51 protein-coding genes are annotated in these 57,399 nt (G+C 63.8%); 13 read left to right on the plus strand and 38 right to left on the minus strand.

Features of this window, described 5'->3' with window-relative positions; genetic code table 11:
• Positions 1-675 precede the first annotated feature (675 nt).
• The 3 genes from tyrS to IEY62_RS04640 all read right to left on the minus strand — a co-directional run bounded on the left by tyrS (position 676) and on the right by IEY62_RS04640 (position 5,031).
• Positions 676-1,986 (minus strand): tyrosine--tRNA ligase, encoded by a 1,311-nt coding sequence (gene tyrS, locus IEY62_RS04630; protein WP_189014468.1) that lies wholly within the window; start codon positions 1,984-1,986, stop codon positions 676-678.
• Positions 1,987-2,023: 37 nt separating this feature from the next.
• Entirely contained in the window at positions 2,024-4,252 is a 2,229-nt protein-coding gene (locus tag IEY62_RS04635) for an ATP-binding domain-containing protein (protein WP_189014469.1), read from the minus strand.
• A gap of 122 nt (positions 4,253-4,374) precedes the next feature.
• Complete coding sequence (locus IEY62_RS04640; protein WP_189015667.1) at positions 4,375-5,031, minus strand: DNA-3-methyladenine glycosylase; 657 nt, start codon at positions 5,029-5,031, stop codon at positions 4,375-4,377.
• Between the two features lie 95 nt (positions 5,032-5,126).
• Here IEY62_RS04640 and IEY62_RS04645 point away from each other — a divergent pair, with 95 nt between their 5' ends.
• Entirely contained in the window at positions 5,127-6,653 is a 1,527-nt protein-coding gene (locus IEY62_RS04645; protein WP_189014470.1) for a DNA-3-methyladenine glycosylase 2 family protein, read from the plus strand.
• A 65-nt stretch (positions 6,654-6,718) separates the two neighbouring features.
• Here IEY62_RS04645 and IEY62_RS04650 read toward each other — a convergent pair whose 3' ends face one another.
• The 9 genes from IEY62_RS04650 to argC all read right to left on the minus strand — a co-directional run bounded on the left by IEY62_RS04650 (position 6,719) and on the right by argC (position 16,184).
• Entirely contained in the window at positions 6,719-7,456 is a 738-nt protein-coding gene (locus IEY62_RS04650; protein ID WP_189014471.1) for a maleylpyruvate isomerase family mycothiol-dependent enzyme, read from the minus strand.
• A 77-nt stretch (positions 7,457-7,533) separates the two neighbouring features.
• On the minus strand, positions 7,534-8,949 hold the full coding sequence (gene argH / locus IEY62_RS04655) for an argininosuccinate lyase (RefSeq protein ID WP_189014473.1): 1,416 nt from the start codon (positions 8,947-8,949) through the stop codon (positions 7,534-7,536).
• Positions 8,949-10,154 (minus strand): argininosuccinate synthase, encoded by a 1,206-nt coding sequence (locus IEY62_RS04660; RefSeq protein ID WP_091466547.1) that lies wholly within the window; start codon positions 10,152-10,154, stop codon positions 8,949-8,951. The genes argH and IEY62_RS04660 overlap by 1 nt, the downstream gene beginning before the upstream one ends.
• A gap of 71 nt (positions 10,155-10,225) precedes the next feature.
• Entirely contained in the window at positions 10,226-10,762 is a 537-nt protein-coding gene (locus tag IEY62_RS04665) for an arginine repressor (protein WP_189014475.1), read from the minus strand.
• A complete protein-coding gene (gene argF / locus IEY62_RS04670) occupies positions 10,762-11,763 on the minus strand; it encodes an ornithine carbamoyltransferase (protein ID WP_189014477.1) in 1,002 nt (333 codons plus the stop codon). The genes IEY62_RS04665 and argF overlap by 1 nt, the downstream gene beginning before the upstream one ends.
• Positions 11,760-13,040, minus strand: coding sequence for an acetylornithine transaminase (locus tag IEY62_RS04675; RefSeq protein ID WP_189014479.1), 1,281 nt, complete (start codon positions 13,038-13,040; stop codon positions 11,760-11,762). Before IEY62_RS04675 ends, argF begins: the two co-directional genes overlap by 4 nt.
• Positions 13,037-13,978, minus strand: a complete 942-nt coding sequence (argB, locus tag IEY62_RS04680) for an acetylglutamate kinase (protein WP_189015669.1) — start codon at positions 13,976-13,978, stop codon at positions 13,037-13,039. The genes IEY62_RS04675 and argB overlap by 4 nt, the downstream gene beginning before the upstream one ends.
• 11 nt (positions 13,979-13,989) lie before the next feature.
• Positions 13,990-15,156 carry a bifunctional glutamate N-acetyltransferase/amino-acid acetyltransferase ArgJ gene (gene argJ / locus IEY62_RS04685; protein WP_189014481.1) on the minus strand — a complete coding sequence of 389 codons (1,167 nt, stop codon included), beginning with the start codon at positions 15,154-15,156 and terminating at the stop codon, positions 13,990-13,992.
• Positions 15,153-16,184 carry an N-acetyl-gamma-glutamyl-phosphate reductase gene (gene argC, locus IEY62_RS04690; protein WP_189014483.1) on the minus strand — a complete coding sequence of 344 codons (1,032 nt, stop codon included), beginning with the start codon at positions 16,182-16,184 and terminating at the stop codon, positions 15,153-15,155. The genes argJ and argC overlap by 4 nt, the downstream gene beginning before the upstream one ends.
• A 168-nt stretch (positions 16,185-16,352) precedes the next feature.
• Here argC and IEY62_RS04695 point away from each other — a divergent pair, with 168 nt between their 5' ends.
• The 4 genes from IEY62_RS04695 to IEY62_RS04710 all read left to right on the plus strand — a co-directional run bounded on the left by IEY62_RS04695 (position 16,353) and on the right by IEY62_RS04710 (position 23,931).
• Positions 16,353-17,441: a fatty acid desaturase family protein gene (locus tag IEY62_RS04695; protein ID WP_189014485.1), complete on the plus strand. Its 1,089-nt coding sequence runs from the start codon at positions 16,353-16,355 to the stop codon at positions 17,439-17,441.
• Positions 17,442-17,526: 85 nt separating this feature from the next.
• A complete protein-coding gene (locus IEY62_RS04700; protein ID WP_189014487.1) occupies positions 17,527-18,492 on the plus strand; it encodes a quinone oxidoreductase family protein in 966 nt (321 codons plus the stop codon).
• A 151-nt stretch (positions 18,493-18,643) separates the two neighbouring features.
• A complete protein-coding gene (locus IEY62_RS04705; RefSeq protein ID WP_189015671.1) occupies positions 18,644-22,582 on the plus strand; it encodes a Pls/PosA family non-ribosomal peptide synthetase in 3,939 nt (1,312 codons plus the stop codon).
• A gap of 11 nt (positions 22,583-22,593) precedes the next feature.
• Positions 22,594-23,931, plus strand: coding sequence for a M1 family metallopeptidase (locus tag IEY62_RS04710; protein ID WP_189014489.1), 1,338 nt, complete (start codon positions 22,594-22,596; stop codon positions 23,929-23,931).
• Here the strand turns inward: IEY62_RS04710 and IEY62_RS04715 are convergent.
• The 4 genes from IEY62_RS04715 to IEY62_RS04730 form a co-directional block, all read right to left on the minus strand.
• Positions 23,928-24,569, minus strand: coding sequence for a 4'-phosphopantetheinyl transferase family protein (locus tag IEY62_RS04715; protein ID WP_189014491.1), 642 nt, complete (start codon positions 24,567-24,569; stop codon positions 23,928-23,930). The genes IEY62_RS04710 and IEY62_RS04715 overlap by 4 nt on opposite strands.
• A gap of 384 nt (positions 24,570-24,953) precedes the next feature.
• On the minus strand, positions 24,954-25,340 hold the full coding sequence (locus IEY62_RS04720; protein WP_189014493.1) for a nuclear transport factor 2 family protein: 387 nt from the start codon (positions 25,338-25,340) through the stop codon (positions 24,954-24,956).
• A gap of 51 nt (positions 25,341-25,391) precedes the next feature.
• Positions 25,392-26,426: an aldo/keto reductase gene (locus tag IEY62_RS04725; RefSeq protein ID WP_189014495.1), complete on the minus strand. Its 1,035-nt coding sequence runs from the start codon at positions 26,424-26,426 to the stop codon at positions 25,392-25,394.
• A gap of 22 nt (positions 26,427-26,448) precedes the next feature.
• Complete coding sequence (locus IEY62_RS04730; RefSeq protein WP_189014497.1) at positions 26,449-27,420, minus strand: aldo/keto reductase; 972 nt, start codon at positions 27,418-27,420, stop codon at positions 26,449-26,451.
• Positions 27,421-27,566: 146 nt separating this feature from the next.
• Between IEY62_RS04730 and IEY62_RS04735 the strand changes: the two genes are divergently transcribed.
• Complete coding sequence (locus IEY62_RS04735) at positions 27,567-28,232, plus strand: TetR/AcrR family transcriptional regulator (protein WP_189014499.1); 666 nt, start codon at positions 27,567-27,569, stop codon at positions 28,230-28,232.
• A gap of 399 nt (positions 28,233-28,631) precedes the next feature.
• On the opposite strand, the gene IEY62_RS04740 is transcribed toward IEY62_RS04735, so the two are convergent.
• The 4 genes from IEY62_RS04740 to IEY62_RS04755 form a co-directional block, all read right to left on the minus strand.
• Positions 28,632-29,498: a trypsin-like serine peptidase gene (locus tag IEY62_RS04740; RefSeq protein ID WP_189014501.1), complete on the minus strand. Its 867-nt coding sequence runs from the start codon at positions 29,496-29,498 to the stop codon at positions 28,632-28,634.
• Positions 29,499-29,680: 182 nt separating this feature from the next.
• Positions 29,681-32,224, minus strand: a complete 2,544-nt coding sequence (gene pheT, locus IEY62_RS04745) for a phenylalanine--tRNA ligase subunit beta (protein ID WP_189014503.1) — start codon at positions 32,222-32,224, stop codon at positions 29,681-29,683.
• A gap of 2 nt (positions 32,225-32,226) precedes the next feature.
• Positions 32,227-33,288: a phenylalanine--tRNA ligase subunit alpha gene (pheS, locus tag IEY62_RS04750; RefSeq protein WP_189014505.1), complete on the minus strand. Its 1,062-nt coding sequence runs from the start codon at positions 33,286-33,288 to the stop codon at positions 32,227-32,229.
• A gap of 197 nt (positions 33,289-33,485) precedes the next feature.
• Entirely contained in the window at positions 33,486-34,442 is a 957-nt protein-coding gene (locus tag IEY62_RS04755; RefSeq protein WP_189014507.1) for an LppM family (lipo)protein, read from the minus strand.
• A gap of 99 nt (positions 34,443-34,541) precedes the next feature.
• Here IEY62_RS04755 and IEY62_RS04760 point away from each other — a divergent pair, with 99 nt between their 5' ends.
• Positions 34,542-34,988 carry a hypothetical protein gene (locus IEY62_RS04760; RefSeq protein WP_189014509.1) on the plus strand — a complete coding sequence of 149 codons (447 nt, stop codon included), beginning with the start codon at positions 34,542-34,544 and terminating at the stop codon, positions 34,986-34,988.
• Between the two features lie 2 nt (positions 34,989-34,990).
• The gene (locus IEY62_RS04765) at positions 34,991-35,620 is read left to right on the plus strand and encodes an SIMPL domain-containing protein (RefSeq protein ID WP_189014511.1); all 630 of its coding nucleotides are present in this window, start codon (positions 34,991-34,993) and stop codon (positions 35,618-35,620) included.
• On the opposite strand, the gene pcp is transcribed toward IEY62_RS04765, so the two are convergent.
• The gene (gene pcp / locus IEY62_RS04770) at positions 35,617-36,258 is read right to left on the minus strand and encodes a pyroglutamyl-peptidase I (protein WP_189014513.1); all 642 of its coding nucleotides are present in this window, start codon (positions 36,256-36,258) and stop codon (positions 35,617-35,619) included. The genes IEY62_RS04765 and pcp overlap by 4 nt on opposite strands.
• Before the next feature lie 91 nt (positions 36,259-36,349).
• Here pcp and IEY62_RS04775 point away from each other — a divergent pair, with 91 nt between their 5' ends.
• A complete protein-coding gene (locus IEY62_RS04775) occupies positions 36,350-37,444 on the plus strand; it encodes an Rv2578c family radical SAM protein (protein WP_189014515.1) in 1,095 nt (364 codons plus the stop codon).
• A 15-nt stretch (positions 37,445-37,459) separates the two neighbouring features.
• Here the strand turns inward: IEY62_RS04775 and IEY62_RS04780 are convergent, their stop codons facing one another.
• Positions 37,460-37,894 (minus strand): (deoxy)nucleoside triphosphate pyrophosphohydrolase, encoded by a 435-nt coding sequence (locus IEY62_RS04780; RefSeq protein ID WP_189014517.1) that lies wholly within the window; start codon positions 37,892-37,894, stop codon positions 37,460-37,462.
• A 163-nt stretch (positions 37,895-38,057) separates the two neighbouring features.
• Here IEY62_RS04780 and IEY62_RS04785 point away from each other — a divergent pair, with 163 nt between their 5' ends.
• Positions 38,058-39,266, plus strand: coding sequence for an MFS transporter (locus IEY62_RS04785; protein WP_189014519.1), 1,209 nt, complete (start codon positions 38,058-38,060; stop codon positions 39,264-39,266).
• A 113-nt stretch (positions 39,267-39,379) separates the two neighbouring features.
• On the opposite strand, the gene IEY62_RS04790 is transcribed toward IEY62_RS04785, so the two are convergent.
• The 5 genes from IEY62_RS04790 to infC all read right to left on the minus strand — a co-directional run bounded on the left by IEY62_RS04790 (position 39,380) and on the right by infC (position 43,444).
• Positions 39,380-40,303 carry a cation diffusion facilitator family transporter gene (locus IEY62_RS04790; RefSeq protein ID WP_189014521.1) on the minus strand — a complete coding sequence of 308 codons (924 nt, stop codon included), beginning with the start codon at positions 40,301-40,303 and terminating at the stop codon, positions 39,380-39,382.
• Positions 40,304-40,403: 100 nt separating this feature from the next.
• Entirely contained in the window at positions 40,404-41,315 is a 912-nt protein-coding gene (locus IEY62_RS04795) for a TrmH family RNA methyltransferase (protein ID WP_189014523.1), read from the minus strand.
• Between the two features lie 26 nt (positions 41,316-41,341).
• Entirely contained in the window at positions 41,342-42,007 is a 666-nt protein-coding gene (gene rplT / locus IEY62_RS04800) for a 50S ribosomal protein L20, sunset domain variant (protein ID WP_189014525.1), read from the minus strand.
• A 119-nt stretch (positions 42,008-42,126) separates the two neighbouring features.
• Complete coding sequence (gene rpmI, locus IEY62_RS04805) at positions 42,127-42,321, minus strand: 50S ribosomal protein L35 (RefSeq protein WP_011774324.1); 195 nt, start codon at positions 42,319-42,321, stop codon at positions 42,127-42,129.
• Positions 42,322-42,439: 118 nt separating this feature from the next.
• Positions 42,440-43,444 carry a translation initiation factor IF-3 gene (infC, locus tag IEY62_RS04810; RefSeq protein ID WP_229785082.1) on the minus strand — a complete coding sequence of 335 codons (1,005 nt, stop codon included), beginning with the start codon at positions 43,442-43,444 and terminating at the stop codon, positions 42,440-42,442.
• A gap of 419 nt (positions 43,445-43,863) precedes the next feature.
• On the opposite strand from infC, the gene IEY62_RS04815 reads away from it, so the two are divergent.
• Positions 43,864-44,259, plus strand: a complete 396-nt coding sequence (locus IEY62_RS04815; RefSeq protein WP_189014527.1) for a DUF1844 domain-containing protein — start codon at positions 43,864-43,866, stop codon at positions 44,257-44,259.
• 79 nt (positions 44,260-44,338) lie between these two features.
• On the opposite strand, the gene IEY62_RS04820 is transcribed toward IEY62_RS04815, so the two are convergent.
• The 8 genes from IEY62_RS04820 to IEY62_RS04855 all read right to left on the minus strand — a co-directional run bounded on the left by IEY62_RS04820 (position 44,339) and on the right by IEY62_RS04855 (position 50,521).
• On the minus strand, positions 44,339-45,643 hold the full coding sequence (locus tag IEY62_RS04820) for an MFS transporter (RefSeq protein WP_189014529.1): 1,305 nt from the start codon (positions 45,641-45,643) through the stop codon (positions 44,339-44,341).
• Positions 45,644-45,692: 49 nt separating this feature from the next.
• Positions 45,693-46,604: an SseB family protein gene (locus IEY62_RS04825; protein ID WP_189014531.1), complete on the minus strand. Its 912-nt coding sequence runs from the start codon at positions 46,602-46,604 to the stop codon at positions 45,693-45,695.
• On the minus strand, positions 46,604-47,347 hold the full coding sequence (gene priA, locus IEY62_RS04830; protein ID WP_189014533.1) for a bifunctional 1-(5-phosphoribosyl)-5-((5-phosphoribosylamino)methylideneamino)imidazole-4-carboxamide isomerase/phosphoribosylanthranilate isomerase PriA: 744 nt from the start codon (positions 47,345-47,347) through the stop codon (positions 46,604-46,606). Before priA ends, IEY62_RS04825 begins: the two co-directional genes overlap by 1 nt.
• A 44-nt stretch (positions 47,348-47,391) precedes the next feature.
• A complete protein-coding gene (locus tag IEY62_RS04835) occupies positions 47,392-47,550 on the minus strand; it encodes a hypothetical protein (RefSeq protein ID WP_167264904.1) in 159 nt (52 codons plus the stop codon).
• A complete protein-coding gene (gene hisH, locus IEY62_RS04840) occupies positions 47,551-48,294 on the minus strand; it encodes an imidazole glycerol phosphate synthase subunit HisH (RefSeq protein WP_189014535.1) in 744 nt (247 codons plus the stop codon).
• A complete protein-coding gene (hisB, locus tag IEY62_RS04845; RefSeq protein WP_018779086.1) occupies positions 48,291-48,917 on the minus strand; it encodes an imidazoleglycerol-phosphate dehydratase HisB in 627 nt (208 codons plus the stop codon). Before hisB ends, hisH begins: the two co-directional genes overlap by 4 nt.
• 47 nt (positions 48,918-48,964) lie before the next feature.
• Positions 48,965-50,083, minus strand: a complete 1,119-nt coding sequence (locus IEY62_RS04850; RefSeq protein ID WP_189014537.1) for a histidinol-phosphate transaminase — start codon at positions 50,081-50,083, stop codon at positions 48,965-48,967.
• Positions 50,084-50,161: 78 nt separating this feature from the next.
• Positions 50,162-50,521, minus strand: a complete 360-nt coding sequence (locus IEY62_RS04855) for a LysM peptidoglycan-binding domain-containing protein (protein WP_189014539.1) — start codon at positions 50,519-50,521, stop codon at positions 50,162-50,164.
• A gap of 347 nt (positions 50,522-50,868) precedes the next feature.
• Between IEY62_RS04855 and lexA the strand changes: the two genes are divergently transcribed.
• Positions 50,869-51,612, plus strand: a complete 744-nt coding sequence (gene lexA / locus IEY62_RS04860; protein WP_018779083.1) for a transcriptional repressor LexA — start codon at positions 50,869-50,871, stop codon at positions 51,610-51,612.
• Between the two features lie 35 nt (positions 51,613-51,647).
• Here lexA and IEY62_RS04865 read toward each other — a convergent pair whose 3' ends face one another.
• Positions 51,648-53,708: an ATP-dependent DNA helicase gene (locus IEY62_RS04865; protein ID WP_189014541.1), complete on the minus strand. Its 2,061-nt coding sequence runs from the start codon at positions 53,706-53,708 to the stop codon at positions 51,648-51,650.
• On the minus strand, positions 53,701-55,263 hold the full coding sequence (hflX, locus tag IEY62_RS04870; protein ID WP_189014543.1) for a GTPase HflX: 1,563 nt from the start codon (positions 55,261-55,263) through the stop codon (positions 53,701-53,703). Before hflX ends, IEY62_RS04865 begins: the two co-directional genes overlap by 8 nt.
• Before the next feature lie 529 nt (positions 55,264-55,792).
• On the opposite strand from hflX, the gene IEY62_RS04875 reads away from it, so the two are divergent.
• Complete coding sequence (locus IEY62_RS04875) at positions 55,793-56,407, plus strand: class I SAM-dependent methyltransferase (RefSeq protein ID WP_189014545.1); 615 nt, start codon at positions 55,793-55,795, stop codon at positions 56,405-56,407.
• On the opposite strand, the gene dapF is transcribed toward IEY62_RS04875, so the two are convergent.
• A complete protein-coding gene (gene dapF, locus IEY62_RS04880) occupies positions 56,388-57,356 on the minus strand; it encodes a diaminopimelate epimerase (protein WP_189014547.1) in 969 nt (322 codons plus the stop codon). The genes IEY62_RS04875 and dapF overlap by 20 nt on opposite strands.
• Positions 57,357-57,399: the final 43 nt, after the last annotated feature.

Genomic DNA, 57,399 nt, shown 5'->3' on the forward strand with positions numbered 1-57,399 from the left:
CACCACACACGGGGGTGCGCAATGATCCAGCCATAATTTCAACCAATCAAAAAACAATCGGTATCAACAAACTTGGCACACTATTGAGTTCTCAAACAACAGACACTAACCGGCACCACCCACACCCCACAGGGTCCAGGATCGCTCCGGAGCAACTTTCCAAACTTACCCGAACCGGCCGCTCAAAGCAAACCAAACCCCGGGCCTCCCCCACCAACCAGAAGCACACAAAAGCACAACCGGAACCGGCAATTTGAAAGGGAGTCGGTCGCTATCTTTCCGCATCAGCGGCGGCGACTCGAATAACTTTACACGCGCCCCACCCCCACACCAAATCCACCCCAACACCACCCAAAAACCCCGCAAACACAACCCAAACACCACCACCAACCCACCAAAACACCCCCAAACCCACCAAAACCCAGACCGTGAACCCCATCACAACCCGCGGAACATGAACAAGCGTCGGAAGGAGGCGGCGGGTGTCCGGCAGCGCGCGTCCAAGGGAGGAACGACCGAGCGCGCAGAGGATGACCGCCGCCACCACGCCGGGCACCTCTCACCACAGCCACACCCGCCGCGTCCGGCTGACCACCCAACAAAACGCTTAAACGCAAAAAGGGCCGGCGACCATAACGGTTGCCGGCCCTTTCAGAGCTTCGTGATGACCAGAGACTAGGCCGAGACCTCGATGGTTGCCAGGTTCTTCTTGCCCCGGCGGAGCAGCAAGTACCGGCCGTGAAGCAACTCGTCCTGGGCAATGATGGCGTCGGGATCGGACACCTTGGTGTTGTTCACGTACGCACCACCTTCGCCAACAGTTCGTCGGGCAGCCGACTTGCTCTCGGAGAGTCCGGACGCAACCAGGAGATCGATGATCCCCAGTCCGTCAGTGTTGATCGTCGCTGAAGGAAGTTCCGCGGTGGCTGCCTCCAGCGTGCGTTCGTCCAGAACAGTGAGGTCGCCGTTTCCGAAAAGCGCAGCCGAAGCGGCAATGACCTTCTCCGTGGCTTCGACGCCGTGAACCAACGACGTCACTTCGTAGGCAAGTTTCTTCTGGCCTTCGCGGGCAAACGGGCGTTCCGCCACGGCGTCGCCCAACGCTTCGATCTCGGCACGCGAGAGGAACGTGAACACCTTGAGGCGATCCACGACGTCAGCGTCCGCCGTGTTCAGCCAGAACTGGTAGAAGGTGTACGGGCTGCACATTTCCGGGTCCAGCCAGACAGCATTGCCTTCGCTCTTGCCGAACTTGGTGCCGTCGGAGTTGGTGATCAACGGCGTACCCAGGGCGTGCACGCTCTTGCCCTCCACCTTGCGGATGAGCTCGGTTCCGCTGGTGAGGTTGCCCCACTGGTCCGAACCGCCGGTCTGCAGGACGCAGTTGTAGTCGCGGAAGAGCTGGAGGTAGTCCATGCCCTGCAGGATCTGGTAGCTGAACTCGGTGTAGCTGATGCCCTCGTCGGAATTCAGGCGCGAGGCAACAGCGTCCTTGCGGAGCATGGTGCCCACGCGGAAGTGCTTGCCGATTTCCCGGAGGAAGTCGATGGCACTGAGCGGCGCTGTCCAGTCGAGGTTGTTGACCATGCGGGCGGCGTTGTCGCCCTCAAAGCTGAGGAAGCGTCGTACCTGGCCTTGCAGGTAACCTACCCACTCCGCCACGGTGTCCTTGGTGTTCAAGGTGCGTTCCGCCGTCGGACGCGGGTCGCCGATCAGGCCGGTGGAACCGCCCACCAAACCGAGGGGTTTGTGGCCTGCCAACTGCAGGCGACGCATCAGGAGCAACTGCACCAGGTTGCCCAAGTGCAGTGACGGCGCCGTGGGATCGAAGCCACAGTAATACGTGATCGGGTCCCCGGCGAGCAGTTTTTCCAGTTCCGTTTCGTCAGTGGAAACGTGGACCAGGCCGCGCCAAGTCAGTTCCTGCCAGATGTTGGCAAAGGCGGGATCGTTGTGCTGGGACTCGAGGTTGTTTACGTGTGACACGAGATCTAAGTTAGCAGGATTGCGGGGCCGGTTTTTCCTAGCGCTCGATGCCGGCCGGCACCGGCGCTGCCGCGATGAGGCGCAGACGCTGCGTGGCCCGGGTCATGGCAACGTAAAGGTCGCCGACCTTGCCGTGCTCGTGGTTGAGCATCGCGGCCGGCTCGAGGACCACTACGCCGTCGAATTCCAAACCCTTCGCTTCCTTGGGGCTAATGACCACGATGTCCTGCTCGTAGCTGCCTGCACCGGCACCGATACGGCGTCCGTAGACCTCTTTCAGGGCGGCGGTTGCCTGCGGCAGCAAGGGACCGTCGGCAATGACGGCCAGCAGGCCGCCGTCGATCGCTTCCACTTCCTCCGGCAGGACCTCTACCAGGCGCTGCACAATACCGTCCGGCTCGACGCGGTCGACGATGGGTGACCATTTGCCCTCGCGCACTGCCTTCGGAGCTGAGACCACAAGCCCTGCACGGTTGGCCATGCGCACGGCTGCCTCCGCGATCTGCGACGGCGTGCGGTAGTTGACCGTCAGTTCCTCAAGGGTCCAGCGGTCACCGAACGACGGCGCCAGAGCACTCTGCCACGAATTGGCACCGGCTGCGGCACTCGTTTGGGCGATGTCGCCCACGATCGTGAAGGACTTCAGCGGGCAGCGGCGCACCAGCAGGCGCCACTGCATGGGCGAGAGCTCCTGGGCTTCGTCAACCACGATGTGGCCGAAAGCCCACGACCGGTCGCTCGTGGCGCGCTCGGCAGCGGTAAGCCGGCCTTCGCGCTCCTGGTTCTGTTCCGCGAGCTCTTCGGCCGTGACCAGGACGTCGACGCCCATAGCTTCCATGTTGGCCAGGGTTTGTTTGGCATTGGCGAGGTCGCGTGCCCGGTCAGCTTCCTGCTGGGCCAGTCCCCTGCCGGCAGCCGGGTCCAGCTCGCCCAGCAGTTCGGCGGCTTCATCCAGCAGCGGAACGTCCGCTTCGGTCCACGGCGCGTCAACAGGCCGCTGGAGCAATGAGCGCTGTTCGGGCGTCAGGTGCGGTGTGCACGCTTCCAGGATGGCTGGTTTGCTGAAGAGTTCCGAGATCAGCTTCTCCGGCGTCATCGGCATCCAGCACAGGTTCAAAGCAATCCGGACGTCCCTGGCGGAGCGGACGTCTTCTGCGAGGTAAGCGCGATCGGCGTTGTTGCCGATGTTCGATTCCTCCACAAGATCAGTCAGCTGCTCAGTGAGCTCACGCAGGAGGATCTTCACGAACGTAAGGCGTGCCTCGTTGTGGGGCTTGCCCGTGGCTCGCGCTTTTTCGCGGGCGCGGCGCACCTGGCGGACGGTGAGGGTCAGCTTCCGTGAATCGACTTCCAGGATGCGGTCCTCGGCAGGTGTCCGCTGCCGGTTTGCCACAGCGTTGGCCACCACCTTGGCCATGTCGAGCTTGCCCTTGAGGGCAGCGACGTCGGCGTTTTCTTCGGGAATGGCGTTGATTCCGGGCATCAGGCGGCCAAGGCTGGCCATGACCACACCCGTCTCACCAAGGGACGGGAGCACGCGTTCGATGTAGTGCATGAACGACGACGACGGGCCCACCAGCAGGACGCCGGCGCTCTTGAGCCGGTCGCGGTGGGTATAGAGCAGGTAGGCCGCGCGGTGCAGGGCAACAGCGGTCTTACCGGTGCCCGGCCCTCCCTGAACAACGAGCGCCCCCGAAATGGAGGAACGGATGATCCTGTCCTGTTCGGACTGGATGGTGCCCACGATGTCCGACATGCGGCCCGTGCGCTTCGAGTTCAACGCGGCCAGCAGCGCACCCTCGCCCTGGAGGGAGTCGTTGTCCGCCAGCATCCCGGCGTCCAGGACGTCGTCTTCGATGGCTTTGACGTCGCGTCCCTGAAGAATGAGGTGACGACGGCGGCGCACACCCTGGCGATCGAAGGCGGTCGCCTGATAGAAGTGGCCGGCTTCGGGCGCACGCCAGTCGACCATGAGCCGTTGGAGATCGGCGGTGGACAGGCCGATGCGACCAATGTACTGCGCCTCTCCGGAGTCGAGGTCGAGGCGGCCGAAGACCAGGCGGTCGTCGACGGCGTCGAGCTGGGCCAGGCGGTCCTCGTACAGGGCAGCGAACGCATCACGCTCTGAGACGTTCTGCATGGTTCCCACCGCACCTGCCTTGCGCACCTGCGCCAGCTGGGCGCGCTTTTCAGCGCGCAGCTCATCGAGCCGGGCGTAAAGCCCGGCAACGTATTCCTGCTCGTGGACCAAATCAGCGTCGTGCATCGAACCGTAACCCCTATCGCAAAAGACAGACCTACCATTCTACAGCGATTTTGGTAAACGTGCGGGGTACAAGTCATACCTCGGACTGCGTCACAGGAAAGTGTTGCTGCCGGAGGGAAAAGTTACCCGGCTGCCGGCCCCTTCCGGGGGCGCGCTGCCTTGTACTTGGACACGGTGGGGTCATCCTCAATCCAAAAACGCCACGGGTACTCGGTGGTGCCGCCCGGGCCCGCCACCCCAACGCGGGGGCCGCTGGCCACCGCCGCCTCCGGGGCCGCGGGCAAGCTCAAGCTGAAAGGTTCCGCGAGCGCGTCACGGCCGGTGTCCGACGTCGTCAGTCCAAGTGCGGACGCGAGCCTGGCGGGTCCGCTGGCCAGGTCCTTGTGTGCTTTCGACGCCGGTCTGCGGACGGCGGCAAGGCCTTCGCCGTCGACGATCTCTCCCGCCCGCAGCAGCAGCGCGGAGGGTGCGCCGTCGGGTCCGCAGACGATGTTGGCGCAGTAGTGCATGCCATAGGTGAAGTAGACGTAAAGGAATCCCGGCGGCCCGAACATGGGCGCATTCCGGGGCGTGGGGCCGCCAAAGGTGTGGGAACCGGGATCGGGGTGTTCGGAATCCCGGGGACCCATGTAGGCCTCCACTTCCGTTAGGCGCACAGAGACCGGGCCGGCTTCCGAGTGATGGGTGAGGACAGCCCCAAGGATCAGTGGAGCGATGACGCGGGGGTCGCCCTCAAGGAATCTGCGCACTTCTGTTGGGTCACTGACACCATTCTCCATGGACGAACTCATGACCAGACCCTAGCAACAACCCCTGCAACGGCCATGTCCGATTTCCGCTAGCACGCGCCATGGAGGGCTGGCAGGATGAAGCCATGGACTTCTGGCAGCGCTACCGGGCGATCGATGCCCGCGACACCCGGTTCGACGGTCAATTCTTCACGGCCGTCAGGTCCACCGGGATCTATTGCCGGCCATCCTGTCCGGCCCGGACGCCCAAGGCGGAGAACGTGACGTTCTATGAAACGTCCGCGGCTGCGCATGAGGCCGGCTACCGGGCCTGCAAGCGATGCCTGCCCGAAGCGGTCCCCGGGACGCCTGCGTGGAACCTCCGCTCCGACATCGCGGGCCGCGCCATGCGGTTAATCAACGACGGCGTCATCACCCGTGAGGGCGTCGACGGGCTGGCACACCGCTTGGGCTACTCCGCGCGCCAACTCAACCGCATCCTGAGCCATGAGCTGGGAGCCGGCCCGCTGTCGCTGGCACGGGCAAGCAGGGCCCAGACGGCCAGGACCCTGCTGGTTTCAACGGACATGCTCCTGGCCGACGTCGCGTTCGCATCCGGGTTCAACAGCGTGCGCCAATTCAACGAGACCATCGCCGAGGTCTTCGCCATGACCCCGACGGCGTTGCGCGCCACCGGGGCGAAGTCCGGCACACGCCGGGGAACCGGGGTGTCGGAGGCAGCTCCCGCAGCACTGACACTGAACCTGCCCTACCGGGAACCGTTCGATCCCGGGATCTTCGACTTCCTGGCAGTTCGCGCGGTGCCCGGCATCGAATCGGCAGGCATCTCAGCGGACGGAACCCGGACCTACGCACGCACACTGCGCCTGCCGAGGGGCACCGCGTCTTTCTCTGTCTCGTTCAACCCCGAAGGCCGTGGAAGGCCCCTGCAACTGACGGCCAATGCCTTGGACCTCCACGACCTCCCGGCTTTGTTGAGCCGGGTCCGGAGGCTGTTCGACCTGGACGCCGATCCGCAGTCAATCGATGACGCCCTGGCAAAGGACCCTCGCCTGGCCGGCAGAATTCCGGCCGTCCCCGGTATCCGGGTTCCCGGCGCGGTGGATCCGCAGGAGTTGCTCATCCGGGCGATGATCGGGCAGCAGATCACGGTCGCCGCGGCCCGCACGGCCCTCACCCAGTTGTCGGCCGCCGGCTCCCCCGCCGATGTGGCTGATGCGGAATTGGAGCGACTGTTTCCGACGCCGGCAGAACTCGCCGAGCACGGGCGCGCCCTGCTCCGGGGACCCCAGCGCCGCATCGACTCCATAGTGTCCGCTGCGACGGCCATGGCTACTGGGACACTCAATTTCGATTATGGCGACGACTTGGAGAGCCTTGGCCGCAAGCTCCTCCCCTTGCCCGGAGTGGGGCCATGGACCGTGGGATACGTCGCGATGCGTGTGCTCGGCGCTCCGGATGTTCTCCTGGCCAATGATGCTGCGGTTCGGAACGGCCTGAAGGTCCTGCCGTCGGGGGCAGGCCTGAGCGCCGACTTTCGGGAAGTCAGCCCTTGGCGTTCCTACGCCACCATGCATTTGTGGCGGGCAGCGGCGAAGCCTGTTGCTGTCCGCCCCTCCCGCACTTCGGCCGGTGTCGGCACCCACGCCTAGTGCCGGCGTCGCGCTTGCCGGCGTCGCGCCGTGGAGTCGACCCGGTGTGAGGGAGCGTCGGTGGATTAGCGGGCTGCGGGTTGGCCGGCCGGCCAGGGCAGAAGTTCGGGCAGCTCCACTCCGTCAGCGGCAGCCGTCGCCCTGAGGCTTCCAAGGCTCGGCTCACGGCCCGCCAACCAGGCTGCGATGTCCGTCAGCATGCCGGTAATGGCGATCGAAGTGCCACCACTGCCAATGCTCAGCTGGGGAAGGCCAGTGGGCTGCAGCACCAGCTTGTATTTGTCGGGCACACGCGCGGCCAGGAAGCCAACGAGGTGCTCACAGAACGGGCGGCTCCACGTCTCCGGCCCGTAACCCAAACGCAGGTCCGAGGCATGGATGGTCAGTTCGCGCCACAGCGCCAGGCCGCCGTCGAGGACTGTTCCGTTCCGGTAGGCGATACGTGCCTGCCAATCCTCCGGTCCCAGAGCGTCGAAGGCCGCGACGGCGGACCCCAAGGCAGCGGTGACCGCCTCCGTATGCTGCGCGAGGCTGTGCCCGGCGGCAAGTTCGATTGCTTTCGTGCGTCCCTCGATGCCGCCGTCGTACAGCTCAATGGTTTCTCCGCGGCGCGCGTACTCAAGTTGCCGTGCCATCGCATCGGCAATGCCCCTGAGGTGGGCGAGCACATGCCCGCGGGTCCAGCCGGGAAGTTCCGAAGGCTCGGCTACAGAGGCGTCATCCAGTTTGGCAAGGAGGCGGGTGACGGTGTCGGCGGCTTTGTGAAGCTCTGCGGGCAGCGTCTCAGGGGTGATCCGGGTCATATCGCCATGCTAACGCAGAGTTAAACGAAGAGCGGGATGGCACCTTCAGGCACCATCCCGCTCCCGACCAACAAACGCTACGACGCGTAGGAACGCACTGCGCCCAGTTCCGCTTGGAGCGCCGTCAGTTGGCGTTCGACGGCGGCTGGTGCAGTTCCGCCTTGCGAGTTGCGGCTGTTGAGCGAACCTTCGGTGCTGAGGACACTGCGGACTTCGGGCGTCAGGTGCTCCGAAATTGCTGCGTATTCCTCGTCTGTCAGGTCCCACAGTTCCACGCCGCGGCTTTCGGCCTGCTTGACGGCCGCACCGGAAAGCTCGTGGGCCTCGCGGAAAGGAACGCCCTGCCGGACGAGCCATTCGGCAATGTCCGTGGCCAGCGCGAAGCCCTGCGGAGCCAGGGACTCCATGCGCTCAGTGTTGAACGTCAGCGTAGCGATCATCCCGGACACGGCCGGAAGCAGCAGCTCCAAGGTGTCCGCGGCGTCGAAGACCGGTTCCTTGTCTTCCTGCAGATCGCGGTTGTACGCGAGCGGCAGGCCCTTGAGCGTTGCCAGCAGTCCTGTCAGGTTGCCGATGAGGCGCCCTGCCTTGCCGCGGGCGAGCTCGGCAACATCCGGGTTCTTCTTCTGCGGCATGATCGAGGACCCCGTGGAGTACGAATCATGCAGCGTGACGAAGGAGAACTCCTTGGTTGCCCAGAAGATGACTTCCTCGGAGATCCGGGACAGGTCCACGCCGATCATGGAGCAAACCCAGGCGAACTCGGCGAAGACATCGCGGGAAGCGGTGCCATCGATCGAGTTGTGCACAGCCGAGAAGAAGCCGAGGTCCGCGGCAACAGCCTCCGGGTCCAGGCCCAGCGACGAACCGGCCAGGGCGCCGGAGCCATACGGCGAAACACCGGCGCGCTTGTCCCAGTCCTGGAGCCGCTGAACATCGCGCAGCAGAGCCCAGGCATGGGCCAGCAAGTGGTGGCTCAAAAGAACCGGCTGGGCGTGCTGCAAGTGGGTGCGGCCAGGCATGGCGACACCGTGGTGGGCCTTGGCCTGCTCAACGAGGGCATCAATGGTGGCAAGGACACCCTGAGCGATGATCCGGGCATGGTCACGCAGGAACATGCGGCCAAGGGTGGCCACTTGGTCGTTGCGGGAACGGCCTGCACGCAGCTTGCCACCCAACTGGGTCCCGGCACGCTCAATCAGTCCGCGTTCCAGCGAACCGTGCACGTCCTCGTCGCTCTCAGCAGGCAGATAGGCGCCGCTCGCGACGTCCTCGTCCAACTGGGTGAGGGCGGCGAGCATGCCTTCGAGCTCGGCGTCGTCCAGCAGTCCGGCCTTGGCCAGCACGCGGGCGTGGGCCTTTGAACCGGCGATGTCGTAACGCGCAAGCCGCCAGTCAAAGTGGGTGGACTTGCTCAGTGCGGCCAGCGCATCCGCAGGACCGCCCGCGAACCGGCCGCCCCACAGTGCACCCTCATTTGTTGCGGACGTCATTACTCGCCTGCGACGCGGAGGTCGCGGCCGGAAGCGACCTTGGAGGACATGCCCCACAGCTCGATGAAGCCGCGTGCCATGGACTGGTCGAAGGTGTCGCCGGTGTCGTAGGTAGCGAGGTCGAAGTCGTACAGCGAGGTCTCGGAGCGGCGTCCGTTGACGATTGCCTGGCCACCGTGGAGGACCATGCGGATGTCACCGGAGACGTACTGCTGGGTGTCCTCGATGAAGGCGTCCAGGGAGCGCTTCAGCGGCGAGAACCACTGTCCGTCGTACACGAGTTCTGCCCAGCGCTGGCCAACGGTGGCCTTGAAGCGGGCCTGCTCGCGCTCGATGGTGATGTCCTCGAGGTGCTTGTGCGCGGTGATCAGCGCCATGGCACCCGGGGCCTCGTAGATTTCGCGGGACTTGATGCCCACAAGGCGGTCCTCGACGACGTCGATGCGGCCGACGCCCTGCGCACCGGCACGGCGGTTGAGTTCCTGGATGGCCTGCAGCGGGGTGACCTTGACGCCGTCGATGGCTACGGGCACACCGGCCTGGAAGGAAATGGTGACCTCATCCGGTGCCGGCGGGAATTCCGGGGTGGCGGTGTAGTCGTAGATGTCCTTGGTGGGAGCGTTCCAGATGTCCTCAAGGTAGCCGGTCTCGACGGCGCGTCCCCAGACGTTCTGGTCGATCGAGTACGGGTTCTTCTTGGTGGTTTCGATCGGCAAGCCCTTTTCCTCGGCGAAGGCAATGGCCTTGTCGCGGGTCAGGGCGAGGTCGCGGACAGGAGCGATGCACTTCAGGTCCGGGCCGAGGGTCTGGATGCCAACTTCAAAACGGACCTGGTCGTTGCCCTTGCCGGTGCAGCCGTGGGCAACGGTGGTGGCGCCGAATTCACGGGCAGCCTTCACGAGGTGCTTCACGATGACCGGACGCGAAATCGCCGAAACCAGGGGGTAGTGGCCCTGGTAGAGGGCGTTGGCCTTCAGGGTGGGCATGGCGTACTCGTTGGCGAACTCGTCACGGGCGTCCGCGACGTAGGCCTCGACGGCGCCGCAACCGAGGGCGCGCTGGCGGATGGTCTCCAGGGACTCGCCACCCTGTCCGACGTCAACGGCCACGGCGATGACCTCGGCACCGGTGGCTTCACCGATCCAGCCGATGGCTACGGACGTATCAAGGCCACCGGAGTAGGCCAGAACAATGCGCTCAGTCACGAGAGTGCTCCTTTGTTGTTGCTTGGTTCATTCGAATCAAATGCTGGGTGAATCATTGCTGGGTAAAGCATTCAGTTGCCGGGACCGGCTTCCTCGGCCATCCGCAGGAATCTGGCCGCAAGCTCTGCCCCGCCATCGGGATCCCGCGCGACCAGCAGCAAAGTGTCGTCGCCTGCGATCGTACCCAATACCGACGGCATCACGGAGTGGTCAACGGCCAATGCCAGGAAGTTCGCTGCCCCCGGTGGGGTGCGAAGCACCACGATATTGCCTGATGCCTCGGCCGTTACCAGGAGTTCGCCGCAGAGCCGGGTCAGCCGCGCGTCGAGAATTTCCTGGGTGACCCCGCTCTTGGCGTTGCGGTCGCCGCCCTCCCCCGGCACGGCGTAGACCAATGCTCCATCCTTGCCGCGAACGCGCACCGCGCCCAGTTCCACGAGGTCGCGGGACAAAGTGGCCTGGGTGACCTGGACGCCGTCGTCCGCGAGCAAGGCTGCAAGCTCTGCCTGGGAACGCACGGACTCACCCGTCAGGATCGCAGTGATGCGGGCCTGTCGGGCGGTCTTGGTGGCCGGGCTTGCGCCCGGGACGGCCGGGTTGGCGGACACTAGAACGTGCTCTCCCCGGTACCTTCGACGGGAGAAAGGCCCTCAACGAACGCAAGTCCGGAGCGGTGCATCAGCCAGGCCATGAGGGCCTTCTGGGCGTGGAGCCGGTTCTCTGCCTCATCCCAGACGATGGACTGCGGTCCGTCAATGACGCCGGCGGAAATCTCGTAGCCGCGGTACGCCGGGAGGCAGTGGAGGACGACGGCGTCCGGGGCGGCCTGCGCCATGGCAGCCTCGTCCACGGAGTAGTCGCGGAACAGTTGCAGCCGGGCTTCCTTCTCCGATTCCTGGCCCATGGACACCCAGGTATCCGTTGCCACGACGTCGGCACCTTTGAGGGCTTCGGCGGCATCGCTGGTGATCAGGACCGAACCACCGGTTTCAGCGGCGCGCTCTTCAGCGGCAGCCACGATTTCCGCTGCCGGGAGGTAACCTTCGGGACCGGAGATGCGGACGTGCATTCCCGCGGTAACCCCTGCCAGGAGGTAGGAGTTGGCCATGTTGTTCGCGGCATCGCCCAAGTAGGCCATGGTCAATCCCGCGAGCTCCCCTTTGTGTTCCTTGACGGCCAGGAGGTCGGCAAGGAGCTGGCACGGGTGATAGTCGTCGCACAGGGCGTTGATGACGGGGACCTTGGAGTTTTCCGCCATGGCCACCAGGCCCGAGTGGGCTCCGGTGCGCCACACAATGGTGGAGACCATGCGCTCCAGGACCTTCGCGGTGTCCTCCACGGATTCCTTGTGACCGATCTGGGCTTCACCGGGATTGATGATCAGGGCGTTGCCACCCATGTCCGCGATGCCCGTGGCGAAGGAGACGCGCGTCCGGGTAGAGGTCTTGTCGAAGATCACGGCGACCGTCTTGCGGCCGTTACCGTCCGCGGCGAAGGGCTGCACGCTGTACGGTGCGGCCTTCATCCGGGCTGCGAGTTCCAGAACCTCAGCCTGCTCAGCCGGGCTCAGGTCGGTGTCTTTGAGGAAGTGACGGGTGGAAGTGCTCACTTGTTGTCCTTGGAAGTCGTGGCCTTGGCCGTGGAGATCAATGCCGGCAGTGCGGTCAGGAACCGATCTGCCTGTTCGATGGTCAGGATCAGCGGGGGCGCCAAGCGGATGGTCCGTGGCCCTGGGCTGTTGATGATGAACCCGGCATCCAGGGCCGCAGTCACCATGGCGGGAGCGACGTCGGCATCGAGGTCAAAGCCGATGAGAAGGCCTTCTCCGCGGACTTCGGTCACTGCGTCAATTGCTGCGAGGCCGTCGCGCAGGTGCGCTCCAACAGCAAGCACGTTCCGCAGGACACCTTGGCTTTCGATCGCGTGCAGAGTAGCCAGCGCCGCGGCCGTAGCCACAGGGTTCCCACCGAAAGTGGTGCCGTGCTGCCCGGCGGCGAGCAGGGCCGACGTCGTACTGCCGAACGTGACCAAGGCACCAACGGGGAAGCCGCCACCGAGTCCCTTGGCGAGGGTCACTGCGTCGGGCACGATGCCCGCGTCTTCGCTTGCCAACCATTTGCCTGTGCGGCCGATGCCGGTTTGGACTTCGTCCAGGATCAGCAGTGCGCCCGCGGCACTGGTGGCCTCACGGGCCGCCTGCAGGTACTCAGCGCTGAGGGGCCGGACGCCCGCTTCGCCCTGGATCGGTTCCAGGAACACTGCCGCAGTGGAATCGTCGACGGCGGCACGCAGCGCCTCGATGTCATTGAACGGGATGTGGACCACGCCGCCGGGCAGCGGCGCGAACGGCGCACGGTAGGCCTCTTTGGCCGTGAGCGCCAGCGCACCCATGGTGCGGCCGTGGAACGCACCTTCGAGCGCGATGATCTTGGTGCGCTTGCCGTCGGCGTTGTTCCGCCGCGCAAGCTTGAAGGCGGCCTCGTTCGCTTCCGTGCCGGAGTTCGCGAAGAAGACCTTGGACCCGGCAGGTGCGTTGCTGATGGACAGGAGCTTCTCAGCCAGGGCGATCTGCGTGGGGCTCGTGAAGAAGTTGGAGACATGCCCCAGCGTGGCCAACTGGCTGGAGATCACCGACGTGACGAACGGGTGGGCGTGGCCCAAAGCGTTCACGGCGATGCCGCCCAGGAGGTCCAGGTATTCCTTGCCGTCGGCGTCCCACACGAGGCAACCGGCGCCACGCACCAGGACCCGCTGCGGCGTGCCGAAGACACCCATCAGGGACGACGAGTAGCGGGCAAGCCAGTCGGCGCCTGAGCTCTGGGCAACGAGCGTGGTTGCGGCACCCTCCGCTGCGCTGGTCGGGCTGAGGCCAACAGTTTCGCTCATGCGTTCACTTCCTCGTCAGGAACTACTTGGGTGCCGATGCCCGCCGTCGTGAAGGTTTCCAGCAGCATCGAGTGGGCCAGCCGGCCGTCCACGATGTGCGCGCGTTCCACGCCTTCATCGATGGCCTTCAGGCACGCGGCCATCTTGGGGATCATCCCGGATTCAAGGCGGGGCAGCATGGCGCGGAGTTCGGAGGCCGTCAGCGAGGAGATCAGCGAGGACTTGTCCGGCCAATTGGCATAGAGCCCTTCGACGTCGGTGAGGATGACCAGTTTGCTGGCACCCAGGGCGGAAGCGACGGCGGCAGCCGCCGTATCCGCGTTGACGTTCAGTACCTGGCCAGTGGTCTGGAAGCCGTTTCCGTCGTCCACGATTTCAGGGGCGACGGTGGAAATCACCGGGATGCGGCCGGCGTCGAGGATGTCTTCGATCCCGGCGGGATCCACGCCCACAACTTCGCCCACCAGGCCGAGGTCAACTTCCTCGCCGTCCACCACGGTGCCGGTGCGAACAGCACGCAGCAGGCCGCCGTCTTCACCTGACATGCCCACAGCGTAGGGACCGTGGGAGTTGATGAGTCCAACCAGCTCGCGGCCGACCTGGCCCGTGAGGACCATCCGGACAACGTCCATGGCTTCGGGCGTGGTGACGCGAAGGCCGCCCTTGAACTCGGACTCGATGCCCAGACGGCCCAGCATGGAGTTGATCTGGGGGCCGCCGCCGTGGACCACCACGGGGTGGATGCCCACGTGGTGGAGGAACACGATGTCCTCGGCAAAGGCACGCCGGAGGTCATCGTTGACCATAGCGTTGCCGCCATATTTGACCACCATGGTGGTGCCGGCAAAACGCTGGATCCACGGCAGGGCTTCGATCAGCGTGCCGGCCTTGTCTTGGGCGTCGGTCATGGAGGTGGTTTCGCGGGTGTGCGCTGTCATCGTCATTCCGCTCAACTTGAGTAGGCGCTGTTCTCATGCACGTAGTCGTGCGTGAGGTCGTTGGTCCAGATGGTCGCTTCGGCCTCACCGGCCTGGAGGTCAATTTCCACGAGTACTTCGCGCGGCTCGAGGTCCACCAGGTTGCGGTCATCGCCGATTGCGCCGTTGCGGCAAATCTGCACACCGTTCATGGCCACGTTGAGCTGGTCCGCTTCGAAGACGGCGTCCGTGGTTCCTACGGCGGACAGCACGCGTCCCCAGTTGGGGTCTTTACCGAAGATGGCAGCTTTGAAGAGGTTGGAGCGGGCCACACTGCGGCTGACGATTTCAGCGTCGCGTTCGCTGGCGGCGTTGAACGTCCGGATAGCGATGTCGTGGCTGGCGCCCTCGGCATCACCGATGAGCTTGCGTGCCAGTTCGGCGCATACGTTGGTGACCGCTTCGCTCAACTGCTCCGCAGAGGGCAAAGCCTCGGAGGCCCCCGATGCCAGCAGCACCACGGTGTCGTTGGTGGACATGCAACCGTCCGAGTCCGTCCGGTCAAAGGTGACGCGCGTGGCATCCCGGAGCACCACGTCGAGCTCGTTCGCAGGTACTTCAGCGTCGGTGGTAAGCACCACCAGCATCGTGGCCAGGCCTGGCGCCAGCATCCCCGCGCCCTTGGCGATGCCGCCCACGGTGAACGGCTTGCCTTCTGCGTCCTTGCCCTCGAAGACCGCTTCCTTGGAGACGCTGTCAGTGGTCATGATGGCTGTCGCCGCGGCCGCGCCACCGTCCTCGGACAGCTCCTTGAAGGCTGCTTCGACGCCCGGGAGGATCTTGTCCATGGGCAGCTGCTCGCCGATCAGCCCGGTGGAGCACACCACGACGTCGGAAGCCGAGATTCCCAGCACGCCCGCCACTTTCTCGGCGGTAGCGTGGGTGTTCTGGAAGCCCTGCGGACCGGTGCAGGCGTTGGCACCGCCGGAGTTCAGGACCACAGCATCCACACGGCCATCGCTGACCACTTGGCGGGACCAGTGCACAGGGGCAGCGGCCACCCGGTTGGAGGTGAAGACGGCAGCGGCCGCCTTGGATGGACCGTCGTTGACGACGAGTGCCAGGTCCGGGTTGCCTGAGGCCTTGATACCGGCTTTGATGCCGGCAGCACGGAATCCCTTGGGGGCGGTAATGGTCACGGTGCAACTCCCTGCAGGTTCAGGCCGGCGGTTTCATCCAGGCCAAGGGCAATGTTCATGGACTGCACGGCTCCGCCGGCGGTCCCTTTGGTGAGGTTGTCAATGGCGCATGTGACGATGACACGGCCGGTGTGCTGGTCGAACGCCAGCTGCATGACGGCGTGGTTGGATCCCTGCACCGACTTGGTGGTGGGCCACTGGCCTTCGGGCAGCAGGTGCACGAACGGCTCGTCGTCGTAGGCATCCGCCCACGCTTGGCGCAGTTCGGCTTCTGTAACGCCGTGCCCAACCTTTGCTGTGGCAGTAGTGAGGATCCCACGGCTCATCGGCGCCAGAGTTGGCGTGAAGGACACCGTGACGGGCTCCCCTGCGGCGTTGGACAGTCCCTGTTCGATCTCCGGCGTGTGGCGATGACCGCCACCCACACCGTAGGGGCTCATGGAACCCATGACCTCCGAGCCGATCAGGTTGACCTTGGCAGCCTTGCCGGCACCTGAGGTGCCGGAGGCGGAAACAATCACGACGTCGTCCGCCAGGAGAAGATTGTTGGCGAACCCGGGTGTCAAGGCCAGCAGGGCCGACGTCGGGTAGCAGCCAGGCACGGCGATCCGGGTTGCACCTTTGAGGGCCTCGCGCTGGCCCGGCAGTTCCGGCAAGCCGTAAGGCCACGTACCCGCATGCTCGGAGCCGTAAAACTTCTCCCACGCCGAGGCGTCCTGCAAGCGGTGGTCGGCACCGGCGTCGATGACTATGGTGCCTTCCGGCAACTGGGCCGCGATCCCGGCGGAGGTTCCGTGCGGCAGGGCCAGGAAAACGACGTCATGTCCGGAGAGGTTCTCCACTGTGGTGTCTTCCAGAATCCGGCTCGCCAAACCGTGGAGATGTGGCTGCAACTCCCCTAGTCTGGAACCGGCGTTGCTGTGCGCGGTAATGGCACCGATGGTGACGTTCGGATGGCCCGCAAGCAAGCGCAGCACTTCTCCCCCGGCGTAGCCGCTGGCGCCGGAGACGGCAACTGAAATAGTCATGACACCACTATACAGCAAGAATATTCACGCTGTCCGATATTTATGCATGCCTGATGTGATGTGTCACATTTGTTAGGACATTGCGCGTATGCTTAGTTCAGGGTGATCCAGACCGTGCAGTCCGAACGTCGGCTGCAGCGTTGCCCGTTAGCGATACGGGGCACATACATGGCACCCACGTCCACCGCTGAGCGCCCCAAAGCACGCGCAATTCAGCCAAATCCCGTCGTTCAGAGCTACTCAGAGCTCCTCAAGAGCGTCAAATCCGCAGGACTCCTTGAGCGCCGCAGCGGTTTCTACATCTGGGTTTTCGTTGCCCTGGTACTCCTCATGGCCGGCACCTGGCTCGGCTTCGCCCTGATCGGCGAGTCCTGGTACCAGCTCCTCATCGCGGCAGCAGTTGGCATTCTGTGCACGCAGCTGAGCTTCCTGGCCCATGAAGCCGGGCACAAGCAGATCTTCGCCTCCCGCCGGGCCAACGATTGGTCCGCCCGCCTTCTTGCCACCGGCGTTGCAGGAATCAGCTATTCCTGGTGGGAACAGAAGCATGGAGCCCACCACAACCACCCCAACGTCATTTCCAAGGACCCGGACATCCGTAACAACGCCTTGGTCTTCTATGAAGACGCAGCGGCGGAACGCAAGGGCCGCCTGGCCTTCCTGACCAGGAAGCAGGGGTGGTTCTTCTTCCCCCTCCTGACGTTGCTTGGCTTGAGCCTCCAGTTCGACTCGCTTCGCTTTGTCCTTGGCAAGCGGAACGTACGTCACCGCTGGGTGGAGGCACCCATCCTGGTGGCAAGGCTCACCGCCCTTCCCGTATTGGCCTTCACCTTCCTGCCCATCGGGATGGCCTTTGCCTTCCTCGGTGTCCAGATCATGGTCTACGGCTTCTACATGGGCGCTTCGTTCGCACCGAACCACAAGGGCATGCCCGTCCTCCCCAAGGACAGTCGCGTGGACTTCCTCAACCGCCAGATCCTGACCTCGCGCAACATCTCCGGCGGCATCTTCATGGACTTCCTCCTGGGCGGACTCAACCGGCAGGTGGAGCACCACTTGTTCCCGGACATGGCCCGCCCCCACTTGTACAAGGCCACAAAGATCGTGCGTGAGTTCTGCGCCAAGCATTCGATTTCGTACACCGAAACCACGCTGATGCAGTCCTACGGCATCGTGGTCAGGTACCTCAATGACGTCGGCCTGGCAGCGGGCCGTGGCTTCGATTGCCCCGTCGCGTCGACGCACGGACGCTTCTAGGCGTTCGACACCGGAGGCCCAAACCTCCCTAGGATGGACTCTGGAACCGGGCACCGGAAGGACCGCCCCGGAGTAAGGAGCCACCATGACGCACGCAATCGTTGCACAGCAAGCCGGAGGACCCGAGGTCCTCGAGTTCGCTTCCGTCGAAGTACCGGCGCCGGGCCCCGGACAACTGCTGATCAAAGTCGCAGCAACCGGGGTCAACTTCATCGAGACCTACCAGCGCAATGGCACCTACAAGGTGGACTACCCGTTCACCCCGGGCGCGGAGGCGGCCGGAGTCGTGGAGGCCGTAGGTGCCGGGGTTGAAGAGTTTGCCGTAGGCGATCGCGTTGCCACCGCCGAAGGAACCCGGACCTACGCCGAATACGCCCTGGTGGACGCTGCCAGGGCGCTCCCGGTTCCTGCCGGCGTCGACGATCACACCGCCGCCGCCCTGCCACTGCAGGGAATAACGGCCCACTACCTGATGAACTCGTCTTTCCGTGTTGAGCCCGGCCACACGGTCCTGCTGCACGCGGGAGCCGGTGGAGTCGGTCTGCTGTTGACCCAGTTGCTGAAGGCACGCGGGGCCCGGGTCATCACCACCGTGTCCTCCGATGAGAAAGCTGATCTGTCCACCCTCGCCGGCGCCGATGAAGTCCTCCGCTATGAGGGCTTCGCCGACAAAGTCCGTGAACTCACTGACGGCGAGGGCGTCAACGTCGTCTACGACGGCGTTGGCAAGGACACCTTCGATGACTCCCTGAGAAGCCTGCGGATCCGCGGGGCCATGGTGCTTTTCGGTGCAGCCTCGGGTCCGGTGCCCCCGTTTGATCCGCAGCGGTTGAATGCGGCGGGCTCTTTGACCCTGACCCGGCCCACCATGGCGCACTTCGTACAGAACGCCCAGGAACGCCGGTGGCGCTCGGCTGAAATTTTCGACGCCGCAGCCAACGGCACTCTCGCTGTCAGGGTTGGTGCGACGTATCCGCTGGCTGAGGCAGCCCAGGCCCACCGTGACCTGGAAGGACGCCGGACCACCGGCAAGGTCCTGCTGGTGCCGTGACGTGTAGCACCGTGACGGGTTGCTCCCGGCCCCAAACCCCTGGTGACGTTAAGGCGAACATCAGCACAACGGACTGTGACGCGCAGGAAACCATCGACACCTTTTGTTCACCTTCCTGCGAAAAGCTGGCCCTGTGAGCACAGAACATTCCATGGGGGCCGGGCACACGCCTGCCTTGACCACGTACCGCCCCCAGCTGCCGGGCGGAACCGCAGCACCCGCCGAACGTACGCTCGTGGACATCCTGGAGGCCACCGCGGCCTCCTTTCCGGAGTCTTCAGCGTTGGACGACGGGCACAAGTCACTCAGCTACACAGAACTGCTCGCCGCAGTCAGGTCTTTTGCCCGGACCCTGAACGCAGCCGGTGTGGGCCCTGGCGCCAAAATCGGCGTCCGCATTCCTTCAGGAACCAACGAGTTGTACGTGGCTATCCTCGGCATCCTGATGGCCGGGGCCGCCTACGTGCCCGTCGATGCCGACGACCCCGAGGAACGGGCGCGCTTGGTGTTCGGTGAGGCCAAGGTGGCTGCAATCATCGGTGCGGGGCTGGATGTCCAACTGTCCGACGCTTCGCACCAAGCCCTCTCCGGTCCGCAGAAACCCGGGCTGGACGACGATGCTTGGATCATCTTCACCTCCGGGTCCACCGGCACGCCAAAGGGTGTGGCAGTGAAGCACCGTTCTTCAGCCGCCTTCGTGGACGCGGAGGCCCGGATCTTCCTCAAGGCCGAGCCCATTGGCCCCCAGGACCGGGTGCTCGCCGGCCTCTCGGTGGCCTTCGACGCCTCATGCGAAGAGATGTGGCTTGCCTGGCGCCACGGCGCGTGCCTGGTCCCTGCACCCCGGGCCTTGGTCCGCACCGGAATGGACCTCGGTCCCTGGCTGATCAACCACGGCATCACGGTGGTGTCCACTGTGCCGACACTCGCCGCCTTGTGGCCGGCCGAGGCCCTGGAAAACGTGCGTCTTCTCATCTTCGGCGGTGAAGCCTGCCCTCCCGAGCTGGCCGAGCGTCTCGCCGTGGACGGCCGTGAAGTATGGAACACCTATGGCCCCACCGAAGCGACAGTGGTTGCCTGTGCCGCTCCCTTGGGTGGGCCCGGCCCCGTGCGGATCGGATTGCCGCTCGATGGCTGGGACCTCGCCGTCGTCGATCCCAACGGCGTCCCGGTGGGCGAAGGTGAGATCGGCGAACTGATCATCGGCGGCGTCGGACTTGCCCGCTACCTGGATCCAGCCAAGGACGCCGAGAAATACGCGCCCATGCCAACGCTGGCATGGGACCGGGCGTACCGCTCGGGTGACCTGGTGCGGTTCGAGGCCGAGGGCCTGATCTTCATGGGCCGCGCTGACGAACAGGTGAAGCTCGGCGGGCGCAGGATTGAATTGGGCGAGGTGGACGCAGCGCTCCAGTCCTTGCCCGGCGTCGCCGGCGCAGCTGCTGCAGTACAGACAACGGCTGCCGGCAACCAGATCCTGGTGGGCTACCTGGCTCCCGCTGAGGGTTATGAGCTGAGCATGGACGAGGCCCGGCGGCTGCTTGGCGAAAGCCTCCCGGCTGCTTTGATCCCCTTGTTGACCGTGGTGGATTCGCTCCCCACCAAGACCAGCGGCAAAGTGGACCGCCACGCCCTCCCTTGGCCGCTGGCCGGAACCGGCGCCACGGAGGCAAACAACGCCCCGCTGAACCTGCCCGACGACGCGCGCTGGGTGGTGGAGCAGTGGGAAGCGGTCCTGGGCAGTCCCGTGAGTTCGCTCGACGCCGATTTCTTCGCTTACGGTGGCGGGTCCTTGGCCGCGGCCCAGCTCGTCTCCGCGCTGCGCGTCAGGTACCCCGTCATTACCGTGGCCGACATCTACGCTACGCCCCGCGTTGGGGCGTTGATCGATGCTGCCCGACAATCACTTCCCGACGGCGGCACGCCGGGTCCCGCTGCCGAGCGCACCGTCCGCCCTACCGCTGTGAAGTCGCAGGTCTTCCAGGTGCTGATGGGCGTTCCTTTGCACATCCTGGTGGGAATGCGTTGGCTCACCTATCTCATGGCCGCCAACAAGTTGCTGGCTGAATTTGCCGGCTTCTCTGCCGCTCCGGTGGTGTCGTGGTGGTGGATCGGTCTGTCCTGGCTGATTTTTGTCAGCCCCCTGGGCCGGATGGCGATTTCGGTTCTCGCGGCACGCCTCCTGTTGGGCAAGGTGGTTCCCGGGACTTACCCGCGGTCCGGAAAGACCCATCTGCGGCTGTGGCTCGCCGAGCAAATCCAGGATCTTTCGGGCGCGATCGGCCTCGCCAGCGCGCCTTTCGTTCCCTATTACGCCCGCGCGCTCGGCGCGAAAATCGGCAGGGACGTGCACCTTCACTCCTTGCCACCTGTTACCGGCCTGCTCTCTTTGGGCAGTGGAGCAAATATCGAGCCGGAAGTTGACCTGTCCGGTTGGTGGGTTGACGGCGACTCGGTCCATATCGGCCAGATCCACGTGGGAGCCGGGGCCGTGGTTGGCGCCCGGAGCACTCTGATGCCTGGAGCAAGCATTGGGGCAGGCGCCCACGTCGATGCAGGCTCGGCGGTACTGGGCAAAGTCAAAGCCGGACATCTCGTGGCCGGATCCCCCGCTGAGCGCCGCGGCAAGGCCAAGCACGAATGGCCCGAGGCCAGCAGCCGCCGTTCGATGGTTGACCGGCTGTGGTTCTCCGCCTTTGCCGGCGCCTCTGCCCTGCTGTCACTCATTCCCTACCTCTCGGCGTTCGCGGGTGCCTTGGTGGTCCTGGCGTTCATTCAAGGCCATGATTCGCTGGACACATCACTCCCCCGGATCGTCCTCGCCTTGCCCCTGGCCGCCCTGGTCTGGTTCTTCGGCAACCTTGTCCTGATCCTGATGGTTGCCCGGCTCCTCGGGCTGGGACTCAAAGAAGGCTACTACCGGGTTCGCAGCCGCGTCGGGTGGCAGGTCTGGGCCACCGAACGCCTCCTGGACATGGCCCGGGACCTTCTCTTCCCCATCTACGCCAGCCTGTTCACGCCTGTTTGGCTGCGTTTACTGGGCGCCAAGGTGGGCAAAAATGTGGAAGCTTCCACGGTGCTGCTGGTCCCCAGGATGACCACCATCGGCGACGGCGCGTTCCTTGCCGACGACACCATGGTGGCCTCCTACGAACTCGGTGGCGGCTGGATGAAGATTGCCCCGGCCAAGATCGGGAAACGTTCCTTCCTGGGCAACTCCGGCATGACTGCGGCCGGACGCAACGTACCGAAAAACTCCCTCGTTGCGGTGTTGTCGGCCACACCCGCCAAGGCCAAGTCGGGCACCTCCTGGTTGGGCAGTCCTCCCGTCCGGTTGCGTCGCACTGCCGTAGACGCGGACCAAACCCGCACTTTCCAGCCTCCCGCCAAGCTCAAAGTGGCACGAGCCTTATGGGAATTGTGCCGGCTGGTCCCGGTCATCCTCACCGTAGCGATCGCCGCTGGAGTCATGCTGATGCTGGACTGGATCGCCGGCGCCTGGGGTTACTGGATCGCAGCAGTGCTTGGCGGCGTAGTGATGCTGGCGGCCGGAGCAGTCGCTGCCCTCAGTGCCGTGGTTGCCAAGTGGGTTCTTGTGGGGACCATCCGGGCCGGGGAACACCCGCTATGGAGCTCCTTCATTTGGCGCAACGAGGTAGTGGACACCTTCATCGAAATGGTGAGCGCGCCGTGGTTTGCCCGGTCAGCGGCAGGTACGCCGGCCCTTGTGTGGTGGCTGCGCGGACTCGGAGCCAAGATAGGGCGCGGCACGTGGTGCGAAAGCTACTGGCTTCCTGAAGCGGACCTTGTCACCCTGGGCGAGAACTCCACGGTCAACCGGGGCTGTGTGGTCCAAACACACCTGTTCCATGATCGCGTCATGAGCCTGGACACTGTGACACTCGGCAACGGGGCCACCATGGGCCCGCACGGTGTGATCCTCCCCGCGGCAAGTATCGGCGACGGCGGGACGGTTGGTCCGGCGTCGTTGGTCATGCGTGGCGAAACCGTCCCGGCAGGGACGTACTGGATGGGCAACCCGGTGAGCCCGTGGGTGGGTCCGTCAGCACAAGCTCCCCGTCTCAAGTAGATTGGGAGCTAATGACCGCACCCATCAGCACCCCCAGTCCCGATCCCTACACCCTGGACCACGGAAGCACGCGCTACCGGGTGGACCGATACGAGCTGGAGCTCGACGTGAGGCTGGGCAGCAACAAGCTGATTGGCAAAGCGGTCCTGAGGTGCACTGCCTTGGAACCAACCACACAGATTGTCCTGGACCTGGTGGGCTTACGGGCGTCCAAGGTTCAACTGGACGGCAGGAAGGTGCAGAAATTCAGCCACAGGGCCGAGCACCTGGTCCTTAATCCACCCTCTGCGCTCAAAGCCGGGCAGCAATTCTTGCTGGAGATCCGCTACGACGGCAATCCGCAACCGCGTCGTGGGTTGTGGGGAGACGTGGGTTGGGAAGAACTGAACGACGGCGTGTTGGTGGCCGGACAGCCCAACGGCGCAGCATCCTGGTTCCCCTGCAATGACCACCCCCGGTACAAGTCCAGTTTCCTGATTTCCGTGACCACGGACGAGAACTACCGCCCGGTCTGCAACGGCAAGCTCGTATCCCATTCCCGCAAGTCCAGTCGGGAAACGTGGGTCTACGAGCAGGTTGAGCCGATGGCGACGTACTTGGCCACCGTTCAAATCGGCCGGTACGTGAAGGTTCCACTGCACGAGGACAATACCCACCACAGGGTCCCCCAATTCGTCGCCGTCACGCCCGAAATGACCGCGGACGCTCTTCAGGGCCTGCACCGCCAGCCGGACATGATGCGGACTTTCGAGGACTGCTTCGGCCCGTACCCCTACACCGACTACACCTCAGTGGTGACCGAGGACGAACTGGAAATTCCGTTGGAAGCCCAGACAGTCTCCATATTTGGCCGGAATCACATGAAAGACGCGTGGGATTCCCAGCGGCTGATCGCCCACGAGCTCTCCCATCAGTGGTTCGGGAATTCACTGACGGTCAGCAACTGGAAAGACATCTGGCTCCATGAGGGCTTTGCCTGCTATGCCGAATGGTTGTGGTCCGAGGAATCCGGGACCATGACGGTTGCTGCGCGGGCGTTGGCCGCGTGGAAGAAGCTCGACGCCGGGCCCCAGGACCTGCTGGTGGGTGACCCCGGGCCTGAGCTGATGTTCGATGACCGCGTCTACAAGCGCGGGGCTCTGGCCGTGCACGCTCTGCGGATGGCGGCCGGTGACGAAGCATTCTTCGGTTTCCTGCAGCATTGGACTGCCGCGAACCGGCACGGATCAGTATCCACGGAATCGTTCGTCGCGGCTGCGGACGCCTTCATTCCAGGCATCGATGCGGCTGCGATACTCCGGCCCTGGCTGTACCAGGCCGCGCTTCCGCCACTTCCTGCAACGCGCTAGCCCAGGGCCACGGCTGCCACCAGCCCCTGGGGTTGCCCAGCGGCCAGGTCCAGATCCTGTATTCCTTCGCGGTCCAGGACATCCATTTCGGCGGGGTTTCTCCGCAGGCCTTCTCCTGTCATCTTCAGCCAGGCCTCCTTCCGCGCCCAGAGACGGCTTCGGGTAGCGTCACGCCCGGACCCGGGGAGGGATAACAGGTACTGCTTCTCCGGTGCCGTCAACGCGACGTCGTCGAAGCCCTCGAAGCCGGTCTTGTCCGCAGTCTCGAGGTCCACTCCGAGCCGGAGCCCTTCGGCTGGATGCACGACGCCGGCCAACAGCACCCAGCCCGACGCCCGGGAGGCACTCAGCACCAAAGGTGACGGGCCGCCGTCGAGCAGGAAACCGGGACGGCCATGGTCCTGGCCGGGGCCGCATTGCGGGCAGACATAGTCCGGCGTGAGCCGGGTGGGGTCAACGTCGAGTAGTGACGCCGCGAATTGCTGAAGCGCGAACCTGCCGGCCACGAACTCATCCCGGTCCTCGGGTCTGGCGAAGCGGAGGGCGCGCTGCCGGGCAGGGTGACCAAGCTCCTGCCACAGCGCGTCGGACATGGACACGGCATCGAGCGTGCGCAGCTCAAACACAGGCTTATCCATCACCACCCCTTTCACAGCCTTGTCCCCAATGAATGTTAGAACATGAGATGGGTGGCATTAGGCTCAAGATCCGGTTCCGAGCGGGACCGGATCTTTAGTGTTTCCTCGGGTCTGCCAATCTTTGTCCCGTTCGTCTGCCAAGGACTGCGCCTATTGACTCCCGTCAGAGATTAGAAGTAGTGGCTCTATGTCCGACCACAAGATCGGAAGCGATTCAGGATGCTCACCGGTGGCCAGACTTGCGACGACAAATATGTTTGAGATGGTCCGGCCACCAGCAGCTTAATGCAGGCCATTTCGCATGATTTGAAGGGCTTCGAAGGGTACAAACAAATTTCTTGCGTCGCCGTTCAATATCGTTCGAACGGCTCGTTCTTGCCGGGATCAGCTGAGATGGGAGTTGATGGGGCCATTGTCGACGTAGATGCGCTGGTCGGTGAACTTCCCGTCGGCGATGGTGAAGATCGAGCAGGCCCTGATCGTCACTTCGACGCCGTCGAGGAAGCGCCAGGCGCTGTCGACCTCGAACACGACGACGCCGTCTTCCTCCTGCCAGATGTTGACCAGCGGGTGGGCCAGGGACTCGACCTTGCCGCCGATCGCAGTCATCTGCGCCAGCACCGCGTCCTTGCCCTTGACAGTAGGAGCGTTGGCGAAGGTGAGGGTGATGTCGTCGGCGTAGTAGCCGCCGAGACATTCGTAATCCTTCTTCTCCATGACGGCGAAGTACTCGTTCAGGAAGTCGATGGTGCTCTGGTCTGCACGGGACATGCTTGGATCCTTACTGTTTGGTGGTCCTTAAAGGTCCGAAAAAATGCGGGATTAGACGATCGCGTCTGCGCTGGTCGGCTTGAGCGGCCCCTCACCGGCACGATGGTGGAAAGCCGGCGGTTCGATGGCCAGCGCCGTCAAGGCATCAAGCTGTTTGGTGTCGAGCAGGACATCCGCGGCGGTGGCGTTTGCGCGCAGCTCATCAACAGTCTCCGGGCCGACGATCACCGAGGCGACGGCGGGGCGGGACAACAGCCAGGTCAGGGCGACCTGGTAAGGGCTCAAGCCCCATTCACGACTGAGCCGATCCACCTCGCGGGCCACCGAGACTTCCGCCTCGGAGAACCCCGGCGCTCCGAAACGTTCGTCGCCGGAGACCTCACGATCCAGGACCGCGAGATCAGCCAGGAGGCCACCATGCAGCGGGGCATAGGGAATGATTGACAGGCCGAACTGCTCGCAAGCCGGTGCGAGCTCCCGCTCGGCGGCGCGGTCGATGAGGTTGTACTTCACCTGGGCGGCTACGGGAGCGGAGGCCAGTCGGCGGTCGTCAGCGATCCACAGCGCGCGGGTGACCTGCCAGGCCGGGTGGTTGGATAGGCCGACGTATCGGATCTTGCCCTGCCGGATCAGATCGTCGTAGACCTCAAGCGTCTGCTCCGGCCGCGTGTCCGGGTCGATGTCGTGGGCATAGTAGAGATCGATGTAATCGGTCTGCAAGCGCCGCAGGCTCTTCTCGACCTGGGTTATGATGTGCCGGCGTGACAGCCCTCGGTCATTGACACCGAGCCCGACGATGCCGTTGGACTTGGTGGCGATCACCATCTCGTCACGGCGTCCGCGCAGGGCACGTCCGAGGATCTGCTCGGCGGGTTCGCGCTCCGCGGCAGGTTTGGCTCCAGGCCGATCGAATACGGGCATGTTGCCATAGACGTCGGCCGTATCCACGAAGTTGATGCCAAGCTCCAGCGCAGCACCGACGACGCGCTCTGCGTCTTCCGCGCCAGGCGCGACTCCGAAGGTGGCGGTGCCCAGCGCAATTTTCGAGACCCTGACACCGGTCTGGCCAAGGAGTGAGTACTTCATCAGTGTTCCTCGTATCTTCCGGTCAGGACGCGGTCTCGGCGGTCAGCGCCGAGACCACATCCAGCTGTTCCCGGGTGAGCTCGATATCTGCAGCGGCGGCGTTGGCGCGGAGCTCGTCGGCCGTCTCGGCTCCAACGATCACCGATGCCACGGCCGGGCGGGACAGCAGCCAGGCCAGCGAGACCTGCTGCATCCCCAGCCCCCACTCTCGGGCCAGTTGGTCGAGTTGGCGCGCGACGGCGATCTCCGCATTGGAGTATCCAGGCCCGCCGTAGCGCTTGCCTCCGGCGATCGGCCGGTCCAGGACCGACAGGTCGGCAAGGAGACCGCCGTGCAGCGGGGCATAGGGAATGATCGACAGACCGAACCTCACGCACGCGGCAGCGAGTTCCTTTTCGGCGCTTCGGTCCAAGAGGCTGTACATCACCTGAGCGGCAACGGGGGCGGAGACCAGCCGGCGCTCACCGGCGATCCACAGGGCCTCGGTCATCTGCCAGGCCGTGTGATTGGACAAAGCGACATACCGCAGCTTCCCCTGCCGGATCAGATCATCGTAGACGGCAAGTGTCTGCTCCAGGGGCGTGTTCGGATCCGGGAAATGCGCGTAATACAGGTCGATGCGGTCAGTGCTCAGCCGGCGCAGGCTCTGTTCTACCTGCCGGATGATGTACCGGCGCGAAAGACCGGCATCCGGATCGAACCTCCGCTCCCCCGACTTGGTCGCCAGCACCACCTCATCCCGCCGGCCGGCCAGGGAGCGGCCGAGGATTTCCTCGGCGGACTCACGCTCTGCGGCCGGTGGAGCGCCGGGCCGGTCGAACGTCGACGTCGAACCGTAGACATCCGCGGTGTCAAAGAAATTGATGCCCAGATCCAGGGCTGCTCCCACGACGCCATCGGCTTCGTGTGCGCTCGGTGCCACGCCGAAGGTCGCCGTGCCCACGCAGATGCGGGACACGCGCACGCCGGTCGGGCCGAGAACGGAGTACTTCATCTAAAGGATTCCCATCTGCGAGTTTCAGAACCGAGCTGACAAGTGCAGCGATCAGTCAACGAGGTGCCGTGCGGCTACCAGCCGGGTCGAACTTAAACACTAACCGACTGGTTACATTTCGGCAATGGTCATGAGAAAGTAGTTACATGCCAGAAAGCGCAAAGACCAGAACACGGGGCCCCTACCGCACAGGGGTCCGCCGACGCGAGCAGCTCATCGGCATCGCGATGGACGTCTTCGGCAAACACGGCTTCGCCGGCGGCTCCCTCCGCACGATTGCCGAGCAGGCCGGCGTCAACCACGCCACCCTGATCCAGCACTTCGGCAGCAAGGACGGCCTACTCACGGCCGTGCTGGAGGAATGGGACCGGCGGACCGTGGCGAACGGCCTCACCGATGTCAGCGGCTTGGACTATTTCCGCCGGCTGCCAGAGGTCATGGCCGCCCACCGGGACATCCGCGGCCTGCTCGAACTGTTCACCACCATCGCGGCCGAAGCCTCCAGCCCCGGCCACCCGGGCCACGCGTTCATCACCCGGCGCTACACCTCGAACCTGGCAACCCTCGCCGGGCACTTGCAGGAGGCAGTCGAAACCGGCGACATCATTTACCTCTCCCCGGCGCAGATTGAAATTGAAGTGCGGCTATTCACTGCCGTGATGGACGGCATCGGCCTGCAATGGCTCCTCAACCCCGAAACTGACATACACGCCAGCGTCGCAACCTATGTCGAACGCGCCATTGCCGCCTGGGGAGGCAATAGGGCCGCTCCCGCCCGATTCGGAGGGCCCAAACAGGTGATCGAAGATTGAAGCGAATACATTCCCAGCCATCCATGCCGTCCTCTTCCTGAACGGTCCCCCGCGGCCAGTCCGAGGTCTCGGTGCACCGGCCCCGTTGAGGGGCAGGCCCTCGGTGCGCGGAGCGAACGACGCGATTTAGCCCTTACGGCCTATCGCCTTATACAGAGCCTCCGACTTCGGCGCGGTCGACAGGCTGTCTCAGACGAGAAACACCTGGCGAGGTCCTCAGTCACATGCAGCAAAGACGTCTCTGACCACTTCCCCACACCTGCGAATGCGGTGATATGGAGCTCACGTAGTAACGCCGGCAAACTGTAGCTTGGTGCTCATGCGTTCCGGGCAAACAGCAGTGTTCCCCGCAGCCAGGATCGCTGCGGGGAACACTGTTGGTGAGTTAACCCACCAGCGCTACTTCACCGAGTTCAGGTAGTTCGCCAGGGTTGGGGTGATGCGCGTGCCTGAATTCGAGCTGCCTCCATTGGTGTGGATGGCCACGATGGTACTGGAGCTGTTGTAGACCGGCGCGCCACTCTGCCCGCCGTAGGTGTCCATCTTGTAGAAGACTTTCTCGGCCTGCGTGCTGTCAATGGACCCGGTCATGGACCACATGGTGCCGAAGGCCTTGTCGCCGGGATAGCCCCTGACCGTCGCGGTGGTCCCGTTCAGGCTGGTGGTCGTGCCGGCGTAGTTCAGCCAGCCGGTGGTGTTGCCGATGGTGCAGTCGAGCTTGATGACTCCCCAGTCGGCATTGGTGTTGGCTGAATCAATCCAGCGCTGATCAGTCAGGAGTTGGGTGGCGCCGCAGGTCCCGTACGGATCGGTTGATCCGTTGCGGCCGGGAGCCACCTTCACTCCCCAGGAGTAATCCGCAGTGGAACCCGTACCGCCCTCGTGCACGCAGTGGCCGGCGGTCAGCACCGTGTCATCGGAAATCAGGGCGCCGGAGCAGATGTAGCCTCCGTTGAATTCAATCTGCACGATCGAGCGGTTGGGTGCGGCCGTAGTGTCAGTGATCCGCACCCTCCCATCAGCACCGATCACTGAGTCCGTGGAAGCTCCGCCACCTTTGGAGGGCATTGCCAAGGTGTACTTGTCGGCCAGTGGAGAGGCCGCGGAACCTGACGTCTGCGTCTTGTCCACCGTGTGGGAAACCGGCTGGAGGGCAGAGCTGGAAACCTGCGGCGTCGACTCTGACGCGACCGCGGCTCCTCCCAGCGATGACGTCAAAGCCATAACTGCAGCCCCGACAAGCACAGCAATGTTCTGCTTCTTCATGGGTACCTTTCAAAGGACGGCCCTATAGGGAACCGTGCGAGGGATGTGATACACATGTTTCATATGTGCATGACAAAACTGTCATACACGCATGAATAGTCTGTCAAGATGCTGGGAGTCGAATCTCATAAAAAAGAAAAACCCCGGGACAAACGTCCCGGGGTTTCCCTGCCAAGCAACGGCTAGCGCTGAACAGCTCCAAAGCGGTCGGCAGCAACGGCCACGGCTGCAGCACGGGCTTCCGAAGCCTCATCCGCAGTCAGCGTGCGGTCGTTTGCCCGGAACCGCAGGCCGAAGGCCAGTGACTTCCTACCCTCATCGATGCCCGGGCCCACATACACATCGAACAGTGAAACGTCCTCAAGGAGCTCACCGGCACCCTCACGCAGCGCGGACAGAACCTGATCGGCCGGCACGTCCTGCGGAACCACCAAGGCAACGTCCTGCGTCGCCACGGGGAAGCCGGAGATGTGCTTGGCGACAATGACGTCCGCGGCAGCTTCGAACAGCGCGTCAACGTCCACCTCAACAGCTACCGAACGTGCAGGCATGTCATGCTCGGCGAGGAGCTTGGGGTGGAGTTCTCCTGCGTATCCAACCACGTCGCCGTTGCGCAGCGCGAGCTGCGCCGCGCGTCCGGGGTGGAATGCCTGGTGGCTGCCCTGGCTGACAACCAGTTCAACGCCCAAGACATCGGCGATCAGGCGTGCCACGTCAACAGCGTCGGCCCAATCCCAGGCGCGCGGCTTGTGCGTGGCGGCAGCGGGCGAATCATGGCCCGTCAGGACAGCGGCGATGTGCAGCGGCTGGTCGGGGACGCCGTCGTACAGTGCATCCAGCACCTCATCGGAGGGCTTGACACCCAGGGGCGGGATGGACTCAGTTCCGAGCTTGTCTCCGGGCAGGAACACCAAGCCGGCCTCATAGAGGGCAAGATCGCGGAAACCGCGGGAGTGGTTGCGGCGGGCCACCTCGATCAGGCCCGGCAGGATGGACGTGCGGAGGTAGCCGTGTTCCTCGCTGATCGGGTTGGCCAGCTTCAATGCCGGGCGGGGTACGCCTTCCTCTGCCGCTCCGAAGGTGTCGTTGGCGGCCTTCGTGACGAACGGGTAGGACAGCACCTCGGTCAGTCCGGCATCGGCCAAGGCCTGCACTACGCGGCGCTTCTGCTGCTGCGTGCGGCTCAAGCCGCGCCCTGGAGGCGCCACGGGCAAGGTGGCCGGGATGTTGTCGTAGCCCACCAGGCGGGCGACCTCCTCGGAGAGGTCTTCCTTGGTTTCGAGATCGTTGCGCCAGCTTGGTGCAGTCACACGGTATCCGGAGGAGGTCTTCTCCACCACAGCGCCCAGGTCCTCAAGGGAGGTGGTGATCTGCTCTTCGGTGAAGTCGATACCGATCCGTGCGGAGGCGTACCCGGCCGGCAGGTCAATAACGACGGCGTCAGGTGCCGTTCCGACGTCGGTCCCGGCCTCGTCCGCGGCACCTCCGGCAAGTTCCACCAGGAGGTCAACCACGCGCTGGGCTGCGACGTTGGCGACATGCCAGTCCACACCGCGTTCGAAGCGCTTGGACGCCTCGGACGGCAGTTTGTGGCGGCGGCGTGAGCGGGCAATGGATACTTCGTCGAAGTGTGCGGCTTCCACCAGGATGTTGGTGGTGGAATCGGACACCTCTGTGTGGGCTCCGCCCATCACACCGGCTATGCCAATGGCGCCCGAATCATCCGTGATCAGGAGGTCCTCGGCGTCGAGCGTGCGCTCCTTGTCATCGAGGGTGGTGATCTTCTCCCCCGCGACCGCACGGCGGACAACGATGTCGCCCGAAAGCTTGTCGAGGTCGTAGCAGTGGTTCGGCTGGCCGAGCTCCAACATGACGTAGTTGGAAATATCCACGGGCAGCGAAATGGAGCGGACCCCAGCCAAGCGAAGGCGCGATGACATCCACGGCGGCGTGGGACGGGAAGCATCCACACCACGGACCGTGCGGGCCACGAAACGGTCGCAGCCAGGCTTGCCGTAGATCGGTGCGTCGTCGTTGAGCTTCACGCCATAGCCGCCCTGGAGGGAGGCCGGTGCGTCGACCTTGGACGCCGGATCCACGAAGGAGGTTCCGGTGGCATGGGCGTACTCGCGAGCCACACCACGGATGGAGAACGCGTAGCCGCGGTCCGGGGTGACGTTGATTTCAGCTGCTTGGTCGTACAGACCCAGCAGTTCCATCGCGTCAGTGCCGATTTCGGGGTCCAAGCCGATTCTGGAGAGCACCAGAATGCCGTCATGGTCATCGCCGATGCCCAGCTCGCGCACGGAAGCGATCATGCCTGCAGACAGGTGGCCATAGGTCTTGCGGGCCGAGATCCGGAAGTTTCCAGGCAGCACTGCACCGGGCAAGGTCACAACCACCTTGTCACCCTCAACAAAGTTGTGTGCACCACAAATGATGCCCTGCACGCCTGAAGGGTCGATGCCCTCGCCCGTGAGGGTCTGCCCCTGGCCCTCGGGGACAACCCGGACCTGGCACCAGTTGATGGTCTTGCCGTTGGTCTGCGGTTCCTTGACCAGGCTCAGCACCTGGCCGACAACCACAGGGCCCTTGAGTTCATCCGTGGGGCGGTGAACGTCTTCTTCTTCAAAGCCGACCTTGACCAGGTCCGCCATGACATCTTCGGCCGTGGCATCGGCCGGAACCTGCGCGAACTCACGCAGCCAGGAAAGTGGGATACGCACTGTTAGATCTCCATCCCGAAGTGCTCGCTGAAACGTACATCGCCTTCGATCATGTCGCGCATGTCGCCGACCTCGTTGCGGAACATGAGCGTGCGCTCGATGCCCATGCCGAAGGCAAAACCTGAATAGACGTCCGGATCGATGCCGGCAGCCCGCAGGACATTGGGGTTGACCATGCCGCAGCCACCCCACTCGATCCAGCGCGGGCCGCCCTTGGCGCCCGGGTGCCAAATGTCGAGTTCCGCCGACGGCTCGGTGAACGGGAAGTAGTTGGGGCGCAAACGGATGGAGGCTTCGTCGCCGAACATCTGGCGGGCGAAATGCTCCAGCGTGCCGCGCAGGTCAGCCATGCTCAGGTTCTTGTCGATCGCAAGACCCTCGAACTGGTGGAACACCGGCGTGTGCGTCGCGTCGAGCTCATCGGTGCGGAACACCTTGCCCGGGCACAGGACGTAGATGGGCACTTCGCGCTCCAGCATGGAACGAACCTGCACCGGCGAGGTGTGGGTGCGCATAAGCAGGTGCGCCTCGGGAGGCTCAACGAAGAACGTGTCCTGCATTTCGCGTGCCGGGTGGTCCGGCTTGAAGTTCAGGGCATCGAAGTTGAACCATTCGGACTCCACCTCGGGTCCTTCGGCGATTTCCCAACCCATGCCAACGAAGATGTCCGAGACCCTGTCCTGCAAGGTGGACAGCGGGTGGCGGGCACCGGCACGGCGGCGACGCGGCGCAGCTGTGACATCAACCGTTTCCTCGATCAGGATTCGGGCGTCATTCTCAGCCTCAAGTACCTGGGTCCTTGCCGCGAGCGCCTGATTGACCCGGCCGCGCGAGGAGCCCATGAGCTTGCCGGCAGCTGCCTTGTGCTCCTTGGCCAAGCCACCGATTTCGCGGTTGGCAAGACTCAGGGGCGACTTCTCGCCGGTGTGGGCGAGGCGGACAGCCTTGAGTTCATCAAGGGAGGAAGCAGCCGCAATAGCGGCGACGGCGTCCTCGACGGCGGCGTTGATGGCGGCTTCATCCAGCGGATTCGGGATGGCGGCGCCTGGCAAAGTGTCAGTCATCTACTGTTCTTAGCTACGAGTTGGGAGCGGCCGGCTAGGCAGGCCTGCAAAAACGAAAGGGTAGTGCTCACCGCGGACGGCGGGCACTACCCCTCAGTCTAGTTGAAGCGCACAGGCGGGATTTAACCGGCCTGCACGCATCCCGCTATGTGAAACAGCCGCCACTTTCACCACGACGGCGTTACTCGCCCGGGCTCTTAGGCGCCCGAAGCCGGTGGTGCGGTCGGCGGCGGAGGTACCTGGCCGTCGTCGTGCGCGTTGCCTGGGTGCGGTGCGGATTGCGCCCCCGGCGTATAGCCCTGACCGGCCCAATCCTGCTGGGCCGGCTGGGCCGACTGGCCAGGCTGCGGCGCCGCGTAACCCTGCTGGGGAGCCGGGTAACCCGGCTGGTCCGACTGCGGCTGCGGAGCCGCGTAACCGGCCTGCCCCGGGCCATTCATGCCTTGGCCGTACGCAGAGGCGCCTGCGAGCGCCGGCGACTGCCGGGCTGACTTCCGGCGCAACAGCACGAACAGCAGCACCAGTGCCGCGGCAATCACCAGCACGGCCACGAGGGTCCAGATGATCCACATCGGGATGCCGGCATTGGCCTCGGCCTTTACCTGGACGGCGGTCTCCTTGATGGACAGCATGTCGAATGTTGCCGTGTTGCCATCCACAACGGCTCCCTTGGCCTCAACGATCTTCCCGGGGAAGGTGAACTTGACGGACGCTTCGTCGAACATCGACTTTGCCATGCTGGATGCCTGGGGATCGCTGCTATCAGCTCCCGTGACACTTCCCATGGAAATGACGTAGAAGTCTCCCTCCCTTTTCAGGTCAAAAGGGTTCTCCGAACTGGACGATTCGGCCAGCTTGGCCGGGTCAATATTCACCGCGGTGATCCGCTTGCCCTTGTACTTGTCGTCCTCGTAGTCCACCACGGTGGCGCCCTCAGGAATATCCATCTCCTGGCTGCCGCCGCTGTTGGACTTCATGAAGTCATCGAAGGACTTGTCTCCCAGAACCGACTTTTGGATTGCGTACACAACCTCGTAGTCGACACTTTTCTCGTTGTTGACCTTGACTGACATGTTGATCTTGACGCATCCGGTCAAGGCCACCATGACGGCAATCAGCACACCGAGCACGCCCATGGCGCGTTTTACGTTCATGTTTTCTTTCCCCCATTCATCCCCTGCACGAGTGAGTGCTCGAACAGCGTATCCCTGCCGTCCACGCCCTGCCACACGCTGCGGGTCTAGCATGGCTTCATGACTCCCGCGCAACGCCTCCGGCAGATCGCAAACGTCCTGAACCTGTCCACGCCGCTGGGACTCGCGGTGGCTGTTACGTCGCGCTCGAGGCTTTCGCGCGGGCCACGCGGCCTGCTGATAGCGTCCGGTTACCACTGGAAGCTCCCCCATGCCGGGGCTTTCACCGTTGGCAACGTGATCCTGTACCGGGCACCCTACGGTGTTGCTGGAACCAACCCAGTGCTCCTGGGCCACGAAGAACGGCACAGCACGCAATACGCGTATTGCCTTGGGCTTCCGTTCCTTGCCCTTTACGGCGCCGCGGCCTGCTGGTCGATGGTCCGGACCGGGAACCCGGGACTGGCGAACTGCTTCGAGCGCCAGGCCGGGCTTGAGGCAGGCGGCTACATCGAATCCAACAACCGCCGGCAGGACCACCCTGCCCATGATCGAATCGAGGCTTAGCCATGGAACGAACCATCACCGTGACGGGTACAGGGAGCGCAACGGCTGCTCCGGATCTGGTAACGCTGACTCTCGGCGTGGAGACGCGACGGGAAACCGCGGCGAAAGCATACGACGACGCCGGCAGGTCGGCGGCCGCCGTCGCGGCAAGTCTGCGTGCTGCGGGCGTCCCGGACGCGGACCTTCGGACGAGCGGGCTGAACCTGCGGGCCGATGTGGCGTGGGTTGAAGGGCAAGGCCAGAAGGTGACAGCCTACGTAGCGTCCACGACACTGCACGTCGGCATTCGATCCCACGCGGGCGCGCCGGCGGCCATCGCTGCAGCCGTCTCGGCCGGCGGTGATGACATCCGGATCAACGGCTTGGAACAGGGCCTGGCAGATCCATCCCGGACCACGGCCCAGGCACAGGAGGCGGCCTGGCTGGATGCCTTGGCCAGGGCCGAACAGTACGCGACGCTGGCCTCGTGCCGGCTGGGCTCCGTGGTTTCCATCTCCCAGCAACCGGTACACAGCGGCCCGGTTCCCATGGGTGGCATGGTGCGGGCGTCCTATGCCGCGGAGATGCTTCCGGTTGAGGCGGGCGAATCGGTAATCTCCGCCAGCATCACGGTGGAATGGGAACTTATCTAGTGGATTGCGCCGGCGGGCAGCTTGGAATCCTCGTGCGTGGCCAGTGCAGTGCGGACAATTTCGGCGATTCCCTCGGCGGTCAGTTCCAGCGGCATTGATGGGGCTGCTCCTCCCGGGGCCACCTGTTCCGGAAGATAGGGAACGTGGACGAAACCGCCCCGAATGCCCGGCCGGACCGCCAGTGCATGCATCAAACCGTAAAAGAGGTGGTTGCACACGTAGGTGCCCGCCGACTGGGAGATTTCACCTTTTATCCCCACGATCTGGAGATTTCTGAGCGCGGCCTTGATCGGCAGGCTGGAGAAGTACGCCGCAGGCCCTCCCGGGACCACCTCCTCATCTATGGGGCGTTGTCCCTTGTTATCCGGAATCCTGGCGTCGTCACAGTTGATGGCGACGCGTTCCAGCGATATCCGGTCCCGGCCGCCGGCCAGGCCCACGCAGACCACCACCTCCGGGGCGAGGCGGGAAATGGCCTTGTTGAGTATCCCCAGCGACTCACCAAAAACACATGGCAACTCGATGGCCTCCACGGCCAGCCCCTCTGCCTGGAGGCTCTCCTTGGCGAGCTGGACGGCAAGCCAGGAAGGGTTCACCGTTTCCTGGCCAAACGGTTCGAAACCCGTAAGCAGAATCATGGGCCCACCTTAGCAACGAGGGGCCCGTGCAGTGGGGTACGGACATTCGGGGGCCTTGACATTGGTTCGAACATACATTCGAATGGAGTTCATGAGATGGGACGCACAAGCACTTTCACCGACGCGTGAACCGGCACCGGAAGCGGATGGCGGCACCGCTCCAAGCCCTGCCCCGGCGATGGATGCGTTGTTGCCCTTGGCCGGGCTTGTGCGTTCCGTCTCTACACCCGAATTCTCCGGAGTCACCTTCCATGAGGTCACCGCAAAGTCAGTGCTCAACAAGGTGCCTTCGGGTTCGAACATGCCGTTTGAATGGACAGTCAACCCTTATCGCGGGTGCAGCCATGCGTGTGTCTACTGCTTCGCACGCAAGAGCCACACGTATCTGGAATTCGATGCGGGCCGGGACTTCGATTCCCAGGTAGTGGTCAAGATCAATGCTGCCGAGGTACTCCGCAAAGAACTTGCCAAGCCCTCTTGGGGTCACCACCAGGTTGCACTGGGCACCAACACAGACCCGTATCAGAGGGCGGAGGGCCGTTACGCCCTGATGCCCGGGATTATCCGGGCCCTTGCGGACTCGGGCACGCCGTTCTCCATCTTGACCAAAGGCACACTCCTGGCGCGGGACATCCCCCTGCTCAAGCATGCCGCCACCCAGGTTCCCGTAGATCTGGGCATTTCCCTGGCCATGACCAACGAGGACCTCGCCGCGCTCATCGAGCCGGGCACTCCCTCCCCCAGGGCCCGGTTGAAACTCATTGCCCGCCTCCGCGAGGCCGGCTTGGGATGCGGTGTCATGGCGATGCCCATCCTGCCGTGGCTCACCGATTCCGACGAAGCCCTGGACTCCCTGTTCGCCGGATTGGCCCAGGCCGGTGCCACAGGAGTATCCGCAGGAGCCCTCTACCTCAAACCCGGCACGCGAGAGTGGTACATGAATTGGCTGGCCGCCCAGCACCCCGGCTTGGTGGGCAAGTACCGGCGCCTCTACGGCAATGGTTGGTACGCGTCCAAGGAATACCGCGCATGGTTGAGCGGCAGAATCAGTCATTTCAAGGCGAAGTACGGCTTCACAGGAAGCTCCGGATTCAGCCATCGGCATGCCCGGCAATCAGCTTCCCCGGCTGACGTCCGGACGGCGAATCCCGCCGTTCACCTCCCGGGACAACAGCCTCTGTTTTAGCCCTGTCGGCCAGTCTCAGGCGGGCATGGATACCCGCTGCAGGAGCGCACGGACAATCGGAAGATCTGCCGGTATCCACGCCAGGCCAAGCGCTTGGTCAGGATCGGCAAGCGAAACCCACTGAAGTTCGTCATGGTCTTCCAGGGGCAGCGGTTCACCAGCGGTCACTTCGGCAAACCACACGCGCATGGAGGCCCGCTCGTTAAGAGTCCACCCGCCCGGCTTGCCCGATTCCAGCTCCGGGCCAAGCTTGACCTGCACCCCCAACTCCTCGGCGAGTTCGCGGTGCAGCGCCGCTTCCGGGGCTTCGCCGGATTCAACCTTGCCGCCGGGAAACTCCCACATGCCCGCAAATTGGGGCGGGGCGGTGCGACGGGCAACCAGCAAACTGCCGGGGGCTTCCAAAGAGTCGACGACGGCGGCACCCACGACGTTTATCAATGCAGTCACCGCAACAGTCTAGGGGCTGGATAGCTGAGGGGCTGGATAGTCTACGGACGCCTGCCCATGGGCATGGTCACATATGTAGTGCCCTGCCCCAGCGGCAAACTAGACTTGTTATCGGATTTTCTTCCATTTCTCCCAGCTTGTAAGACGCCCCCGAAGCAGGTCTATGTCTATCACCACGTCCCAGCCCGTCGCCGCCAAAAAGTCCCGACGCCACCTTGGCTTGGCCATCCTGGCTCTGGCCATGGGCGGATTTGCCATCGGAACCACCGAGTTCGCCATGATGGGCCTGCTGAAGGAGGTCGAGGAGGGTCTCGGCATCAGCACCCCCGAAGCGGGAAACCTCATCTCGGCGTATGCCCTGGGTGTCGTGATCGGCGCACCGGTCTTTGCTGCCCTGGGGGCCAAATTGCCCAGGAAGAACCTGGCCTTGGGCCTCATGCTGTTCCTGGCGCTGGCGAATCTGACATCCTTCATCGCCCCCGACTACGGCCTGATGCTGTTGTCGCGGTTTGCCTCCGGGCTCCCCCACGGAGCCTTCTTCGGGGTGGCGGCTGTCATTGCGGCCGGCCTTGTGGCACCAACCAAACGCGGCTGGGCCATTTCCATGGTCATGGCCGGGCTGACGGTCTCCAATGTCATCGGTGTGCCGCTGGCCACCTGGGTGGGACAAACCTTCGGATGGCGGCTTCTCTTCGTCATAGTGGGCGCCATCGGCCTGCTCACTGTTGCCATGGTGTGGAAGTTTGTCCCCTTCGAAGCCGCGCATCCGGATGCCAGCATCCGTCGGGAACTCGGGGCGCTCAAGCGGCTCCAAGTGTGGCTGGCGCTGCTCATCGGCATCATCGGCTTTGGAGGATTCTTCGCCGTGTACACCTACATCGCCCACACGATGACGTCCGTGGCCGGCATCCCGGAGAACCTTATTCCCGCCGTCGTTGCCCTCTACGGGCTCGGCATGGTGGTCGGCAACATCATCGGCGGCCGGTTGGCAGACAAGTCCGTGATGGGCACCATTTACTGGGTCATGCCCGGCATTGCAGCCGCCTTGGTGGTTTATGCCATCGCAGCCCATTGGGCGTGGTCCGCTTTCGTCATGGCTTTCGTCGTCGGCGGCATCGGTTCCATGCTTACTCCTGCTTTGCAGACCAGGCTTCTCGATGCGGCCCCGGGAGCGGCCTCGCTGGCCTCCTCGCTGAATCACTCAGCCCTTAACATAGCAAACGCTTTGGGCGCCTTCCTCGGCGGCACAGTCATCGCATGGGGCTGGGGTTACGTAGCCCCGGCCCTGGTGGGAGCCGTCCTCGCCATCCTCGGACTGGTGGTAGCCGTAATCAGCGGTGCGCTTGAACGCAGGAAAGCACTGGCTGCCTGATCCATCGGCCAGCGTGGCTTTCTGGAAATCGAACCGGCACTTAAAAAATGAATGGCTCCGCCTGCGCGGAGCCATCCATTTTTAAGCCCTTGAACGTTGCAGGGTTGCCCGCACTAGGCCTGGGCCTGGACCCGCTCGATGTCAGGTTCAAGATAGATGACCCGGGCAATGGGAACGGCCGCACGGATCCTTTGCTCGGCGTCGTCGATTCCCTTGGCGATCTCCTCGCCTGTTTCAGAAGCACCCATGGAGATCTTGGCTGCAACCAGCAGCTCTTCGGGTCCGAGGTGCATCGTCTTGAGGTGGATGATCCTGGTTCCACCCGCCTGCAGTGCTTCGGAGATGCGCTGGACGTCTTCCTTGGTCGCGGACTCCCCCAACAACAGGGACTTGGTTTCCATCGCCAGGACCACGGCAATGGCGACCAAGAGCAGGCCAATCATCGCTGTTCCGAGGGCATCCCAGACGCCGTCACCGGTGATCAGCGTCATGCTGACACCAAACAGTGCGAAGACCAGGCCCAGCAGCGCACCGAAGTCCTCCAGGAGGATGACCGGCAGCTCGGGCTGCTTGGCGTTGCGGACAAACTTCACCCAGCTCTGCTTGCCGCGGATGTGGTTCGATTCGATGATCGCCGTCCGGAAGGAGAAACCTTCAGCAATGATCGCTCCTACCAGGACCGCCAGCGGAACCCACCAGAAGCCGCCCTCGATGCCGTGCGGGTGTTGGAACTTCTCCCAGGCCTCGTAGAGGGCAAACAGACCGCCGACACTGAACAGCACAATGGAAACGATGAAGGCGTAGATGTAGCGTTCGCGGCCGTAGCCGAACGGATGTTCCGGGCTGGCTGCCCGCTTGGAACGCTTACCGCCCACCAGCAGCAGGATCTGGTTGCCGGAGTCGGCAACCGAGTGGATTGCCTCGGCGAGCATGGACGATGACGCGGTCAGGAAAAATGCAATGAATTTCAGAACAGCGATGGTTAGATTTGCGGCGAGGGCCGCAACAATCGCTTTGGTACCGCCACCAGCAGCCACGAAAGCTTCACCTCTTCGGGTTTGGGAAAGAATGGAAATGGCCAAGAAGAGTCGTCATCGTCTGATCTTGCAAGCAATACCGTACCCGGCAGCGCGGTGTTTACGCATTCCCCACTCGGGCGCCCTGCTGCGAACGCGCGCTTGCGTAGAGACACACAGTGGCTGCGGTGCCCAGGTTCAGGCTCTCGGCCGCACCGTACACGGGCACGGCAACACGGTGATCGGCCAAAGCAAGTTCATCCTCTGACAGTCCTTGGGCTTCGTTCCCGAAGAGCCACGCTGTTGGCGCCTCCAGGGCATAGTCCGACGCAACGGAATCGTTCCCGAGCCTCCGTGCTGCGTTCTCGTCCTGGAGCTTGTCCAGATTGAGGGTTCCATAGCCGTCAGCGGCCAGGATGCCTATCCCCCGCTCCCGGCACTGCGCCACAAGTTCCTCGACGTCCGCACCCAGTACCACCGGCAGGTGGAACAAGGATCCGGCGGTGGACCGTACGGCCTTGGGGTTGTAGATGTCCACGCTGGAGCCGGTCAGGACCACGGCGTCTGCTCCTGCGGCATCGGCGGCGCGGAGCACGGTTCCGGCATTGCCGGGGTCGCGCACCTGGCACATGACCGCAAGAAGCTGCGGACCGGCGTCGAGCACTGACTCCAGGCTGACGTCGACAAAACTGCAGACTGCAACGATCCCCTGCGGGTTGACAGTGTCCGCCATGGCGGAGAGTACTTCGTCGCTCGCCAACCGCAGCAAAGTCCCTTGTGCAAGGTCGGCAAGTTCGGGGAGGCGGTCAAGGCACGCCTCGCTGGCGAAAACTTCATGAACGACGGCGGGTCCGCCCGCCGCTGCCCGCTCGCGGTGCAGGGTCAATGCCTCGCGCACCGCCTGCGGCCCTTCGGCAAGGAACCGCCCGCGTTTTAAACGCGCCGGGCGCCCGGCAAGCTTGGCGACATCCCTCACCCGATCTGCTCGGGGGTTGGTCATCGGAAAGTCTTGCGGGCGCCCGGTTTCGTTCATATAAAGAACTTTAGTGGCAGTTGCGACTAGTTCTTGATCTGCTGGCGGGCTTCGCCGCCGGCCGGCTCGAAACCGGCAGCCTTCGCAGCCTCAACCGTGGAGAACCAGTATTCAGCAGCGGTGGTGTTGTACCAGGTGGAACCCGGAACGTGGTACTTCTTGGACTCGGCGTTGCCCTTGATGGCGTAGCCCTCCGGAGCCTCGTCACCATTGGCGGCAACTGCGCCGTCGATGGCCGGCTTGTCGGAAACGACAGCCTTGACAGCAGGAGCCGTAGCAACAGCCGGAGCAACCTTGGCCTTCGGAGCAGCCTTGGCAGCCGGAGCGGAGGTGTCGGCCGGCAGGGCAGCCTTGGCAACGTTCACCAGAGCAGCGAAAGCGTTGGCGTCGGAAACAGCAAGCTCAGCGAGCATGCGGCGGTCAACTTCAACCTCAGCAGCCTTGAGGCCCTGGATCAGACGGTTGTAGGTGAGGCCGTTGGCGCGGGATGCAGCGTTGATGCGCTGGATCCAGAGGCGACGGAAATCGCCCTTCTTCTTACGGCGGTCACCGTAGCTGTACACAAACGAGTGCAGCAGCTGCTCTTTGGCCTTACGGTACAGGCGCGAACGCTGACCGCGGTAACCCTTGGCGCGTTCGAGGACAACCCGGCGCTTCTTGTGGGCGTTTACCGCCCGCTTCACACGTGCCACGTGCGTACTCCTTCAGAAATCTTTATCCCAAGCTGCTACTGCCGGAAACCCGGCCGGCCTGAGAAGGCTTTTGGTGTAGTCGGTCCCTGCCGGATGGCAGTAACCAAAGAACTTGGAACTTAGACGCCGAGCATCTTCTTGATGACCTTGGCGTCGCCCTTGAAGACGAGCTTGTCGCCGGCGAGGCGACGGGTCAGCCTGGAGGACTTGTGCTCCAGGTAGTGACGGCGGTTGGCCTGCTGACGCTTCAGCTTGCCGGTACCGGTCAGCTTGAAGCGCTTCTTAGCACCGCTGTGGGTCTTCATCTTCGGCATGGGAACCGATCTCCTTACGTATCCACGGACAAGTCCGCGATTCTATCGCGCAGCCGGCCACCAGGGGCCGACGTGCTGGTTGCTTGCCGGTGGAGGCCAGGGCCTCCGCGGCGTTGAACTAATTGGTCTTACGTGTTGCAGGCTTCGGCGCGGCCTTGGGGGCCGCGGGCCGGGCTGCCGGCTTGGGAGCTGCCGGCTTGGCGACAGGCTTCGGGGCCGCAGGAACTGCGGGCTTCGGGGCCGCAGCCGGCACAACAGGCTTCGGAGCTGCCTCCACCGGAGCAACCTTGGGAGCCGGAGCTGCCTTGGGTGCCGGTGCTGCCTCGGGTGCCGGTGCTGCCTTGGGAGCCGGAGCTTCCTCAGCAACGGGTGCTTCCTCCGTTGCTTCCGGTGCCTCTTCCACAACCGGAGCCTCAACCACAGCTTCTTCGACAACCGGCGCTGCTTCAGCTGCGGGTGCCTCGGTTGCTGCCGGTGCTTCCTGCTTGGTTTCCTCTTCGGAAACCTTGAAGCCTTCGGGCAGAAGGTCGGCAAGGCTCTGCGTCAGCGGCGCCTGCTCCCCCGTGGTGTCAACGCGTCCTGCGGCCTTGGCCTCATTCTGGGCCTTGGCTTCTGCACGCTGGCTGGCACGACGGGCTTCAGCCTTGGCTTCGGCCTTGTTCTTCAGAGGACCGATCACCATGACCATGTTGCGGCCATCGATGCGCGGGCTGGACTCGATGACGCCAACCTCGGCCACGTCTTCTGCGAAACGCTGAAGCAAGCGGATGCCCATTTCAGGACGCTGCTGCTCACGGCCACGGAACTGGATCATGGCCTTGACCTTGTCACCGGCTCCGAGGAAGCGAAGGGCGTGCCCGCGCTTGGTCTCGTAGTCGTGCTTGTCGATCTTGAGACGGAAGCGGATTTCCTTCAGAACCGTATTGGTTTGGTTCTTGCGGGCTTCGCGGGCCTTGACGGCGGCTTCGTACTTGTACTTGCCGAAGTCCATCAACTTGCAAACAGGAGGCTTAGCCTGCGGCGCAACTTCAACGAGATCGAGATCGGATTCGGCAGCAAGACGCAATGCGTCCTCGATGCGGACAATTCCTACCTGTTCGCCGGCAGGGCCGACCAGCCGCACCTCGGGGACGCGGATACGCTCATTGATTCTTGGCTCGCTAATGTTAAAGCTCCTGTGGTTGTGGTGGTGTCACCGGCAAATAGAGAAGGCCCCCAATTGCTGGCGCAATCGAAGGCCTCGAAGATCGGATTCACTTTCCCAATGGAAAGTGCGCACTTCCGGGATCAACCCTGAAGTGTCCGACCAGGTACCCGGCAACCTCTTGTCCCACAAGGGGATCCTGTCCCCGAAGGGAAACGGCTGACGCGGGTGGGAGAGAACTCCGCTTGCAAACTGAAAGTCAATTCTACAGAAACAACCCGCCAAGCGCACATTGCGAGCGGCGGGACTGTTGACTGCGATGGTTCACTGTGGATGACCACACTGTGAATGACCACTTGAATAACGACTTCCAGTCGGTCTGTGACAAGCTTACCAGTATGAGCACTGAAGACAGCAACTCCCGCAATTCCTTCGGCGGAGACTCCCCCGCCGCCGACGCCGGAGTCTCCCAGCAGATCCGTGACATTGCCGAGGTCCCGGCAGTGGAGGTCATCACTACCGGCGCCGTGCACCTCATGAGTGCGGCCGCGGTCAAGGTCGGGCTTGCCGACGATCCCAACGCCGAGGACCTCAAAGACCTGGACGAAGCCCGCAAGTTGATCACCGCACTCGCCGGTTTGGTCTCCGCAGCCGCGCCCGAAATCGGATCCCAGCACGCCGGACCGTTGCGTGATGGCCTCCGCTCACTCCAGCTTGCGTTCCGCGAGGCATCCACCATTCCGGATGCCCCGGGCAAGGGCCCGGGCGAAAAGTTCACCGGACCTGTGAACTGACTGCAACTGCCTGAATAATCATCGACGGCGGGTCGACCATCAGTGGTCGGCCCGCCGTCGTCGTCTGGTGCAGGTAGCCTCAGACCCGGGCCGCGCGGCGACGGATGGACATGAGGACCAGCCCGGTGGCGCACAGCGCCACACCGGCGATCCCTACCGCTGCGAAGCCGCCCGACGGACCCACAGTGTCGATGAAGACCCCTGCCAGGGGCGCACCCAGAGCGACACCGGCGGTCAGTGCAGAGCCGTACCAGCCCATTGCTTCGCCACGGCGGTCCTCTTCCACAAGGTCGGCGACCTTTTCGGAGGACGCGGACAACACTGGTGCGCACAACAGACCGGGCAGGAGCGAAAGGAACGCCAGGGTCCAGGTGTCCTGGGCAAAGCCCATCGGAATGGTCAATGCCGCCATGCCCAGCAGGAGGAGCATGGGTGAGATGGACCGCTTCATGGAACCGTAGATGAGACCACCTACCACCGACGCGGCGCACCAAAAGAAGAAGACAATGCCGATCTCATTTTGATGGCCGCCGCGTTCCAGCAGCCCCACGATGCTGACGTCGGACCCACTCAGCACCATGCCCGAACCTGCCGCTACTGCGAAGAGCGCAGCAACAGACACAGTGAACCATGTGAAGTTCCTGGCCACCCGGCTCCGGAGCCCGGCCGTGCGCGAGGTGGCAGACGCCATTTCCGAGGCCGCTTCCTGAACATGTGCAGGAGCCGAAGCCACCATGGCCGCCTCCGCGGCCGCAAGATCGGCCGATTCCCGATCGGCGGACTCCTCCGGCGTGCAGGCTGCCTCGCTTCTGGTGGGCGGATTGAACCACATCAGGAAAAGGCCGGCCACAGACACGGAAATACCAACGGCGGTCAGGCCAAGCGCCGAGTAGCCGCTTGTTGCCACCACGGCTCCGACAGCCGGACCAATCATGAAAACAAGCTCGGTGGCGATGGAATCCAATGCAAAAGCCGAACGCCGCTGCTCACCGTCCACCATGACGCCCAACGATTGGCGGACAACACTGAAGATCGGCAGCGTGAAAAGGCCCCCGATGAACACCAGCGGCAGCAGCCATTGATACGACACGTGCGGGACGATCGACCAGATGACGGTTTCGGAAACAACCGACGGGATCAATGCCTTCCGCAGCCCCACCGTGTCTACCCTGCGGCCACGCCACGGCGCACCCAGGGCAATGCCGATGGTCATGACCGCCGCTGCCGCGCCCGCAGCCGCATATCCCTGGCCAAGCGTCAGGACAATATGCAAGGTCAGGAGCACTCCGGCGGCGGAATGCGGAATACGGGCAACCATCCCCACAATCAGCAGCCGCCGGACAGGGCGTATTGACAGCATCTCTTTGTAGAGAGCGAAGTTCACTGGCTCTATCCTCTTTTCCCCGGGCAGCCCCGGGGAACGGGTGCTGCCATTAGCGCGGCGCGGGCTCCTGTGCCGCACGCTGCAGTTTCACTTCCATGGAATCAACACCTTCGGCAAAGGAATCCATCCGTGCCCACGCATCGTTCAGTTGGGCCACAAGCGTTTGTACAGCTGCTGCGTCCAGCCCGTCCTCGAGGAAGAGCACTACGCGCAGTTCAGGGCCGGCGCCACCACCTTGCACCTGGCGGCCACCAGCTGTGAGAGAGACAACGCCGCCACCGGCTTGCGTCTCCAGACGGCGGACCGCGGCAAAGGTGGATACCGTTGAAGCGAGAGCAGTCTCCAGTTGATCATCAAGGTATGACGGCGTCCAGTCCTTCTGCTGCGCAAGCGCCCACATGGCTGGGCGTCGCACGACGAAGGCAAAATCGGAGCCGGGGTCCAAAACCAGCAGCTGGGCACCTTCGGAAACCGCAGAAAGTGCCGCCCGTGCAGCGTAAACAGCTACCGGCCGGGCCTGGGGGTGCCAGGCCTCCAAAGCAGCCGCCGAGGTGAACACCGGCATTGCCGTCCGGCCATCGGGGGCCTTGAGTGTGACCAATGCCATATCTGCCTGCTTGTCGGCATGCAGGCCCTCCACCCCTTCGGCTTCCTCGGCCAACTGGGCCACCACCGGAACGAACACCCGTGCCGTCGCCAGTGCGGCCACAACCCCAGCCTCGCCACCGGTTCCGTTGATCAGCGCCGCGATGGCCGCGAGATAACCGGCGTCCGCAGTTCCATCGTCATCGTCGAAATTGTGGATTTTGGCGTCGTCGCCAGCCAGGCTCCTGCCTGCCCAGGGCTGGCCGGCTGAGTCCGCGGCTCCCCCGGCACCTGCCAAAGCCGCGGCGATGTGGCCTGGCAGCTCACGCTTCTCCGGCTGGCTTGGCTCTGCCGCATCGGCTGAATGGCGGCCCATCAGCGGCGGCCGGCCACGTCCAGGGCTTCGGGCAGGGTGAAGGCGCCGGCATACAGGGCCTTGCCCACAATCGCGCCCTCGACACCCAGCGGCACGAGTTCACGCAGCACGCGAAGATCCTCCAGGCTGGAGATGCCGCCCGAGGCCACCACGGGCTTGCCGGTCTTCTCCACCATCTGGCGCAAAAGATCCACATTGGGGCCCTGCAGCGTGCCGTCCTTGGTGACGTCCGTCACCACGTAGCGGGCACACCCTGCGTCCTCAAGACGGGCCAGAACCTCCCACAGGTCGCCGCCCTCTTTTGTCCAACCGCGGCCGGCAAGAGTGGTCCCGCGGACATCAAGCCCGACGGCGATCTTGTCACCGAAGCGGTCGATCGCCCGCCGGGTCCACTCAGGGTTTTCCAACGCTGCCGTACCAAGGTTTACCCGGGCAACACCCAATTCCAGGGCCCGCTCAAGTGACTCATCGTCGCGCAGACCGCCCGAAAGCTCCACCTTGACGTCGAGCTGCGACACCACCTCGCTGATGAGGGCTGCGTTGTTGCCGCGGCCAAAGGCGGCGTCGAGGTCAACCATGTGGACCCATTCCGCACCGTCGTTCTGCCAGTTCAAGGCTGCCTCAAGGGGCGTCCCGTAACTGGTTTCCGAACCCGCCTCTCCTTGCAGGAGGCGCACCGCCTGGCCGTCAACAATATCGACAGCAGGCAGGAGTTCCAGTACGGACTGGGAGGAGGTGGTCATGAGTGTCCTTGGAGTTGAGGGATCGCTGGCTTGGAACCAGCGGTTCAGTTACCGGGAAGTGTCAGGAGGTACGCAGCCAGCAGGGACATCCCGGCCAGCACGTAGAAGGAGATGGAGACCCATCGGGGCTTCTTCTGCTGGTGGAAGGAAATTCCTCCGCCAACCAGGATGCCGGCCAGGCCCATGAGGATCACCGACCACATCTAGGCAGCACCGCTTCCGGAAGCCCCCGGAGAGGGCTTCCGCAGGCTGTCCACCCAGTTGCGCAGTAGCCGGGCTCCTGCGTCACCTGATTTCTCCGGGTGGAACTGGGTAGCGCACAGCGGGCCGTTTTCCACGGCTGCGATGAAACGTGCGCCGTGCTCGGACCAGGTGACCATTGGAGGGGCCATACGGGGCTGCACAACGTCGAAGTTCCACTCCTGCACACCGTAGGAGTGCACAAAGTAGAAACGCTCCTGCTCCACCCCGGCGAACAAAGTGGAACCCTCCGGTACGTCCACAGTGTTCCATCCCATGTGCGGCACCACGGGAGCCGGAAGCAGTTCTACTTTGCCAGGCCATTCGGCCATGCCCTCGGACTCGGTACCGTGCTCGACGCCGGCTTCGAAGAGAACCTGGAGGCCCACGCAGATAGCCAGTACCGGCCGGCCGCCGGCAACCCGGCGTCCGATCATCCGGATGGCGTCAACCGCTTTGAGTTCCTTCATTACGGTCTCATAAGCGCCAACACCGGGGACAACCAGACCATCGGCGTTGAGAACGTCCTCAGGCTTGGCACTGAGCACCACGTGGGCGCCCGCCCGCTCAAGCGCACGGACGGCGGAGCGGACGTTTCCGGATCCATAATCCAGAACCGTAACCGTCGGCTTGCCCTCAGGCGACTCGGGCTTCACAGATGCCGTGGCGTCAACCACTGCCCCGTCCTTCAGGATCTGCCCGCTCACAGCGCCCCCTTGGTGGAGGGAATGCCCTCGACGCGGGGGTCGGACTCTACGGCGGCACGGAGTGCGCGCGCGAAAGCCTTGAACTGGGCCTCCACAATGTGGTGCGGATCCCGGCCAGCCAGCACGTTCATGTGCAGGCATATTCCGGCGTGCAAAGTGATTGCCTCGAAAACGTGGCGTGTCAGCGAGCCCGTGAAGTGGCCACCGATCAGGTGATACTCCTGGCCCGCGGGTTCACCGCCGTGCACCAGGTACGGACGTCCGGAAACATCAACGACTGCATGGGCCAGGGCTTCGTCCAGGGGAACAGTGGCTTCGCCGAAGCGACGAATACCCGCTTTGTCACCCAAGGCCGTCCGGAGCACCTCACCGAAGGTGATGGCAACGTCCTCCACAGTGTGGTGGGCGTCGATGTGGGTGTCCCCTGTAGCTTTGACCGTCATGTCAATGAGCGAGTGCTTGCACAGTGCGGTCAGCATGTGGTCGTAGAACGGTACTGAGGTGCTGATGTCCGAAATTCCGGAGCCGTCCAGGTTGATCTCCACCAACACGGAGGACTCACTGGTGGTGCGCTCCATGCGGGCAGTGCGGGCAGCGGACGGCGTGGCGCCGGTTTCGCTCATTGGGACGTCCTTATACAGGGAGGGGTGGTTTGGGTCTAATGACAAGTTTAGGCGCGCTGTGACGCCGCGCCGTCCAGGAGTGCTTCGAGGGCATCGAGGAAGGCCGTGGTTTCCGGTTCCGTCCCTGCGGTAACCCGCAAGTGACCCGGGATGCCGACATCGCGTATCAGCACGCCCGCGTCGAGCAGGCCTTGCCAGATCTCGTGCGGGTTCTCGAGTCCACCGAAAAAGACATAGTTGGAGTCCGACGCAGCAGGTTTCAGCCCCATGCGGAGAAGCTCGGTGACGATACGATCGCGCTGGACCTTGATGTCTTCAACATCGGCCATCAGGGCTTCACGGTGGGTCAACGCTGCGAGGGCGGTAGCCTGCGTGATGGCAGACAAGTGATACGGCAAGCGAACCAACCTGATGGCGTCCGTAACCTCCGGAGCTGCTGCCATGTAGCCGAGCCGGGCACCTGCCAAGGCAAAGGCTTTGCTCATGGTGCGCGAAACGATCAGGCGCTCCCGTCCTGGCAGGAGGGTCAAGGCGCTCGGAGTGTTGTCGTGCGCGAACTCGTGGTAGGCCTCGTCCACAATCACAATGGCCTGGCTTGCCTCACCGGCCTCATAGACGGCCTCCACTACATCAAGGCCCAGGCCTGTCCCGGTGGGGTTGTTCGGTGAGCACAGGAAGACAATATTGGCACCGGTTTCACGTACCTGCGCCGCGGCGGATGCGGCGTCCAGCCCGTAGTCATCGGCGCGGACTCCCCGGATGTACTCCGTATCCGTTCCGCTGGCAAGCAGTGGGTACATGGAATACGTGGGCGGAAAGCCAAGGGCCTTGCGTCCGGGGCCACCAAACGCCTGCAGGATCTGTTGCAGGACCTCGTTGGAGCCGTTGGCAGCCCAGATGTTGTCTGCAGACAGGCCGTGGCCAAGGTACTCGGCGAGGGCCTCGCGAAGATCGGTGAACTCACGGTCCGGGTAGCGGTTCAGTCCCGTGGCAGCAGCTGCCACCGCCTCAGTAATCGCCGCTTGGACATCGGCAGGGACGCCATGGGTGTTCTCGTTAACGTTGAGCAGAACGGGGACGTCAAGTTGCGGTGCGCCGTAGGGGCTCAGTCCACGCAGGTTGGTCCGGAGGGGTAGTCGGTCAAGTCGCTCAAGCTGCTCACTCACTACAACAGTTTAAGGGGCCACTGGGACTGCGGAGTAACTGTGACGCTCGGGCATGGGATCCTGCCGCGCGCTCCGGCCTCAGTGGGCCGGCACGAACAGCTGCTGCCCCGGCAGGATGCGTCCGCCGCGGAGGTCGTTCAACTGGATGATTTCAGCGATGACATCACGGGGGTCGCGCTCCGGAGCCGCTGCACCGGCAATGCCCCACAGCGACTGACCAGGCTGGACAGTCACAGAGACTGCAACCGGCGGCTGCAACTGCGCCTGGGAATCGGAGGCCTTGGCAGGGGACGTGATGAACCCGGCAAGACTGAGCAGGACCGCCGCCAGCAACATGGCAGGGATGAAGAAGAACACCACCCGGCCCCGACGGGTCAGGCGCAGGCGGGCGGGGGCCTGCGTGGTGCGGAAATCAGCGAACGAAGTGATTGCGGACATGAGCTGAGCCCTTCTGAGCTATTGCCTTGCACCGGAGCTTCCGGAGCGCGGCTGCCAATTCTGTGTGCGTTCCCGTCGTGCCCTGCCGATGTTCGAACAGTTTGTTCGAACATCTAGCTTCAGCGCGAGGCTTATAGAACACATATTCGAACCTTGCTATGACATTTTTAGCACTTATCAACGAACGGTGTCGAGACTCGCTAGAACAAATGTTTGATAAACGCCTGTGCCTGCCCTACGTTTGAGTGAAGGAACAGCACTGTTTCAGTGGAACAGGAGGGTCTGACATTTTTTCAGCCCCTGCATCCCCGGCTCTTTTCGGGGCGGAACGAAAGGCATTGGCGAACATGGCAGCGAAAGCCACAGGCGGCGGGGTACCCCTGCGGAGCCAACAGCCTCCAAAGACTCCCAAGAGCCTGACCGTGCGCCAGAAAAAAATCCTGGAAACCATCCAGCGGTCAGTCAATGACAACGGCTATCCGCCCAGCATGCGCGAAATCGGGGACACTGTAGGACTGGCCAGCCTGTCCAGCGTTACCCACCAGCTGTCCCAACTGGAAAAGCTCGGCTACCTTCGCAGGGATCCCAAACGGCCCCGCGCCATGGAAGTCCTGATGCCCCTGACCCTTGACGGCGGCCCGATCCCGGGCGTGGAAGCACCGGCGACGCTTCGGAGCACTGGCGGCTTGGCCGTCACTGAACTAACCAGCGCGAGCGATACGGCCATGGTTCCGTTGGTCGGCCGCATCGCTGCAGGCGGACCGATCCTGGCGGACCAAACGGTAGAGGACGTACTGCCCCTGCCCCGGCAGCTGGTGGGACACGGCGAGCTTTTCATGTTGAAGGTCGCTGGAGACTCCATGATCGATGCCGCGATCTGCGATGGTGACTGGGTTGTTGTCCGCCGTCAGAACGATGCCATCAACGGCGACATCGTGGCAGCATTGCTGGACGACGAAGCCACGGTAAAAACGTTCCGCCAGCGCGATGGCCATACCTGGCTGTTGCCCCAGAACACCCAGTACGAACCCATTCTGGGCGACCAGGCCACCATCATGGGCAAGGTCGTGTCCGTACTCCGGTCCCTTTAGCTTCCCATCCGCATGGAACGGCCCCTGAACGGTCCTTAGGCCTTCCTGGCGGATCCCAAACGTTCCAGGACGCCACGCACTACCGTGCGGTCAGTGGTCGCCCAGAACGGCGGCAGGGCGGCCCGCAGGAAGCCGCCGTAACGTTCAGTCGACAGGCGTGAATCAAGAACTGCCACCACGCCCTTGTCTCCGGTAGAGCGGATCAGGCGTCCTGCTCCCTGCGCAAGCCGGATGGCGGCGTGGGTGGCGGAGACAGCCATGAATCCATTGCCGCCGGACTGTGCCACCGCACGGGAGCGTGCGGTCATCAGCGGGTCGTCAGGCCGCGGGAAGGGAATCCGGTCAATGACCACCAGGCGGCATGATCCGCCCGGTACGTCCACGCCCTGCCACAGCGACATTGTTCCGAAGAGGCACGTGTCCGGCTCGTCGGCGAATTGTTTCACCAAGGCCGCCATGGTTGATTCACCCTGACAGAGGATGTCCATGTCGAGGCGCTGGCGCATGGCGTCGGCAGCTTCCTCTGCAGCCCGCCGTGAGGAGAAGAGACACAGTGCTCCCCCACCGGATGCCCGGATGAGGTCCTCCAACTCGTCCAGCGCCTCCGGGGACGTTCCCCGGCCGGGTTTGGGGAGGTGCTTCGCCACGTACAGCACGCCCTGCTTGGGGTAGTCAAAGGGCGAACCGACGTCTATTCCTGTCCAGCTGGGCGCGCCGTCGCCAATCAGGCCGAGCCCTCCGGCCGCGGGCTCAAAAGCCGAGCCGATGGCCAGCGTGGCCGAGGTCAGCACCACGGTGTGTCCTGCGAACAGTCCCTCGCGCAACCTTCCGGCCACACTCAGCGGGGCGATGTTGATGAGCGCCGGCGCGGTCTCGTCTGGTTGTGAGTATCCCTGCTGTGGGTCGAAGGTGCTGTTACGGGAGAACCACACCACTTCCCGGTTCTCTTTGGCAGCGAGCATCCGCTCGCACAGCTCAAGGATGAGCATGAGGCGTGAGCGTGCCAGCTGCCTGCCGCCGTCTGCGGCGGTGGAGGAATCAGTCTTCGAATCGGAAAGGGCAGCGCGCGTGGCGTCGCGCAGCTGGTCCAGGCAGTCGAGCTGTTCGTCGTTGAGTCCGCTGGGGAGGAGGCCGTTCGGTACTCCGGCAATGGCAATATCCAGGCGTTCCGCGGCTGAGTTCAGGGCGTCCACCGTGATGGCCGTGTGCTTGCGGGCGCTCGATGCGGCGGCGTGCACCATGGCGACTGAAAGTTGCCCTGACACGGCCCCCGTGACACGGTCCTGAAGCTCGTGGGCTTCGTCCACCACCACGACGTCGTATTCGGGCAGCACAGCAAGGCCTTCGAACGCGCTGACGGCAAGCATGGCGTGGTTGGTGACCACGACGTCGGCCTCGGCCGCCCTCGCGCGGGCCAGCTCGCTGAAGCACTCTTCGGCGAGCGGGCATTTCTGCGCCCCAAGGCACTCCATTGATGTCACCGACACTTGACGCCAGGCACGGTCGGTGACGCCAGGCATCAGTTCGTCCCGGTCGCCGGTGGCGGTGGTTTCGGCCCACTCCCGCAACCGGACGACTTCCTTGCCCAGCTGCGACGACGGGCCGCCCACCGACGCCGCGAAGTGCGGCACGCTGGTGTCCTCACCGAGGGAGAACAGTTGCCCTTCGGACGGTTCTTCACTTGGGAAGCCGCCCTCAAGCTTTTGCAGGCAGACGTAGTTCGCCCTGCCTTTCACCAGCGCCACGTTGACGGGGCGGTCGAGTGCAGGATTAATGGTCTCCAGCAACCGCGGAAGATCCCGGCCAACGATCTGGGTCTGCAAAGCCAAGGTGGCGGTGGACACGAGCGTCGGTTTGTCGCTGTCCATGGAATGGGCGATCAACGGAATCAGGTACGCCAATGACTTACCCGTACCCGTTCCCGCCTGGACCAGCAGATGTTCCCCGGTCTCAATGGCCCGCGTAACGTGCTTGGCCATTTCGTGCTGGCCGGCACGGCTTTGCCCGCCCATGCCGGCCACTGCCCGGTCCAACAACTCGAGGGTATTCTTCTCGCCCACCGACTCGACGGCGTCCGCCGCCACCTTCTCAACCATTGCTGACGAATGACTCCAGCTCAGCTGCCAGGCCTTCACGGACCATTGCCACCACGCGCGTCCCGCTTTCCTCGTGCTCCAGGCTCAGGATCTCGGAATCGGAATTGTGCAGCTTGTTGATCATGTCACCGCGGTCGTACGGGATGAGCACTTCAAGCCGCACCCCCGGGCGCGGAATGGACCGGCTGATGTCCTCCAGCAGTTCGGCGATTCCCTGGCCCGTGCGGGTGGAAACCACGGCGTGCCGGGGTTCCTTCTGCTTCAGGCGCTCCACCACGAAGGGATCTGCGACATCAACCTTGTTCAGGACGATGATTTCAGGAACCTTGCGGGCATCGACCTCGGTAAAGACAGTCCGCACTGCTGCGATCTGCCCTTCCGGGTCCGGGTGGGATGCGTCCACGACGTGGAGGATGAGGTCCGCATCGGCCACTTCCTCCAGCGTTGACCGGAAGGCCTCCACCAGCTGGGTGGGCAGGGAGCGGACGAAGCCGACGGTGTCGGCCAGCGTGTAGCCGATGCCGTCAGGAGTCTGCGCTTTGCGGACCGTGGGATCCAGGGTGGCGAACAGTGCGTTCTCCACCAGGACGCCTGCGTCCGTGAGGCGGTTCAACAGCGACGACTTACCTGCGTTGGTGTATCCGGCAATCGCGACGGACGGAACAGCATTACGACGCCGGTTGGCGCGCTTGGTCTCACGGGCCGGCTTCATCGCGGCGATTTCCCGCCGCAATTTGGCCATGCGCGTGCGGATTCGGCGGCGGTCCAGTTCGATCTTGGTTTCACCGGGACCGCGCGAGCCCATGCCTGCACCGGCCCCGCCCACCTGGCCACCGGCCTGCCGGGACATGGAATCGCCCCAGCCACGCAGGCGCGGAAGCAGGTATTCCAGCTGCGCGAGCTCTACCTGGGCTTTGCCTTCACGGCTCTTGGCGTGCTGGGCGAAGATGTCCAGGATGAGCGTGGTCCGGTCAACGACCTTGACCTTAACAATGTCCTCGAGGCCGCGGCGCTGTGACGGCGCCAGTTCGGTGTCCACTACCACCGTGTCTGCGCCTGTGGCAGCAACAATGTCCTTGAGTTCCTGTGCCTTACCGGATCCAAGGAACGTCCCCGGGTCCGGCTTGGTGCGGCGTTGGACCAGACCGTCCAGTACTTCGGAACCAGCGGTCTCGGCAAGGGCCGCCAGTTCGCGCAGCGAGTTCTCGGCGTCGGCCAGGGTGCCTTCTGTCCATAGACCGGCCAGGACAACGCGTTCAAGGCGCAGCTGCCGGTATTCAACTTCTGTGACATCTTCAAGTTCCGTGGACAACCCCGCGGTGCGGCGCAGGGCGCGGCGCTCGGCCAGGTCTTCCTGGTCGCCGTCGTAAATACTGTGCTCTTGGTCCAGGGTCGAGATGGCCTGGGCCTTGCCGAATACACCACTGGCGTCGTTGTCATCGGATGCCTGCGCAGGGACATCCTTGGAAAGAATCCGGTCGATGACGGCCTGGATTTGTTCAGGACTCATGTCCTGGGCGTCGGAATCGGATCCGGAGTGCTTCTGGGTGGTCATGGTCTCCTTAGACTGTTCGGCAATTCCAGAATAGTGCTGTTTGTCGCTCGATGGGGCGCTCTTCGCGCTGGGCTGACGGGCTTGGGCCAAAGTGGCCTCCTGTGTGCTTGACGCCACTGGCCCGCGGGGGACGTGGCATGGGTGATCTAACGGGTGGATCCGCAAGGAGGTCCTGGCTTGCCTGAAGTGGTGGTCCTGCAACCGCCGGGGTTCGCGCGATGGCGCAATTCCGGGAATCCATGCTCTGGATACGTTGGTGGGGCTTTGATCTTCTGAGCGTCCGCCGCAACAAGGAAGTGGCGGCTGACATATGCCTGTGGGACCTGCCGGGCGGAAAGGCCATCAGCCGGGCATGGTGCCAAGCTTGGCCTGCGTCGCGGGCGGTGCCGTGGAACGCCTGGGGACCAGACGGGGTCCGGCCAATTACTCAAAGATCAGGAACATGACCACAACACTATCAGCCGTGTCAAACGAACCCGGGACCAGGGCGGTTTCCCAAGGCGCCAATAGCCAACTAATCTGGCAAATTATGGAGTCTGCACATTATTTCACCGCCCAGCCGGCTGGGCCGTTCACCCGTAAGCCACTCACAGTGGAGCTCGCTGGAGCCACGCGCCATCTGCAGACGTCATCAGGAATCTTCAGCCCCGACGGCGTAGACAAGGGAACGGCGATACTCCTGTCGGACGTTCCGCCGCCCGCTCCCCAGGGCAATCTGCTGGATATTGGCTGCGGTTGGGGGCCGATAGCCCTCACCCTCGGTCTGATGGCCCCGCACGCCCGCGTGTACGCCGTCGACGTGAACGAACGCTGCGTGACTTTGACCAACGAAAACGCGGCAGCCCTGGGGCTGGCGAATGTCACCGCCAGCCTTCCGCACGAGGTGGACCCCGCCGTCGAATTCGACACCATCTGGTCCAATCCGCCCATCCGGATCGGCAAGGACGAACTCCACTCGCTGCTGCTTAACTGGTTGCCGCGGCTGGCGCCAGGCGGAAACGCATGGCTGGTGGTTCAGAAGAACCTGGGTTCAGACTCCTTGCAGCGCTGGCTGGCTGCGGAATTGGACGCGTCTTTCAGCGTTTCACGCGAAAGCACGTCCAAGTCCTTCAGGATCATCCGCGTCAGGAAAGCCTCCCGCTAGCCACTATGACGGCTGGGCCGCTCAGTTCAACATGCTCGCGGCCGCCGGCGCCGGGGAAGAATTTAACGCCTACGACGCCGCCAGGAACCTTGACGTGCCAATCGTTGGGCGCCGTGCTGCCCGCCCAGTGACGTATTGCCACCGCAGCTGCGCAGGCTCCCGTTCCGCAGGACTGGGTCTCCCCCACTCCCCGTTCATGCACGCGCATGGTGATGGTTCCCACGCCCTCTTCCACCAACGGTTCAGCGGGAACGACGAATTCAACATTGGTGCCATTGACCGGCTTGGGGTCAACAACCGGAGCCTTGAACAGCTGGGTGGCTGAAAGCTCGCTGAGTTCGGCCAAGGCAACCACAGTGTGTGGGTTGCCCATACTGACAGAAAGGCCGGGGCGGGCCACTTCCAGGCCGTCCGCGCTGACCAGAGCATCCATGGCCTTGCTGTTTGCCTCTTCGGGGAAAATGAACTCCCAGGGCCCCATGTCCACCGCGTAGCCGTTGGCGGTGCGGACTATCTTCTTGACTCCGCCGCGCGTGCCGATGGTGAGGGTTTCGCCGGGCCCAAGGTCCACCAGTCCCTGTTCATTGAGGAAGTGGACGAAGACACGGACTCCGTTGCCGCACATTTCGGACAGCGAGCCGTCACCGTTGCGGTAGTCCATGAACCACTCGGCAGCAGGATCCACTTCCAGAAGTGCCCGCCCCTCCGGGAGGAACCGCGACGGAACTGCACGGATAAGCCCGTCGCCACCGATGCCCGTGTGGCGATCACACAACTGGGCCACCTGCCCTGGGGTGATCTCGTGGGCATCGCCGGGATCGGCAATCAGGACGAAGTCGTTGCCTGTCCCGTGCCCTTTGGAGAACGCCAATCCGGCAAGGCTCGATGTGGCTTCGGCAACCCCGGCAGCGAATGGCTGGCGAGTGGGAACTGAGGCGGTTTCATCCATGGAATCAAGGCTACCTTCCACGTGTGTTCGGCCCGAAATCAGC

This window comes from Paenarthrobacter histidinolovorans (genome assembly GCF_014647595.1).
Taxonomy (GTDB): Bacteria; Actinomycetota; Actinomycetes; order Actinomycetales; family Micrococcaceae; genus Arthrobacter; species Arthrobacter histidinolovorans.

What these genes read in the sequence shown, in the direction of transcription:
- IEY62_RS04635 (WP_189014469.1), bottom strand. Translation starts at nt 4,252, where the DNA reads ATGCACGACGCTGATTTGGTCCACGAGCAGGAATACGTTGCCGGGCTT.
- IEY62_RS04640 (WP_189015667.1), bottom strand. Translation starts at nt 5,031, where the DNA reads ATGGAGAATGGTGTCAGTGACCCAACAGAAGTGCGCAGATTCCTTGAG.
- IEY62_RS04645 (WP_189014470.1), top strand. Translation starts at nt 5,127, where the DNA reads ATGGACTTCTGGCAGCGCTACCGGGCGATCGATGCCCGCGACACCCGG.
- IEY62_RS04650 (WP_189014471.1), bottom strand. Translation starts at nt 7,456, where the DNA reads ATGACCCGGATCACCCCTGAGACGCTGCCCGCAGAGCTTCACAAAGCC.
- argH (WP_189014473.1), bottom strand. Translation starts at nt 8,949, where the DNA reads ATGACGTCCGCAACAAATGAGGGTGCACTGTGGGGCGGCCGGTTCGCG.
- IEY62_RS04675 (WP_189014479.1), bottom strand. Translation starts at nt 13,040, where the DNA reads ATGAGCGAAACTGTTGGCCTCAGCCCGACCAGCGCAGCGGAGGGTGCC.
- argB (WP_189015669.1), bottom strand. Translation starts at nt 13,978, where the DNA reads ATGACAGCGCACACCCGCGAAACCACCTCCATGACCGACGCCCAAGAC.
- argC (WP_189014483.1), bottom strand. Translation starts at nt 16,184, where the DNA reads ATGACTATTTCAGTTGCCGTCTCCGGCGCCAGCGGCTACGCCGGGGGA.
- IEY62_RS04695 (WP_189014485.1), top strand. Translation starts at nt 16,353, where the DNA reads ATGGCACCCACGTCCACCGCTGAGCGCCCCAAAGCACGCGCAATTCAG.
- IEY62_RS04700 (WP_189014487.1), top strand. Translation starts at nt 17,527, where the DNA reads ATGACGCACGCAATCGTTGCACAGCAAGCCGGAGGACCCGAGGTCCTC.
- IEY62_RS04705 (WP_189015671.1), top strand. Translation starts at nt 18,644, where the DNA reads ATGGGGGCCGGGCACACGCCTGCCTTGACCACGTACCGCCCCCAGCTG.
- IEY62_RS04710 (WP_189014489.1), top strand. Translation starts at nt 22,594, where the DNA reads ATGACCGCACCCATCAGCACCCCCAGTCCCGATCCCTACACCCTGGAC.
- IEY62_RS04715 (WP_189014491.1), bottom strand. Translation starts at nt 24,569, where the DNA reads ATGGATAAGCCTGTGTTTGAGCTGCGCACGCTCGATGCCGTGTCCATG.
- IEY62_RS04720 (WP_189014493.1), bottom strand. Translation starts at nt 25,340, where the DNA reads ATGTCCCGTGCAGACCAGAGCACCATCGACTTCCTGAACGAGTACTTC.
- IEY62_RS04725 (WP_189014495.1), bottom strand. Translation starts at nt 26,426, where the DNA reads ATGAAGTACTCACTCCTTGGCCAGACCGGTGTCAGGGTCTCGAAAATT.
- IEY62_RS04730 (WP_189014497.1), bottom strand. Translation starts at nt 27,420, where the DNA reads ATGAAGTACTCCGTTCTCGGCCCGACCGGCGTGCGCGTGTCCCGCATC.
- IEY62_RS04735 (WP_189014499.1), top strand. Translation starts at nt 27,567, where the DNA reads ATGCCAGAAAGCGCAAAGACCAGAACACGGGGCCCCTACCGCACAGGG.
- IEY62_RS04740 (WP_189014501.1), bottom strand. Translation starts at nt 29,498, where the DNA reads ATGAAGAAGCAGAACATTGCTGTGCTTGTCGGGGCTGCAGTTATGGCT.
- pheS (WP_189014505.1), bottom strand. Translation starts at nt 33,288, where the DNA reads ATGACTGACACTTTGCCAGGCGCCGCCATCCCGAATCCGCTGGATGAA.
- IEY62_RS04755 (WP_189014507.1), bottom strand. Translation starts at nt 34,442, where the DNA reads ATGAACGTAAAACGCGCCATGGGCGTGCTCGGTGTGCTGATTGCCGTC.
- IEY62_RS04760 (WP_189014509.1), top strand. Translation starts at nt 34,542, where the DNA reads ATGACTCCCGCGCAACGCCTCCGGCAGATCGCAAACGTCCTGAACCTG.
- IEY62_RS04765 (WP_189014511.1), top strand. Translation starts at nt 34,991, where the DNA reads ATGGAACGAACCATCACCGTGACGGGTACAGGGAGCGCAACGGCTGCT.
- pcp (WP_189014513.1), bottom strand. Translation starts at nt 36,258, where the DNA reads ATGATTCTGCTTACGGGTTTCGAACCGTTTGGCCAGGAAACGGTGAAC.
- IEY62_RS04775 (WP_189014515.1), top strand. Translation starts at nt 36,350, where the DNA reads ATGAGATGGGACGCACAAGCACTTTCACCGACGCGTGAACCGGCACCG.
- IEY62_RS04785 (WP_189014519.1), top strand. Translation starts at nt 38,058, where the DNA reads ATGTCTATCACCACGTCCCAGCCCGTCGCCGCCAAAAAGTCCCGACGC.
- IEY62_RS04795 (WP_189014523.1), bottom strand. Translation starts at nt 41,315, where the DNA reads ATGAACGAAACCGGGCGCCCGCAAGACTTTCCGATGACCAACCCCCGA.
- rpmI (WP_011774324.1), bottom strand. Translation starts at nt 42,321, where the DNA reads ATGCCGAAGATGAAGACCCACAGCGGTGCTAAGAAGCGCTTCAAGCTG.
- IEY62_RS04815 (WP_189014527.1), top strand. Translation starts at nt 43,864, where the DNA reads ATGAGCACTGAAGACAGCAACTCCCGCAATTCCTTCGGCGGAGACTCC.
- IEY62_RS04825 (WP_189014531.1), bottom strand. Translation starts at nt 46,604, where the DNA reads ATGGGCCGCCATTCAGCCGATGCGGCAGAGCCAAGCCAGCCGGAGAAG.
- priA (WP_189014533.1), bottom strand. Translation starts at nt 47,347, where the DNA reads ATGACCACCTCCTCCCAGTCCGTACTGGAACTCCTGCCTGCTGTCGAT.
- IEY62_RS04835 (WP_167264904.1), bottom strand. Translation starts at nt 47,550, where the DNA reads ATGTGGTCGGTGATCCTCATGGGCCTGGCCGGCATCCTGGTTGGCGGA.
- hisB (WP_018779086.1), bottom strand. Translation starts at nt 48,917, where the DNA reads ATGAGCGAAACCGGCGCCACGCCGTCCGCTGCCCGCACTGCCCGCATG.
- IEY62_RS04855 (WP_189014539.1), bottom strand. Translation starts at nt 50,521, where the DNA reads ATGTCCGCAATCACTTCGTTCGCTGATTTCCGCACCACGCAGGCCCCC.
- lexA (WP_018779083.1), top strand. Translation starts at nt 50,869, where the DNA reads ATGGCAGCGAAAGCCACAGGCGGCGGGGTACCCCTGCGGAGCCAACAG.
- IEY62_RS04865 (WP_189014541.1), bottom strand. Translation starts at nt 53,708, where the DNA reads ATGGTTGAGAAGGTGGCGGCGGACGCCGTCGAGTCGGTGGGCGAGAAG.
- hflX (WP_189014543.1), bottom strand. Translation starts at nt 55,263, where the DNA reads ATGACCACCCAGAAGCACTCCGGATCCGATTCCGACGCCCAGGACATG.
- IEY62_RS04875 (WP_189014545.1), top strand. Translation starts at nt 55,793, where the DNA reads ATGGAGTCTGCACATTATTTCACCGCCCAGCCGGCTGGGCCGTTCACC.
- dapF (WP_189014547.1), bottom strand. Translation starts at nt 57,356, where the DNA reads ATGGATGAAACCGCCTCAGTTCCCACTCGCCAGCCATTCGCTGCCGGG.